Consider the following 56,469-nt stretch of genomic DNA (forward strand, 5'->3'; position numbering starts at 1 on the left):
GGGAAATTCTTTGCCTACGACTGGATGCGCGACTGGATCAACCCCGTGAAAATGGCCCCCAACGGCGATTTCGTAAGCATGGAACGGTTTCTGCCCAGCACCAAATTCTCGCACGTTATCGACATGCAGTTTGCGCCTGATGGCAGCCTCTACACCCTGGAGTATGGTCAGAACTGGTTCGCCCAAAACGATGATGCCCGGCTGTCGCAGATTACGTACAATGCCGGTAATCGCAAGCCGGTGGCTGTAGCTTCGGCCAACACCGTGGCGGGTGCAGCTCCGCTGAAAGTGACGTTTAACACCAACGGCACGATGGACTATGACGGCGACGCGCTGACCTATAGCTGGAACTTCGGCAAGAGTATTCCCGCCAGCACAGCCAGCAACCCCACCGTTACGTTCAGCAAACCAGGCATCTATACCCCCACGCTCACCGTGACCGACGCTGCCGGCAACAAAGTAACGCAGACGATGACCGTGAAAGTAGGCAACGACATGCCGAAGGTGGACCTGGCCGTGAAGGGTAACAAAACGTTTTATTTCCCCAAGCAACCCATTGCTTATCAGGCTTCTGTGGTAGATAAAGAAGATGGTACGCTGGCTAAGGGCATCAATCCAGAGGACGTGACCATGACGATTGATTACGTAGAAGGGTTCGACAAAACGATGCTGGCACAGGGGCACCAGGCCAACCTTGGCTACTCGGCGGGCAAACGCCTGATCGAACTGAGTGACTGCAAATCGTGCCACGCTATCGACAAGAAATCAATCGGGCCGGCTTATATCGACGTGGCAAAGAAGTACAAAGGGGCGTTTATGATTGAGGCCAAACTGGCTAATAAAGTCATCACGGGTGGCGGCGGCGTTTGGGGCGAGCAGGCTATGAGTGCCCACCCCCAACTGAAGAAGGAAGAGGCCGAAAGCATGGTGCGCTACATTCTGTCGCTGGCAAACGAGAAAATGGCTAACAAGCAGCCGTTGCAGGGTGCTTACACGACCGAAGACCACGCCAAAGACGGTTCATACGTACTGACCGCCACCTATACCGACCGGGGCAACGGCGAAATTGGCCCGCTCACGCAGGTGCAGTCGGTGGCTTTGCGCAGCCCCAAGATGAAGGCCGCCAGCTATGACGACAAGAAAGAGATCATGAATTTCAAGATGCCTAATGGCAACGATGCTGCCGTGGCTATGGGCAACGGTAGCTTTACGGCCTATAACAACATCGACCTGACGGGGCTGACGGGGGCTAGTGTGCTGGCCATTGCCAGCGATCCCCGCACTGCCGGTGGCACCATTCAGGTTCGTACTGACTCGCCAACGGGACCGCTGCTGGGCGAAGCTGAAGTGAAACAAGGCTCGATGGGACCGGTACAGATTCCGTTTAAAAAGCCTGAAACAGGAATGCACAAGGTGTATCTGGTCTTTGTGAATCCAAACTCCGGTCAGAAGCCCCTTTTCGCCGTCGACACGGTTACGTTTGAAACGGGCGGTATGTAGCAAGTCGCACAGAGTTACCTAAAACGGGTCGGGGCGGTTTTCCAATGGAAAACCGCCCCGACCCGTTTTGATGCAGGTGATATCGAACCAGCACCAGGCTGGCTCACCAACGCCTAGGCCCGTCGCCTTGTCAGCCACGCCAGTGTGAACATAGCGATGGTGCAGATAGCCAGGCCACCTGCTTCGCGGGCGAGTTCGATGTTTACTGTTTTCATGCCTACCTCGTTCAGCAAAAAACCTTCAAAGGTTGGGGGCCATTGCCAAACAGCAGCCCCGGCATAGATCAGAGCCATCAGCACGAAAAACCACGAGCGCCCCAAACCAGCGTAGGCCATGACACAGGCCATTGCCGCAAACGCGTAGATAGGAATCCAGACCTGCGGGTCGGGGTCATTGTATTGCACCGCCGCAAACAACACAAACAAGCCGGCAAAAAGGAGGGAGAGGGGTTTCATAGGCTTCGTAGTCTGGAAGGTCGTAGTGAGGCGTAGAGATAGTCTGGAAAGTCACAAGCGGTAAAAACGACTTTCCGGACTATCTCTACGCCTCACTATGACTTTCCAGACCCTTTTTATTGACAATATGCCGCAATGGCGTTTGCCGCGTCGGGGTAGTTTAATTTCTGGGCTTGTTTGAGGCTGAGGCAGGCTGCCTCGCGCTGATTGGCAAGTACCTGCGACAGGCCAAGGCCATAGAATGCTTTGCCAAAGTTCGGGTCAACGGCAATGCAGGCCTGAAAATCGGCGATAGCACCGTCGAGGTTTTTTTCGTTGAAGCGAAGATTACCCCGGTTATACAGGGCTAGTGCGTTGCGCGGATTGAGCTTGATCGATTGATCGAAATCGGTTAGGGCGGGCTGGATTTGATCCTGCGCGGCAAAGAGTTGTCCGCGGTTCAAAAACGCTTCAGACGTAGCCAGTTTAGCGGTATCGGGGGCGAGACGGATAGCCTCGGAGTAATCTTTCAATGCCCCCTGAACGTCGCCCTGCGTAGTTTTCAGCAGTGCGCGGTTGTAATAAGGGCTATAAAAATCGGGCGTTATTTTCAAGGCCTGTTCGTAGTCGAGCAGGGCATTGTTGTACTCTTTCAGTTCAAAATAGGCCACGCCCCGCGTGTTGAGCGCCTCGGCGTTATCGGCATCGGCCTCCACAGCCTGGTTGAGCACCTGCACCGCCTCCCTCGATTTACCTTCCCGCAGAAGTTTCCGACCCTGCTCCAGATAGTCACTAGATGATGTGCAGGAAAGGAGAAAATATAAAAGGTAGGCTGTGAAAAAGCGGCGCATGGTGAGGGGACACATAACAGGCTGGATGATAGGGGATAAGAATAAAGTTGAATACCGATGCGAGTCATTCTGCAGTCCAGATGCTACACTTTACATCAACAACGTCTCAAAATTAGCCCCATCCCCTTTACAAATCCGTAATGATGCCTTACTTTTGCATCGGCAAATCGGTGCTACCAGCTCCTGCTGAATCCCCCAGGTCCTGACGGAAGCAAGGGTAGGTGGTCGTAGCGGTGAGACATTCGGTTTGCCATTTTTTTTGCCCTTTAAACAGAGTTCAAGGTTTAACGTCTAATGTCTAAAGTTGCTTCGCTTTGTATAGCAATTCGCGAAGCAGCTTTAGACATTAGACGTTAAACCTTGAACTCTTTTCCTACCCATGCAACTTCTGGACACCCTGTCGGCCACCTTTGTCGACGCGTTTGGCGAAACGCCGGTACTCATTAAGTCGCCGGGCCGGGTTAACCTCATCGGCGAACATACCGACTACAACATGGGCTTTGTGCTGCCCGCTGCCATCGACAAAGCCATTTATATGGCCGTTGGCCCCCGCACCGACCGGCAATTGCACTTTATGGCTGCCGACCTTAACAGCACCTACAAAAGTTCGCTGGATACCCTTACCCACGCTGCCAAAGGCTGGGCCAATTACCTGCTCGGCGTGGTCGATGAGGTAACTAAAATCACCCCGCTCACCACCGGTTTGAACGTCGTATTTGGCGGTACCATCCCAATCGGGGCGGGCCTGTCGTCGTCGGCAGCGTTGGAAAACGCCGTGGTGTTTGCCCTTAATCACCTCTACAACCTCGGTATGGAGCGTGTATCGATGGTGAAATTGTCGCAGCGGGCGGAGAACAATTTTGTGGGTGCCAAGGTAGGTATCATGGATATGTTTGCCTCCATGATGGGCCGCGCCGGACACGTCATTCAACTCGACTGCCGGTCGCTGGACTATACCTATGCTCCACTGAAGATGGACGGCATCCGGATTGTGCTCTGCGATTCGCGGGTGAAACATTCGCTCGTAACCTCAGAGTATAACACCCGGCGGGCTGAGTGCGAGGCGGGCGTGGCTATGCTTCAGGCCGTGTATGGCGACAGGATCCAAAGCCTTCGCGACGTGACCATCGACATGCTCAATCAACACGTGCGCGATCAGGAGCCACTTCTCTACCGCCGCTGTGCCTATGTAGTGCTCGAAAATGGCCGTCTGCTCGACGGCGTGGCCGATTTGCAACGCGGTGACGTGGCCGCATTCGGGCAGCGTATGTACGGTTCGCACGAGGGGCTGAGCAAATGGTATGAAGTAAGTTGCCCCGAACTGGATATACTGGAAGACATTGCCCGCAACCATCCCGGTGTACTGGGTGCCCGCATGATGGGTGGCGGCTTTGGCGGCTGCACCATCAACCTGGTTCGGGAAGACGCACTGGCCGATTTCGAGAAAACCATTCGCGAACAGTACCGCGCCAAAACGGGCAAAGACACGCTGATCTATAGCTGCGTGATTGAAGACGGCACCCACGTACTTTAAGTTGTCTGTTTACTGTTTTGGTCCGGCAATCCGGCTGTCTTCTGTTGCGCCTTTCTTACTTTTACCACTACACAGACAATTCGTCCTATGAAGTTTTTTATTGATACAGCCAACCTCGCCGACATTCGGGAGGCACAGGATATGGGTATTCTCGATGGGGTTACTACCAACCCTTCGCTGATGGCCAAAGAAGGCATTACGGGCAAAGACAACGTGATGCGCCACTACAAACAGATCTGCGACATTGTGGAGGGTGACGTAAGCGCCGAAGTCATTGGCACCACCTTCGACGAGATGGTGCGCGAGGGCGAAGAACTGGCTGAACTGGATGATAACATCGTGGTAAAAATTCCGATGACCCGCGACGGCGTGAAGGCGCTGAAATACTTTTCGGAAAAAGGAATCCGCACCAACTGCACACTTATTTTCTCGGCCGGTCAGGCCCTGCTGGCGGCCAAAGCGGGTGCGTCATACGTGTCGCCATTCGTGGGTCGGCTGGATGATATCTCAACCGACGGTGTGGAACTGATTGAGCAGATCGTGACCATCTACCGCAACTACGGCTATACCACCGAAGTGCTGGCCGCGTCGATCCGGCACCCGATGCACGTTATTCAGTGCGCCGAAATCGGTGCCGACGTCATGACCGGTCCGCTGAGCGTAATGCTGGCCCTGCTCAACCACCCCCTCACCGACATTGGCCTCGCCAAATTCCTCGCCGACCACAAGAAAGCGAGTAGTATGTAATTTACGAATTACGACTTACGATGTACGATTGGTTGCTGACGCCCCTATACGTTCGCGTGAGCAACCAATCGTACATCGTAAGTCGTAAATCACAAATCAGATCATGTTCAACTCCGACCCCGTTCTTTCGCTACAGCAGGCTGATATTTACCAGGATACCAAACTTGTGTTGGGCGATGTGTCATTTGATATTCGCAAAGGTGAGTTCGTTTACCTCATTGGCCGAACAGGGAGTGGTAAGTCATCGTTGCTCAAAACCTTGTATGCCGATCTGTGGCTACAGCAGGGCAAAGGGCTGGTAGCGGGCTTTGCGCTCGAAAACCTTAAGCCTAAAGACGTTCCTTATCTACGCCGTAAAATCGGTATCGTGTTTCAGGACTTTCAGCTTTTCACCGACCGTAACGTAGAAGAGAATCTGAAGTTTGTGCTGAAAGCTACCGGCTGGACTGACAAGGGTAAAATGACCAACCGTATTTCGGAAGTACTCATGCAGGTAGGGTTAGGCACGGCCCACAAACGCATGCCCCACCAACTGTCGGGGGGGGAACAACAGCGGATTGTGATTGCCCGCGCCATGCTGAATGAGCCTCTTATTCTGGTGGCCGACGAACCCACGGGCAACCTCGATCCTGGCGTGTCGGATCAGATTATGGGCGTGTTCAAGCAGATCAACAATGCCGGTACGGCCATTCTGATGGCTACCCACAACTACGACCTGCTCCACAAGTTTCCGGGCCGTACGCTACGCTGTCAGGATGGGCAGGTGGTTGAACTGAACGGCTAGTAAAATCGGGTATGGCCACAGCTTGCCCTCCCGCAGCCAGGCTTTGTTCTGCCAGTGAATGGATGCATGACCATAAGGCGGCATCATACGCGTTGATGGGGGGAGCCGTCCGATTTCGTACCGATTCAACAAAGTCCCGCATCATAAGGGAATCTGCACTGGTTTGGTCTTTGGGTGAATTATGCTCTCCCCCCGTCCAGCCACCGGCTGTGCCCTGCACCCGGAAACCAGCAGCATAGGGTCGGGGCGTTTCGCTGTCGTGGATGAGTTCAACCACGGCACCGCTGGCACACTGAATGATGGTGGTGATTACGTTACCAAGCGTATAATCTGCGCTTAGCGAGCCTGCTGTGCTGCTTTTGGGCGAAAGGGCAACCAGTCCCCGGCTTTTGGTCATCGTGCTGCTGAGGGACACGAACCGGTTTCCCCGGTTGATATTGAGCCACTGCGCCACCGGACCAAGCCCATGCGTAGGGTAGGGGGCGCTGCTCGCGCCTGGCTGCTGGTAGCCGCTTCGGGCGTGGGTTATTTCGCCGAAATCTCCCTGCCGAATCTGGTTTAACACAGCCAGTGTGTCGGGGTGGTAGCAGGTACGTTCCAGGAACATGAGCGGGGTGCCCGTCTGCTCAAATGTATCAACCAGTCGTTGCGATTCACGAACGGTTGTTGGCGTAGAGACCGTCAGGCCAGCGTACTTGCCCGCTTTCATAGCGGCTATTGCCATTGGCACCTGCCAGTTTCCCGACGCGGCAATGACAACACCATCAATATCGTCTCGCCGGAGCAATTGCTGAAAGGCAGATTCACCCTCAGCATATACCACAGGACGGGGTTGACCCAGGGCAGTAAACAGGGACAGGGCCTGACGAACAGCGTCTGGGTTTGTGTCGCAAATGGCCGAAATCTGTACGCCAGGGAAGTTCAAAGCCTGCCTGATGGCCTGTTGTCCTCTGCTTCCCGTACCCAGAATGCCTAGTCGGAGAGAAGCGGTGTTTGTGGGCCTGGCAGATGTAGGTATCCAGGCCGAGAGCGTAGGCACCAGGGTGGTGGCCAGGGTGGCCGTGCGCAGGAATAAGCGCCGAGAAGGGCGTTGGTGCATGAAGAAGTGCTGAATAAAGCGTAGCGAGGATGAATGGTAGCTAATGAACAAAGTAACGGAAAGGAGCGTTAAAAAACAGAGGCAATGGTATAGATTCGTTTTGTTTAATCTTTGATCTGAAAGGTTGAACAAACCAACCACAAGGTTGGTTGTAACATTAACTCAAAGCACTCCTCAGCGCGTCGGAGAATATTCCGAAAAGCACCGCGCCCGGGTCTGCCTGTGTTGTACACATACTTTGTAACGACAGGTTGATCAACTGATTTTGATCGAAACTACATGATGGATACCACCGGGACTGAGGTCCCCCGCGTTGCGGTGTTCCGGAAAGAACATTTCAACGCAGCGCACCGGTTGAACAACCCCAACTGGTCGGACGAAAAAAACGCGCGTGTCTATGGCAAGTGCAACAACCCCAATTACCACGGCCACAACTACGACCTGATTGTGCAGGTGAATGGCCCGGTAGACCCCGAAACGGGTTATGTGGTGGACATGAAGCACCTTGGCGATCTGATCAAGACGCACGTGACGGACCGTTTCGACCACAAAAACCTGAACTTGGATACCGACGAATTCCGCGACCTGAACCCGTCGGCCGAGAATATCGCCATTGTCATTTACAACATACTACGTGAACAACTCGAGCCAACGCTTGACCTTAAAATCAGACTTTATGAAACCGAACGGAATTTCGTTGAATACCCACTCTAACGGCCACGCACATAACGGTCATTCTCATAACCACGACGATTTGCTTACCGACGAACTCATTGACGAACAAGGCGATACGCACGGCAGTGCTAATCTGGAAACACCCCTCCGCGCCGACGCTTTTGATCTGGACGATAGCCTCAAGATTGACCTGATTGAAGAACATTTCCGCGAAATAATGACCATTCTGGGCCTCGACCTCTCCGACGATAGCCTGAAAGGTACGCCCCGCCGGGTGGCCAAAATGTACGTCAACGAGACATTTAAGGGCCTCAATCCCGCCAACAAGCCCAGCACCACGCTCTTCGACAACAAGTATCAGTATAACCAGATGCTGGTGGAGCGCGATATCACGGTGCAGTCGTATTGTGAGCACCACTTTGTGCCCATCATCGGCAAAGCGCACGTGGCCTATATCAGCAGTGGGAAGGTCATTGGCCTTTCGAAACTGAATCGGATTGTGCAGCACTTCGCCAAGCGGCCACAGGTGCAGGAACGCCTGACGATGCAGATTGCCGACGAACTAAAGAAAGCCCTGCAAACTGAAGACGTGGCCGTAATCATCGACGCGGCTCACCTCTGCGTATCGACGCGCGGCGTGAACGACACCGCCTCATCGACCTTGACAGCTGCCTACAGCGGCAAGTTTGAGGACGAAGCCACGAAACAGGAGTTTCTGAAATACGTGGGCATGAATAAGCCAACAATCTAAGGGAGTTCAAGGTTAAATGTCTAAAGTCCAAAGTTGCTTCGCATTCAGCAGGTACTGTGCGCGAAGCAACTTTGGACTTTAGACATTTAACCTTGAACCACTTTATGCAGGGCAAAAATATTTTAATCATCGGAGCCAGTTCGGGTATTGGGCACGCACTGGCGCTGACATTGCAGCAGCAGGGTGCCGTACTTTATACGGCTGGTCGGCGGCAACCCGACGGAATTACGTCGACGCATATGCATTGGGACGTGACCCAGCCCGTTGGCGAGGCACTATCCCAGCTTCCCGACGTGCTTCACGGCCTTGTTTATGCGCCGGGTACAATCAATCTAAAACCTTTTCAGCGGCTGCAACCGGCCGACTATCAAAACGATCTGCAGGTAAACGTGCTGGGAGCCGTGGCGGCTATCCATACGTCACTGGCGGCGTTGAAGAAGTCGAAGGGGGCCAGTATTGTGTTGTTTAGTACCGTGGCGGCTAAGCTGGGCATGGGGCTGCACTCGTCGGTATCGGTAGCGAAATCGGCGGTGGAGGGGCTTACTAAATCGCTGGCGGCAGAATTTGCTCCGTACAATATCCGCGTTAATGCCGTGGCTCCATCGCTCACCGACACTCCCCTGGCCGAATCGCAGGGCCTGCTGGGTACACCCGAAAAGCGTGACGCCGCCAACAAACGCCACCCCCTCAATCGCGTCGGCTCGCCCGAAGACATCGCCATGATGGCCGCCTACCTCCTCGATGACCCCGCTTCCTGGATCACCGGACAGATCATTGGCGTAGACGGCGGTATGGGAAGTTTAAAATGAGTTTACTGTTTAATGGTCAAGGTCTACTGTTGCTTCGCGCACGGTATCTGCTGAGCACGAAGCAACAGTAGACCTTGACCATTAGATAGTAAACCCATTACCCAAATCCACATTCCCGCCTGTTAGAATGATCCCGATGGTTTGTCCGGCGAACTCGTCTTTGTAGCGGAGCACTACGGCTAAGGGCACGGCACAGGAGGGTTCGATGATGATTTTCATGCGCTCCCAAACCAGCCGTTGTGCGGCGCGGATTTCGACGTCGTTGACGAGCCTGATGTCGCTGACGTACTGACGGATATAGCCCAGAGTACGTTCGCTGAGGGGTGCCATGAGGCCGTCGGCAATGGTACTGATGTAGGGGGCTTTTTCAACGTGACCGCTTTTGAAAGACAAAATAGCGTCGGCGGCACCCTCTGGTTCGGCACCAACTACCCGCGTTGCCGGGGCTAAAAAATGAGTGGCCAACGCCGTACCGCTAATAAGCCCGCCGCCGCCGACGGGTGCCATAATCACGTCGAAGGGTTGGCCGGTTGGGTTATCTTCAATCAATTCAATGGCAGCGGTGCTCTGTCCGGCAATCACCCGGTCGTCGTCGAAGGGGTGAATGAGGGCGGCACCGGTTTGAGTGATGATGGCGGCTACCCCGGCTTCGCGGGCAATAATGTTGGGTTCACATTCGATAACGGTAGCCCCATAACCTCGCACGGCATCTTTTTTTACCTGCGGAGCCGTACGCGGCATCACCACGTAGGCGGGCATACCCAACTGCCGTGCCGCAAACGCCACCGCCTGTCCGTGATTGCCCGACGAATGGGTAGCAAGGCCATTTTTGCGCTCATTGTCAGCTAATTGCAAAGCGGCGTTCATGCCACCCCGCGCTTTAAACGCACCTATTTTCTGGAAATTTTCGCACTTAAACACCAGCGTTGCCCCTGCCATCTGATCAAGGGTGTGGCAGGTGAGGCAGGGCGTTCGGTGAATAAACGGGCGAATACGGTCGTGAGCGTTGCGCAGGTCTTGCAAACTAAGCATGTCGGGTTCTGGTTGTGACGTAAGGATTTACGAATTACGAATTACGATTTTTGCTGACGCAAGCAGGCCAAAGCAAGCGTACTCATGCGTTAGCAAAAATCGTAAATCGTATCTCGTAATTCGTAACTCCTTACGTCAGTATATACAACCTTTCTCATGACCACGTCTCCTGCGCCACAGCGACCACCGGCTACCATCGTATTTATTTTTGGCGGTAGCGGCGACCTTAATTTTCGCAAGCTTACACCTGCTCTTTACAACCTCTTTCTCGACGGTTACCTCCCCGAACAGTTCGACGTAGTGGGTATTGGTCGTAGTGATTATAACGACGACACCTTCCGCGAACGGCTGGCAGAAGGTATCGACGAGTTTTCGCGCCGGAAAAATGGCCCTGAAAACGCCTGGGCTACGTTTTCACCGCATGTGGGCTACCTGCGCATGGATGGGGGAGATGCTGCCGCCTACCACCTCATTGCCGACCGCGTGAAAGCCCGTGAGGCTGAATGGGGTGCGCCCGCCAATATCATTTTCTATATGTCGGTGGCCCCGCAACTAGTACCGGGCATCGCCACCAACCTGAGTCAACTGTCCTTTTGTGGTGACAAGAACCGGGTGCGGATTGTGGTGGAAAAACCCTTTGGCCATGACCTGCAAAGTGCCCGCGAGTTGAACGCACTGCTGCTGAGCCACTTTGCCGAAGAACAGATCTACCGCATCGACCATTACCTGGGTAAAGAAACGGTGCAGAACCTGCTGGCCCTGCGGTTTGCCAACACGCTGTTCGAGCCGATCTGGAATCATAACTACGTGGAATACGTGCAACTCACCGCCGCCGAAACCGTAGGGCTGGAGGGGCGCGGCGGCTACTACGAAGGTTCCGGCGCCCTGCGCGACATGATTCAAAACCACCTGCTGCAACTGCTGTGCATGGTGGCGATGGAGCCGCCTACCTCTTTTGAGGCCGACGAGATTCGGAACAAAAAAGTAGACGTGCTCCGGGCCATGCGCCGCGTGGCACCCGATCAGGTAGATACCATTGCCGTGCGGGGGCAGTATGGCACGGGCGAAAAAGCCGGAAAGCCATCACCCGCCTACCGGCAGGAGGAAGGCGTGAATCCGGAGTCGATGACCGAAACCTTTGCCGCCGTTACGTTCTTCTGCGACAACTGGCGGTGGGAGGGAACCCCCTTCTATGTTCGCACGGGTAAGCACCTGGCGGCCAAGTCATCGGTGATTACGGTGCAGTTCAGGCCGGCACCGCACTACGCATTTCCCAATGAGGCGTCGAAAACGTGGCAACATAACTGCCTGATTATTAGTATTCAACCTGATATGAATATCCGGCTGCGGTTTCAGGCCAAACGCCCCGGGCAGACCCTGGCGCTGGATCCCGTGGAGATGGAGTTCAACTACGACACATCGTTTAAAGAGCAGCAGCCGGAAGCCTATGAAACGCTGTTGCTCGACGTAATGGCCGGTGACGCGACCCTGTTCATGCGGGCTGATCAGGTAGACGAGGCCTGGCAGATCGTGATGCCGATTCTGGATCATTGGGCCGCCCAAACCGACCCCGCTGCCATGCCCATCTACGCCCCCGGCTCGTGGGGTCCTGATGAAGCCTCGAAACTGACAGAACGCGACGGATTTAGCTGGATGAATGGATGAAAAAAAGGGAGGAAGGAGGAAAGGAAAAACGGAGGAAGGGAGTTGCCTACGCGTAAATAGTGTAGTGCAAACCCCTTTCTCCATTCTTCCTTCCCTCCTTTCTTCCCGCTTATTTATGAACATCAACATCGCCGATACCCCGGATGAGTGCGCGCGGGAAGCCGCCGACTGGATCACCGCTTATGCCGAACGGGTGCTGCAAACCCGTGACCGGTTCACCATTGCTCTGTCGGGGGGGAGCACGCCCGTTGCGCTACACAAACTGCTGGCCGGGGCCCCCTACCGCGACCGCATCGACTGGAAACGCGTGCACGTGTTCTGGGGCGACGAACGATATGTGCCCTTCGATGACGAGAAAAACAACGCCAGAATGGGCTTTGAAACGCTGCTAAACCACGTCGACGTGCCCAGCGAGCAGATTCATGTCATGGACACCACCTTGCCGCCCGACACGTCGATGGCCGACTATGGTGCTTTGCTCCACCGTTATTTCGATGGCCATGAACATACGTTCGACCTCGTCATTCTCGGCATGGGCGACGACGGGCACACGCTCTCGCTGTTTCCCGGCACGGAGGTGGTGAATGAAGAGCGCGACTGGACAAAGGCGTTTTTCCTGCCGCAGCAGGACATGTTCCGGCTTACGATTACGGCCCCGGTGGTGAACAATGCAGCGGCGGTGATTTTCCAGGTAGAGGGCACCAAAAAAGCCGATTCGCTCAAAGAAGTGCTCCAGGGCGATTACCAGCCCGATAAATATCCCTCGCAACGCATCAAGCCCAAGACAAAAGACTTCGTCTGGTTTCTGGACAAAGCAGCAGCGAGTAAGTTGTGAAAGGGTAGTTTAAGGTTCAACGTCTAAGGTTTAAAGTTGCTTCGCGCTTGCAAAAGCCGGATCCGAAGCAACTTTAAACCTTAGACGTTGAACCTTAAACTACCCTTACCGCTGCGTGCCGAAATCCGTTACCCAGTAGTATTTGTAGGTACTGGTCGTAGTGTAGGCATAGCCCACGCCGACTTCCTTGAAATTCGGACTCATGATGTTGGCGCAGTGACCAGGCGATTTCAGCCAGCCATCGACCACGGCGCGGGCGGTTGGGTAGCCCGCCGCAATGTTCTCACCGGCAGCCCGCCACACGTAACCTTCGCGGGTCATGCGGTCCCAGGGTTGCGAACCGTCGCGACCGGTGTGGCTGAAGTAATTGTAGGTGGCCAGATCGAGGGCAAACTTGTCGGAAGCGGTGGTGAGTTTGGTGTTCAGTGCCAGCGCCGGAACGGGTGCATAGGTGGTGGTGCCGCAGAGGCATGACTTCGACCGGGCCGCGTTCAGGTACGTCAAAATCTCCTGTTGTAACGCCACCGAGGCCGTTCTGGCTCCCGACGGGCCAGCCGTGTTGAGGTTGCCCGTCACCACGCCCGACGATTGAACATTGGCCCCTTCGGCGGCTATACTGGTAGATGAACTGGCTACCTGGGTCTGGTCCTGCGCCGGGTTCAGGCTGTTGTCAGACTGGCAGGCGGCCGTGCCGAGCAGGGCGACGAGTAGCCCGTAGAGATACGTTTTTTTCATTGGATAAAGCGTATTGGTTTGACTTCAAAACGGGAAGCGGGCGCGTCTATTGCCTAAAAAACCGCTCGTTTTCGCCGTAACTTGCCCTGCATAACGTAACCGTTTCGCTATGCGCCTGATTGCTCTACTCTTTTTTGCTGCTCAATTTGCTGTCGCCCAGCCTACTACTATTTTGGCCGAACGCGCCCGCGCCCAGTTTGTGGATGAGGTGCTGGAAGATCGGTTTACCAACCTGCTGCCCCAACTCATGCGTCGGGAGGGCATCGACATGTGGGTTATCATTTCGCGGGAATACAACGAAGACCCGGTGCTGAAAACCATGCTGCCCAGCACCTGGCTATCGGCCCGGCGACGCACGATCATGGTCTTCTTTGACCGGGGTTCAACCGAGGGCGTAGAGCGGCTGGCCATTGCCCGCTACGATGTGGGCAACCTGCTGAAAGGTGCCTGGGACATCGACGTGCGGCCCAATCAGTGGGATGCGCTCATGACCATTATTCAGGACCGCAAACCCAAAAAAATAGGCCTGAACCGCTCGGCCAACTACGCCCACGCCGACGGGCTGACCGCTACGGAACAGGCTGAGTTTCTCCAAAAGCTGCCCCAGGACTATCAAAAACGAATTGTTTCGGCGGAAAAGCTGGCCGTCGGCTGGCTTGAATCGCGGACGGAGAAAGAAATGGCCGTATACCCCATGATCTGCCGACTGTCGCACCAGATCATTCAGGAAGGGCTTTCGGAAGCGGTTATTCAACCTGGTATTACTACGACCGACGATGTGGTATGGTGGTTCCGGCAGCGCATCACCGACCTGGGCCTCGACACCTGGTTTCACCCCACGGTTGATGTGCAACGGGCCGACCGTGGCGACGGTCCGGCCAACGACTTCAACCACTTGCGTACCTTCTCGAAACGACCTGACAAAGAGATCATCCAGCCCGGCGACCTGCTTCACGTTGACTTTGGCATTACGTACCTGCGCCTGAATACCGACCAGCAACAACACGCCTACGTGTTGCGCCCCGGCGAGGCTACCGTGCCTGAAAGCATCAGGAAAGCGTTTTTGCAGGGCAACCGGTTGCAGGATATTCTGACGGAGCAGTTTGTAGCCGGTAAATCGGGGAATCAGCTGCTGTCGGCGGCGTTGGTGCAGGCGGAAAAGGAAGGTATTCGCGGCACGATTTATTCGCACCCGATTGGTGTACACGGCCACGCTGCCGGACCAACTATTGGCCTCTGGGATCAGCAAAAAGGCGTGCCCGGCCCCGGCGATTACCCCCTGAAAGCCAATACGGCTTATTCCATTGAGCTTAATGCCGCTGTGGAAATCCACGAATGGAAGAAGCTGGTGCGGATTATGCTGGAAGAAGACGGCTTTTTCGACGGTCAGGCTTTCCGCTATATCGACGGTCGCCAAACCGAGATTTACACGATTCCCCGTACGTTGGGCTATGTGAAATAGGGTAAGAAACTAATTAGGAGATTACCCCCGTTTTACACAAAAGATATACTAATGAGCACCCTGACGCTAACCCTTACAGACGAACAAGTTGATCGGTACGGTCTGCATGTCGACTCCGTGACGCTTGACCAATTAGTTGATAAGATTAAAACGGAAGTGGCCCGCGAAGCACTGCGTAAATGCCAGTTAATTGCTGGTGAGGAAGGGCTTTCTGACTTAACAATGGACGATATCAACGCCGAGATTCAGGCTGTGCGCGATGCAAAAAATCGTCGTTGACACAAACGTGTTGGTGTCATCTCTGATCTCGAAGAGTTACCCCGCTTTAATTATCGACGAACTTGTTTTTGGTAGAAAGGTAACCTCAATTATAACCGACGAAATCTGGTTGGAATACGTGGCCGTACTTGGCCGGGAGAAGTTTGCTCGCTTTACCAACTTCAAGCGGAATGCCGAGATTGTTCTGCTTCGTCTGGACGAAATATCAGAACGGAGTAATTGCAACAGAGCGCGTGGCTGTGATTGCCGACGCTGACGACAACCGTTTTCTGGAAGCGGCTAAAGCTGGCTCTGCGGATTATATCATCACCGGCAACACCAACGACTTTTTGATCTCCAGTTTTGGCGAAACCAGTATCGTGACGCCGAAAGTATATTGGGAGCAGCACCGCCCTCTATAGCTGGCACGTGAGGGTATGTGAAGTGAACGGGTTCAACGTTTAAAGTCTAAGGTTCAAAATCTAAAGTTGCTTCGCCAGACGATATCTTTCGGCGAAGCGACTCAGAAGGCTAGTCAAGATATGTCATCTTGACCAGCTAACTAATTTCAGCAAGTACCACATGAGTAAACGAACCGAGATTCTGGCAGGGGTATCCACCTTCATGGCCACGATGTACATCATTGTGGTCAATCCGGCCATTCTGAGTCAGGCGGGGCTGCCATTTTCGGGGGTGCTCACGGCCACGGTGTTGCTGTCGTTTTTGTGTAGCCTGATGATGGGTCTCTACGCCCGCAACCCGCTGGTGGTGGCACCGGGCATGGGCCTGAACGCCTTTTTTACGTTCACTGCTGTAAAAGGCATGGGCATCAAGCCCGAAGTAGCGCTGGGGGCGGTATTCTGGGCAGGGGTGCTGTTCCTTATTTTATCACTGCTGAACGTACGGTCGGCGCTGGTCCGGCTGATTCCTAAGCCGTTGCGGTATGCTGTTTCAGCAGGTATCGGGCTGTTCATTACACTCATTGGCTTTGAAAACGCCCACTTTATTATAGCTAATCCAACCACGCTGGTTGGTGTGGCCCGCCTCACCGACCCAGCCGTACTTACGTTTGTGGCCGGACTACTGCTCACGGCGGTGTTGCTGATCAGAAACGTCCCCGGCGCCATCATCATCGGCATTGTGCTGACCACGCTGGCTGCGCTGCCTATTGGCCGGTGGTGGGGTGGAACGGTGCCGCTGGTGCAGTGGCAGGGGTTGGTAGCCATGCCCGACTTTTCGCTGGTTGGTAAGCTCGATTTGGTTGGGTCGTTACGGTGGTCGCTGTGGCCGGTCATCTTTGCGTTTGTCTTCACCGACCTGTTCGACAGCATCAGCACCTTCGTGGGCGTGGCCGAAGCCGCCAACCTAACCGACGAACAGGGCGAGCCCCTCCGCCTGAACCGCTCCCTGCTGACCGACGCCGTGGCCACTACGCTGGCGGGACTGCTCGGTACCAGTCCCGGCACGGCCTACATCGAATCGGCGGTGGGAATTGCGCAGGGCGGGCGCACGGGGCTGACGGCCATTGTGGCGGGGTGTTTGTTCTTGCCATTTCTGTTTTTGTCGCCCCTGCTGTCTGTGATACCGGCCATTGCCACCGCGCCCGCGCTGGTGCTGGTGGGGGCGTTTATGATGAAACCCATCCTGCGAATCGACTGGGAGCAACTCGACGAAGCCCTGCCTGCGTTTCTGGCCCTAGTGCTTATCCCGTTTAGCTACAGCATTACCACCGGTATTGTCTGGGGATTTTTATCCTGGACCCTTGTGCGGGTGTTTACTGGTCGGGCGCGTGAGATTCCTGCCGGGCTATGGCTGGTTGATGGCCTGTGCGTGCTGTCGCTGGTGGGGTAGTGGCTTCGCGCAACGCGAAGCCACACATACTAATCTCCCTCATCCAAACATAGATCAACCTGACGCAATCTAACATGAACACGCAACGTATTTCTTTTATAATCTTTTGTCTTCTAACAAGCACTCAGCCTACTCATGCGCAGCTCTACAGGACTCGCCCCATAACGGCGCTGCTTGGGGCGTTTGAGCCGGAATTGCGGCTGGTTCGACAGTCATTACGACACCCTAAAACGCAGACCATCAACGGTATGGTCTTCACTACGGGCCGTGTGGGGAAACAGCGGGTTGTTGTGGCCGAAACGGGTATCGGCAAAGTCAACGCCGCGGCGGCTACGGCGTTTGTACTGGCCCATTTCCGGCCCCGCCGCGTGTTGTTTACGGGCATTGCAGGTGGCACCAACCCCGATCTCCAACCCGGCGACATGGTGGTTGGGCGGCGCGTGGCCCACCACGACTACGGCTGGATGACCATGACCAACCCACCCCAACCCAGCCGACAAACGCGCAACGCCATCACCAAACAGGACAACCCCGTCTATTTCCTGGCCGATTCGGTCCTGCTGCTTCGGGCACAGGAAGCGGCCAAACTGGTTGTTTTCGCCTCGATTCCGGCCACGAATCGACCGCCAACGCTGGTGGTTGGGACTATCGTAACGGGTGATGTGTTTGTGTCATCGGAGGAAAAAGTGGCGCAACTCCGGCGTGACTATGGGGCCGATGCAACGGAGATGGAAGGGGCAGCCGTAGCGCAGATTTGCTATCAGGAACAGGTGCCGTGCTTAGTCATCCGAAGCCTCAGCGACAAAGCCAACAGCAACGCCCGGATGGACATGAGGCAGTTCCTCGACATTGCCGCCCGCAACTCAGCCAAACTGGTATTGGCTCTGGTGAAACGCCTCCCTTAGCCGGTAGCCTGCCGGCCCATACCTACCGTTTGGGCTGCTCGGATGGAGCCAGCCAGACAACTTTTTGTTCTGGCTTATGAGCCTGACCGATGATCTCGGCATATAGGTTGGGACGGCGAGCGTTGCGATAGCGGTAACCCCCTGCCTGTTGGAGTTTGTCGGGTGTACAGGTGGCCGTAACAACTTCATTGCCCAGCTGCCGGCACTCTGCCACAATATCGCCGAAGGGGTCGAGGATCATGGAGCAACCGTTTTTAAGCTGATCGTCGTCGAGGCCAATGGAGTTAGCGAAAACAACGTAAACGGCGTTGTCATAAGCGCGGGCGGGTAACCATTTCATGAGCCACGCGCGACCTTTCAAGCCGTCAAATTCTAGTCGTAGGGAGGTTGGGTCGGTGTCGCGATTGGCCCACAAAGCTGGGTCGGCAAAGCCTGCGCCGGGACGAGTCGAGGGGGTCATCATCGTGACATGGGGCATGAAAATGACATCCGCGCCAAGTAACGCCGTAGCCCTGACGTTCTCGATGATATTGTTGTCGTAGCAAATCAGGATGCCGCATGTCCAGCCAAACAGCTCGAAGATAACATACTGATCTCCGGGAAGAATGTGTGGGTTGATGAACGGGTGCAGTTTTCGGTATTTGGCTACCAGACCGGTTTTGTCAACGCAGACGTAAGCTTTGAAAAGCCTGTCGTGTTCATCTTTTTCAAACAAACCGGCCAGCACAACGATGTTGTTGTCAGCCGCAATCTGCCGCAATGCCTCAATACTCTCCCCTTCAGGAATCCGTTCGGCAACGGCCAGGAGTTGCTCTTTCGACAGATGGCGGGCGAAGGTGTAGCCGGTGATGGAACACTCATGAAAGGCAACAACCTGCGCTCCCTGCCGGGCCGCAGCCGCAGACAGCTCACGGATGACATGGAGGTTATAAGCTTTATCGCCACTGGCGTTTTCAAATTGAGCGGTGGCAATCTTGAGGGGTTGCATAAACGAAGTAGAATAGAGGGTACAGGCTGATAGACAACGACGTATTGACAACGACATCGATAGGTGCTTTCTGACCCAACCAAATCTGATTCATCTCTTTGGTGCTGATGCCAATAGTAGGTTCCAAAAAAGCCGCTGATTCCACAGGAAAACCCTCTTTCACAATTTCCATCAGGGCTAACTCGCTGCGAACGGATCTTTTTGATAAACTGGCTACCCCCTGCCTTTTCTACCGATGTTGCGGCCCGCTGGTCCTTTTCTCTAGACCAGATTCTTCTTTAAAAACGCTACTGTGCGCTCCCAGGCCAGTTTGGCGGCGGCTTCGTTGTAGCGGGTGGGGGCGGTGTCGTTGTTAAACGCGTGTTGCGCACCCTCATAAATAAACAACTCGTAGGGCTTGTTAGCCTTCTTCAGTTCAGCCTCAAACGCCGGGATACCCGCGTTGATGCGCTCGTCGAGGCCACCGTAATGAAGCATCAGTGGCGCATGGATGTTGGGCACGTCGGCAGCGTCGGGCTGGCGACCGTAGAAGGGTACCGCCGCCTTCAGGTTGGGGGCGTGAATAGCGAGTTGATTGGCCATGGCCCCACCCCAGCAGAAGCCCACGCAGCCCACTTTGCCGTTGCTGTCGGGGCGGGTTTTCAGGTAGTCCACGGCTTTCACGAAGTTATCGCGGGTTTTGGCGGGGTCCAGCTTGCCGAAGAGGTCACGCATCTGGGTTTCGTCGGTAGGAGTGCCCCCGGCGGCAGAGAGGGCATCTGGGGCTACGGCCAGAAAACCAGCCAGGGCCATGCGCCGGGTGATGTCTTCAATGTGCGGATTGAGGCCTCGGTTTTCATGGATGACCACTACGGCGGGGTATTTGCCATTGGCCACAGGCCGGGCCATGTAGCCTTTCATGGTCGTATCGGCACCGGGAAACGTGACCATCTCGGTTTTAATACGGTCGTCGTGACCCGCTACAGTTTCGGCTTTGGCGTAGTTGACTTCCAGCAAGGGCAGTACGGCCATGGCTGCTGCGGTACCGCCGGTTAATTTGGCCAGCCGCTTCAAAAACTCGTCGCGGTTGAGGGGCTTGTGGGTGTACTCGTCGAAGAGATTGATGATGCGCTGGTCCATAGGATTGACTGGTCTGGTGACTTTCTGGATAAAGCTTTAGTCAGGTCAGTTCTAACCCAAACGCATAAGCTCAGTTTAACGAAGCTATGGCAAATTCGACCAACTAAATCACCCCGCTGCAATACCTTTGCGCCCGTATCGAATGAGCGAATTAATGATTGAGCGCATGTCTGGATGCTATGACAGGTATGTTGCAATAAATCCAGGCGTTCGCTCATTCGCTCACCGGGGCACCGGACCGTCACTAATTCGTTTATTAATAACATGGAATTCCGCATAGAAAAAGACACGATGGGGCCAGTGCAGGTGCCCGCCAACGTGTATTGGGGCGCGCAAACGCAGCGTTCGATTGACAACTTCCGCATCGCGCAGGACATCAACAAAATGCCCCGCGAGATCATCCGGGCGTTTGCCGTGCTGAAAAAAGCCGCTGCCCTCACCAACCTCGACGCGGGTGTGCTGCCAAAAGAAAAAAGCGACCTCATTGGCCGCGTTTGCGACGAGATCCTGGCCGGTGAACTCGCCGACCAGTTTCCATTGGTGGTGTGGCAAACCGGGTCAGGCACGCAGAGCAACATGAACATGAATGAGGTGGTGGCCTACCGGGCGCACGTGCTCAACGGCGGTTCGCTCACCGACGAGAAAAAGTTTCTGAACCCTAACGACGACGTCAATAAGTCGCAGTCCAGCAACGATACCTTTCCCACGGCCATGCACATTGCCGCCTACCAGATTCTGATGGAGGTGACGATTCCGGGTATCGAAAAACTGCGTAACACGCTGGATGCCAAGGCTACAGCATTCATGCACGTGGTGAAAATTGGCCGTACCCACTTCATGGACGCTACACCGCTAACGGTAGGGCAGGAGTTTTCGGGCTACGTCTCGCAGCTTGACCATGGCCTCCGCGCCATCCGCAACACGCTGACTCACCTAAGCGAACTGGCCCTGGGCGGTACGGCGGTGGGTACTGGTATCAATACGCCCCCCGGTTATTCAGAAAATGTGGCGAAACACATTGCCAGCCTGACTGGGCTGCCCTTTGTTACTGCCGAAAATAAGTTTGAAGCCCTCGCCGCCCACGACGCCATTGTGGAAGCACACGGCGCGCTGAAAACGGTGGCGGCCAGCCTGATGAAGATCAGCAACGATGTGCGGATGCTGGCGAGCGGCCCCCGCGCGGGCATCGGCGAGTTGTTTATTCCTGACAATGAGCCGGGTAGTAGCATCATGCCGGGCAAAGTGAACCCCACGCAGTGCGAGGCTATGACGATGGTGGCCGCGCAGGTGATGGGCAACGATGTGGCGATCAACATCGGCGGCATGAACGGCCATTTCGAGTTGAACGTGTTCAAGCCGGTGATGATTTTCAACTTCCTGCACTCGGCCCGCCTCATCGGCGACGTCTGTGTGTCGTTCAACGACAAGTGCGCCGTGGGCATCGAACCCATCAAGGCCAACATCGACAAGCACGTGCAGAACTCGCTTATGCTGGTAACGGCGCTGAACACCAAGATCGGCTATTACAAAGCCGCCGAAATTGCTCAGACCGCCCACAAAAACGGCTCAACCCTGAAAGAAACCGCCGTCGCTCTTGGGTACGTTACGCCCGAGGAGTTCGACCAGTGGGTAGTGCCGGTGGAAATGGTAGGGAAGGTGTAAAAGGTAAATTATTTATATGTAATTTGCTGGTCAATCGGGTGGCATTTGCGTCACCCGATTTTTTATTTATTATAAACTCAACTATCAATATGCCTATCCCTGATTATCAAACGTTAATGTTACCTCTTCTGAAACACGTTTCTGATCAAAGAGAATATAAATTGAATGATGTGGTTGATGCACTAAGTGTTGAGTTTAATCTAACAGAAGAAGAAAAAAATGAATTGTTGCCAAGTGGACAGACTTTCTTGTTTGGAAGCCGGGTTGGTTGGGCTAGAACGTACTTGAAAAAGGCAGGATTACTTGAATCCCCAAAACGTGCAACGGTTGTAATTACAGAAAGAGGTTTAACAATTCTCGCTCAAAAACCTCTCAGGGTTGATGCTCGGTTATTGAGGTAATTTCCAGAATTTGTTGAGTTTCAAACGCCTAAAAAGGCCGATAACGGAATTATAGAAGCTGTTTCTTCTGAAGAAATTTCCACCCAGACTCCAGAGGAAACGCTCGAGAGCTCCTATCAGAGCATTCGTAAAACGCTGGCACAAGATTTACTGGCTAAAGTAGTATCTCTTTCGCCCGCTTTTTTTGAACGGCTAGTCGTCGAGTTACTCGTAAAAATGGGTTATGGTGGTTCAATAAAAGACGCCGGGAAAGCAATCGGTAAAAGTGGGGATGAAGGAATTGATGGAACAATAAAAGAAGACAAACTGGGCCTTGATATTATATACATTCAAGCCAAAAAGTGGGCGCCAGGCAATGTTGTAGGTCGTCCTGAATTACATAAATTCGTTGGGGCACTTGCGGGGCAGGGAGCAAAAAAAGGTGTGTTTATAACAACATCTAGTTTTACGAGAGAGGCTTCTGATTACGTACCTAGAAACGAAACCAAAATTGTTTTAATAGATGGTGAGCAACTAGCCCAATTAATGATCGACTATAGTCTGGGAGTTACTGTTCAGCAGGTCTATGAAATTAAACGAATGGATAATGATTATTTCGGAGACTGACATCCGTTCTCAATGCGCCCACTCACACCCGCACATAAATCCGTTTCCGGTCGAGCAGCCAGCCGACGCTCCAGCAGAAGAGCATGAACGTGAGGGCGAAAAGCAACGAACCCACCGCGCCGGGTGCCAGACTCTGGAAGAGGTGTACGCCGATCCAGTCGAGCAGGCTTTCGTGATTGCCCGCGGGGATCATGGCTAAGATGATTACCACTAGTTCAGAGAGGAGGTAGATGAACAGCGGATTCTTGCCGGGGACTACGAAAAACTGTGTCCAGTTGGCCCTGTTCCAGTTCCGGATCTCAATGACGTAGATCAGCGCGGCGAGTATGACCAAATCGAGGCCGGTGGTAAGCAGCACAAATGAACTGGTCCAGAGCTTTTTGTTGATCGGGAACACCATGTCCCAGCAAAGGGCGAGAAAGATCAGGCCAGCCCCAGCCAATAATAGCTTCGCGGTGCTCTCGTAATTCTTACCCACCCGCTGCACAAACTGCCCGGCATAGTAGCCAATGAGCACGTTCACAACGGCGGGGAGGGTACTCAGCAGGCCTTCGGGGTCGAAGGGAATGCCGTTGCCGGTGTAGAGGTGGGCGTCGCCGATGGTCCATTTGTCGAGCAGCAGAACGGCGTTTCCCTGCAGGCTGAACGGATCGGCGGGGTCGCCCCAACCCAACAGAATCAGCCAATATCCAACCAGAAACAGTACCGCCAGCAGGATAACCGTACGTTGCGAAAAGAAATAAACAAGTAACGAAGCCAGACCGTAGCACACGCCAATGCGCTGCAAGACGCCCCAAATGCGGGTTTCGCCTATCGGAAAACCGGCCATGTTGCCCGCTTCGTCGAGTCGGAAAAAGGGGAACCAGTACATCAGGTAGCCCAGCAGGAAAATAATGGCCGTACGCCGGATGATTTTTCCCATCACCGCTGAGGTAGGCAGCGACTGAAATTTGGCGTTGGCGAAGCTCATGGCATTCCCCACGGCAAAGAGAAACGACGGAAACACCAGATCGGTAGGCGTGAAGCCGTGCCATTGGGCATGAAGCAGGGGAGCAAACGGCGTGGCACCGGCACCGGGTGTGTTGACCACGATCATGAAACAAACGGTCAGCCCCCGGAACACGTCCAAAGACAAAAAACGATTAACAGTGGCTGGCATTCGTAGCAGGTTTAGCTGGCTAATATCGGTTGAGGCAAGTTCATATCAAGCCCTGTTGGTCACGCAAATTTTCGCCCTCCGTCGTTCGCCCCCGTTTCACGATCTACAATGGGCTGAGTGAGCTGCGCACCCAAAATCTGCGGATGCTTACCGCCCCCGAATGCTACGCCCAACTGCTGAGCGACTTCCTCAACATCTTTGGCCGGGTGCCCCTAAAATACATTGCATCACATCTGGGCATCTCGCCCGAAACCTTCAGCCGACTAAGGGCACGGCGAACTGTTTAACGGAGCAACGGGCTATCTCCTAAACAGCATCACGAAACCGATCGACAATCGCTTTGCCCGACTGCCAGATAAACGACGCGTCGGTGCCAACGGCAATGAACCGGGTGCCGCTGGCGATTTCGGCGGCAATGGCGTCGGGCTGGCGGGTGAATATACCCACTGGCACATGTCGGTTGGCGCAGCTTGTTTTCACGGTTTGAATCGCAGCCTGAACGTCGGGATGATGCACGTCGCCCAGGTGGTTAAGGCTACCCGACAGGTCGTAAGGGCCAATAAACACGCCGTCGATGCCCGGTACCGCCAGGATTTCGTTCAGGTTATGCACCGCGTCGATGTGTTCGACCTGGATAATAACAGCCACGGTATCGTTAGCATTGGCTACGTAATCGGCGAAGGTCAACCCGTACTCCTGCGCCCGGCCAATGCCCACGCTGCGGTTGCCCGTGGGCGGATAGTTGGCCCACTGTACCGCCTGCCGGGCCTCCTGGGCCGTACTGACCGCCGGGATAATGACCCCATCGGCACCCAGGTCTAGGGCCTGCTGAATGAGTACCGGGTTGTTTTCCGCCACGCGCACCAGTCCATTGCAATCGCCCCGGATGGCCTGCAGGTGTCGCTGCACATCGGCGGGGGCCAGTGTGCTGTGTTCCATGTCAATAAACAGCCAGTCGAACCCCGCCAATGACAACATCTCGCTTACCTCGGGCGCCGACAGCGATATGAGCGTACCCAGCAGCGGGCGAGCTTCGCGGAGTTTTTGGGTGAAGGGCGTTTGGGAAGGCATAGAGTGAAGTAAACAAGGGGCTCCGAATCGTCCCGTCAGGGACGTAACAGCGTAGCGTCGGAAGAAACGGTCAGATGGTTCCACCGACGCTGCGCTATGTTGCCCCTGACGTGGCCGCAGATTTTACGCCAGTTTGATGCTGCGTCCCGTTTCGGCTGCCTGGTAAATAGCCTGTAGCAGTCGTACGTCGCGCTTGCCTTCCTCGCCGGTGATGTGGTTGGGCAGTGCTTTTCCGGCCAGCAGGTCTTTGCAAACACCGTCCATGTGCGCGGCTTGATGGTTTACAGTGGGCATCTCAATAGGTCCTTTGCTGGTTCGGCCTTTCAGCGGACCATAGCCGAAGGCGGGCGAGAGTTCGAACCAGCCTTTTTCGCAGGATGCATACAGCCGCTCCACACCCGCCGTATAGCTGGAGGTGGAGTTGCTGACGGCCCCGCTCGGAAAGCGAAACTGCCAGAAAATGGTCTCTTCCACATCTTTAAATTTCTGCGGTTCGGTCTTGGGCGAAAACTGTGCTGTGACCGATACCGGCTCTTCGCCCGTGACGTAGCGTGCCCCCTGGATGGCGTAGATACCCACGTCCATGAGCGCACCGCCACCCGCCATGCTCTTTTTCATCCGCCACTGCGTAGGGTCGCCGATGCGGAAGGCGTCGCTGGCTTCCACAAACTTCACCGGGCCAAATACTTTTTGCTGGCCTAGTCGCATTACTTCCTGTGTAAACGGTTCGTAATGAAGCCGGTAGCCAACGGCCAGTTGCTTGTTGGCTTTTTTGCAGGCGTCGATCATGGCCTGACAATCTTTTTCGGTAATGGCCATCGGCTTTTCGCAGATCACGTGCTTTCCCGCCTGCGCCGCCCGGATCACGTATTCGGCGTGCATGGAATTGGGCAGCACCACATACACCACGTCGATGTCGGGATTGTCGATGATACGGTCGAAGGTTTTGTAATCGTAGACGTTGGCCTGCGGGATGTTATACTTTTGCATCCACTCGCTGGCTTTGGCCGAGGTGCCCGTCACGATGCCCGCGAGGCGGCAGTACTGCGTTTGTTGCAGGGCCGGGGCGAGTTGATTTTTGCTGTAGCTACCCAGGCCCACCAGCGCGATACCAATTTTTTTATCCTGCCCGGACTGGCTCGATATGGGTTGGCCGAGGGCGTCGTACACCGGAACGGTCAGGGTAGGCATGGTCAGGGCCGAAGCACCGATACCCGCCAGAAAATGGCGGCGCGAAAGAGAGGTCAACTGGGTCATAAATAAGCCGGGTGAGGTAAGGAGTGTACCAGAATTTACTGGAAGGTATAAGCTGTTTCGGTACGGTAATTACTATGCCTGTAGGACGAAGCCGGGGCTGTATCTTACCAGCCACTTAACCACCTTTCCCCATGCTCTATCAACTACCTCCCTACGTCAGTGTTGTGTTTGGGCTGACTACGTTGCTTTCTATCTGGCTTTTCTGGCGGGCGGCGCAGAGGTCAGGAACGGTACTGGCCGTGCTATTGGGCTGGTTGTTGCTCCAGGGAGCAGTGGGTCTATCGGGGTTTTATCTGAAAACAGACAGCCTGCCGCCACGCTTCCCCGCCCTGGTCATTCCACCGCTGTTGCTACTGATTGGTCTGTTGCTCACAAAAGCCGGGCGCGCCTTTATTGATTCGCTCAGCATCAGTTGGTTAACCCTGCTACACGTAGTCCGGATACCCGTAGAAGTGGTGCTATTCTGGCTCTTCGTGGGCAAAACCATTCCTGAATTGATGACCTTCGAGGGGCGAAATTTCGATATCCTGTCGGGCCTGACGGCACCGGTGATCTACTACGTCGGCTTCATACGGAAATCTCTGCCGAAGTCTGTTTTGCTGGTCTGGAACCTGCTCTGCCTGGGCCTGCTTATCAACATTGTATCCACGGCGGCTTTGTCCGTACCATCGCCTCTGCAGCAGTTGGCATTCGATCAGCCTAATATCGCCATTCTCTATTTCCCGTTTGTCTGGTTACCATCTGTTGTGGTGCCCATCGTGTTGCTGGCGCATGTGTCGGCCATCCGAAAGCTGATTAACTAGGCATACAATCAACTGAAAAGCCACCAGGCAACATCGGTCAGTTCGTTTTGTTGAAAACGCTGCCTGCCGTGTGCTCAAGCATTTAAACGACGGTCAACTCCTGCGTTGGCTTCTGCCGGGCACCTACCTTTCCCAGGTGCGTAAACGTGAACCCTTTGGTGTACTTCAGTCCGTAGCCAAGCATCCGGTCCATCGACGAGTGACCGAACAACACGATGCCCGCCAGGAGCCAGTAGTTGCTGGCTAAAAACAGCCCCACCACACCCACAACGATGGCCAGGGCCTTATGATGAATCAGGTTATACGTGACAGCGCCGATGTTGGCGTTGACAACATAACCGACCATACTTAAGTCGGGCAACAGGAGCAGAGCGGGGTAAACCCACCAGGCGAAAGGCAGTTTGGCAAACAGGATAATCGAGCCTACAAACTGGGCGGCTTCTTCAACTTTGATGAGCGTTTTCATACAGATCACTGCTTTGTTTTGATAACGCCACAAACCTATAGACGCGCTCAGGCTCAACTTCTTAACAAAAGATAATAAATCAGGAGGGGTGAATACGGCGGCGAATACGACTCAGCGAAACGGGCGTTACGCCCAGGTAGGAAGCTATATACTGCTGGGGAATGCGTTCCATAATCTTGCGTTTCGCCGGGGTACCGATAAACTTCAGGTACCGTTCTTCGGGGCTTAGTGTCAGCAATTCAGCCAGGCGAATATCTAAACCCATAAACAGGTACTCCGCCAGTTTGCGTCCGAAGAGTTGATAAGCCGGAAACTGCTGATACAGAGCCGTTAATACCTCATACCTAAAGCAAATGAGTTTGCAGTCTTCTAGGGCCTGAATGGACAAGGTACTGGGCTGGTTTGTCAGGCACCCTAAGTAGTCGCCAACCAGGTTGTTCTCGAAAAAAAAGTAGGTTGTCTTTTCGTTGCCATCTCTCTCGTAAAAAAGCCGACACGAGCCGCTCAGCAGAAAATTAATCTCGGTGGCGGTCTGCCCTTGCTGAATCAGAAAGCCCTTTTTCGGCATAGTCTTACTGGTCAGGTGCTTTTCCAGAGCCTGCCATTCAGGATCGGTTAAATCGACAAAGCGCGTTAGAAATTGACGGAATTGGTCCACCATGCCTAGCTTTCCAGTTCGAACATGGCTTCGATTTCCACCGAAATGTTGCCGGGTAAGGACCCCATCCCCACGGCAGACCGCACGCCGATGCCGTTTTCGGTACCCCAGATTTGGGCGAAGAGGTCGCTACAGCCGTTGATGACTTTGGGGTGTTCGCCAAACTCCGGCACGGCGTTGACCATGCCCAGGATTTTTACCACGCGTTTCACCCGGTTCAGGCTACCGAGCGCGGCGGTGAGCGTAGCCAGAATGGCGAGGCCCGTTTGTTTGGCGGCGGCATTGCCAAACGCCATGTCTACCTCGCTGCCCACGCGGCCCGTCATCAGGCTGTCGTCGGGCAGGTAGGGGCCGTGGCCCGACACGTAGATGAAGTTGCCCACGATAAGGCAGGGTTTATAAACGCCCTTGGGCGTAGGGGCGGGGGGCAACTGAAGATTCAGCGCGGCGAAATTGTCGTCGGGAGTAGTCATGTTGCAAGATAGGATACAGACCGAATGAGCGCGATAGCAGGCACGTGTATCTTTGGCAACTTGTCTGCTTGTCTATGTCTATCCTCCACCAACCCGATCCCGCGCCCATTACCCGGCAACTGCGGGCTATGTTTGGGTCACGCCTGCTGCTGGCGGCCGTGCACCACCTGAACGTATTTGACCTGCTGAGTGCCGGGCCGCTCTCGTTGACCGACCTCAGCCAGCAGCTCCGCCTGGCCGAACGGCCGGCGATGGTGCTTTTTCCGGCACTTTGTGCCATGCAACTGCTCCGCTACGACAAACAAAATCGGCTGACCATCAGCGAGTTGGGTCATTATCTGGTTCAGGATCAGACACCAAACCTGACGGGCTACACCGGCCTGGAAAAAGACGACCCAGGTGTGGTTGACATGGTCCAGCGACTGCTACACGACGGACCGCTGGAGTCGCCGCAGGGTATCTCCTTCGTGAAAGAAGGCGATGGCCCTTCGCCAATGGACGATCCTGAATCGGCCCGAATGTTTACCCTGGGTCTGGCCGGACGCGCCCGGTTATTGGCGCCTATTGTTGCTGCCAACCTGCCAAAGCACAATGGCCACCTGCTCGACGTGGCCGGCGGTACAGGCTATTATACGTACGAATGGCTGCTCGTAAACCCCGCTGCCACGGCCACCCTGCTGGACCGCCCCGCCGTGCTGACCGTTGCCGCCGAACTGCTCGACGGGTTTGCCCGTAGTGGCCGGCCGGGGGCTGATACGGTACCGAACCGGGTGACATTGCTGCCCGGTGATATGCTGACTGACGACCTGCCCCAAACGGACCTGCTATTGGCGGGTAGTCTGTTTCACGACTGGCCTACGGCTACCTGTCGGCAACTGGCCCGTCGCTTTGCTGCTGCCCTGCGTCCCAGTGGCGAAATCTGGGTGCATGACAGCTTCCTGAACGATACGCTGGATGGCCCACTGGCTACCACCGACTACTCGGCCCAGCTTTTCTGCGTCACCAAAGGCCGGTGCTACAGCCGCGCCGAACATCACCGCTGGTTTACCGACGCTGGGTTAACGCCCATGCAGGCTGCCATCCCGACCCAACTGGATTATGGGTTGATCCACGCCCGTAAACTGTAAACCTTGCTGAATGACAATGGCTGATGCATGTGTGGCTTCGCGCCGTAGCCACTATCAATCACTGGTATCTGTAGCACGCTTGTTAAACCGGTATGTTAACCAAAACCGTTGGTGCGCTATTCGGGTTAATGCTACTATGAACAACCAAATCGTTTACCCTCATTTTCGCCAACTATACACACTGATGCTGGCGAGCCTGGTTGCGCTGGCTGGTGCCTGCACAACCAGCCGTACAGGCACGGCCAATGGTCAGACGATGCGGTTAAGTGTGGGCGACATCAGGGAAGTGTCCATGACCACCCGCGCCGATACGACCTGGCAACTTACCGCCACTTCCGATAATCAGGAGGTCGTTGATGTGTCGCGCAAAACCACCGGTGCTGGGATGGTCTCAGGAGCAACAGGCTCAGCTGCTTTCCTGATCAAGGGCGTCACAGCGGGCACCGCTAAGGTGGTTTTTACCGAAAAACAGCCCGGAACTGACGGCAGCGGACGGGTGAAAAAAACCTATGTCGTCACCGTCACCAGCAAGTGATCGGTCAACTTACACCAAACATCTAAGACTGAGATAGACCTTATCGGTTTGATCGCCAGATCACCGACTCGTCGATATCGGCCAGCGTGGCCCGGCCCGTTAGAGCCATGGCAAGTTCCAGTTCGTCGCGCAGGATGTCCAGTACTTTTGTGACGCCCGCTGCCCCGCCATAGGCCAGCCCAAAGCAGATGGGCTTGCCCACAAGCACCGCACTGGCCCCCAGCGCGATAGCCTTCAGCACATCGGTACCCCGCCGGATGCCGCCATCCAGCAGTATCGGGATCCGCCCGGCCACCCGTTCGGTAATACGGGGCAGAGCGTCTATCGTGGCGGGCACGGTGTCGAGGTTGCGGCCACTGTGGTTGGAAACAATAATGCCCGCCACCCCCGCCTGAACGGCCAGTTCGGCATCGTCGGGGTTCAGGATGCCTTTAAGCAAAATGGGTACGTTGGCAACCGATTTAAGCCACGCAACGTCATGCCAGGTTAGTGATGTCGACGGGGCCATGGCGTTGGGCATAAGCGGGGTCGTGATCCCGTCGGGCAAGGCGAAACCAACCCGCTGCTGCCGGTTGCGGGCGCCCAGTACGGGGGTATCCACAGTAACGCACAGGGCACGGCACCCCTGTGCTTCAGCGTGTTGGATCAGGTCTCTGGTATAGGCCCGGTCGTTGCTCATATACAATTGAAACCAGAGGGGCCCGCTGGCTACGCGGGCAATATCGTCGAGTGGCGTGGTTGTAAACGAGCTGATTACGTATGTGGCCGAGGCCGCCCCGGCTCCCCGCGCCGTGGCCAGTTCGCCGTCGGGGTGCATGATTTTGTGGAAAGCCGTTGGGGCAATGAGGATGGGATAGGGGAGTTCCTGCCCAAACAGCGAGAGGCGGGTGTCTAACTGACTCACATCGACCAGCACCCTGGGATTGAGCCTGATGGCATCAAACGCCTGCCTGTTCCAGCGCACCGTAAACTCGTCGGCCGCACCGCTCGCCACATATTCATAAGCCATGGTGGTCATACGCGCTGCCGCCAGTGGCTCCAGATCGAACAGGTTGACAAGGGTCGACAGATCGGGCGGGGCCTGCTGGTGGGAGTTCATGGCGCAAAAGAGGCTACGGTTTTGTCGTCTTCGGTACGGCCTCCATCAACAGGGAATAGGCACGGTTCAGCGCTTTGGCACCGGCCTGTGCGCCCTTATAATGCCCCAGCCGGACGATGACCAGGTCGTGCGAGGGGATGATGGTAACAGACTGGCCGCCGGCACCCTGCATCATGTAGGCTTCTTTCGGAATGGGCAGGGCACCATCGCCGTTAATCCAGAACAGTCCACCGTAGATCGGTCGTCCGTCGGCTACCCAGGGTTCGGCGAGGGTGCTCACGAAGGTGGTAAAGCCCTGGGGCAACAGGCGTTCGCCGTTCCAGACGCCATCCTGTAGGTACAGGTTACCCAGCCGTGCCCAGTCCCGACCCGACGCAAACTCGTAGCCCTGGGTCAGAAAATTACCCGATGGGTCTGTCTCCATAATCATCGTGCGCACCCCGATTTTGTCGAACAGCGCCCGTTGCGGAAACGTATGGTACACCTCACCCAGCTTGTCAATGCCCAGCCGATTGAGGTAGTTGATGAGCACGGGGTCTGAGTTGCGGTAGCGGCCAACGGTATTTGGTGGGCGCTGCTGTGGCAGGCTGGCGGCGTAGGTAAACGAGTTGCCCGCGTCAGTGTAGAGGTAGAGGTGGTCGGGGTATCCCTGGGTGGGGTCGAAGTCGGGGTCCTGCGGGGCGCGGCAGTACAACCCGCTGGCCATGTGCATAATGTCCATGATCCGAATGCTGGCCCGTGGGTCGTTTTTGCCCTGCCACTCCGGAATCGGCGCGGGCTGGTCGAGTTTGTAGACGCCCCGCTTCATGAGGATGCCCAGGATGGTGGCCGACAGGCTTTTGCCCATCGACCAGCTTTCGAGCGGGGTGTCTTTGGTGATGTTTTCGCCGTAGCGTTCGGCAATAATCCGGCCTTTGTAGGTGACCACAAAGGCTGCGGTCTGCGCCTCGGCAGGGTCGAATGCGGCACCGACCGCCTGGTTTACTTTAGCCATGTCTACCCCGGCGGGCGGGGGCGTAGTGGGCAGCACGTCGCCCATGGGCCAGGGCGTGGTGGCGGCATCGGGCAGGTGGCGGAATACGGGTATCGGTTTGTAATTCAACGTGTTATGTCCTTCGGGTAGGGTAACGCAGCCCTGGTCGCCCACGTAGATGGCCGTGCGGGTAACGCCGTTGGGTAGGGTAATAGACACCGTCTTCTTGTCGTAGTCGATTACGGGTTTGCCTACCTTGGCCCGCTCGGCATAGGGACTGGTAAAGTACCCGACGTTCTCGGCGGCAAAGTCCGGTTTCAGCCCCGTGATGAATACCGCCGAGCACATGATCTTGGCATAGCCCGACGTGTGGTGCGAGAGCGCATCGCCAGGTGGGGCCTTGTACGGGTTCTTCAGGTCGAATTGAGTAGCGCGGGCAATGAGTCGGCTGCGGGCATCCTGCGCCTGGGCGTTGGGCGTTGTTAGCAGGAGTAGCGAAGCAAACGCTAAGCTGGCTAATGATTTCATGGTGAACGGGTAGCTCATGCGTGCTGCGTAGTTGATTGGTAGGTCAATAATAAACCCGCGACTATCTTTCGGCAAACCCGAAGTCGTGATTACTCTGCATCGATAGCCAGCAGCGTGTGTAGCAGCACATTGGCGCCATTGCCGATGTCAACGCCTTTCGAAAATTCTTTGGGAGAATGACTGATGCCCCCCACGCTGGGAATGAAAATCATGCCCACGGGTGCGATCTGCGCCATTTCCTGCGCATCATGCCCCGCCCCGCTCTGCATGTAGCGGTACGAAAGTCCCATCGCTTTGGCTGCCCTGATGATTTTGTCCTGAATCGGTTTGGCCGTGAGGGCGGGTGTTACTCCTATAGACGACTGCACGAAGGTGATGTTCGTTTCAGACGTTTTGGCAATTTCCCGGGCTTTTGCTTCTACTTCGTGAAACAGCATCCAGATTTTGTCATGCGACAAGTCCCGGATTTCGACGCCCAGCACCACCTTACCCGGAATGACGTTATACGCCCCCGGCTCAGCCGCAATTTTGCCGATGGTACCCACCTGCCGACCTTCATGGCTGGTAATCACCTCATTGAGCGCCACAATCAGTTTAGCCGCTGCCAGCAGGGCATCGCGGCGGGCGTTCATGGGTGTGGTGCCCGCATGGTTGGCGGCACCGTCAATGGTGGCATCCCAGTGTTCAATCCCAACAATGCCCTCGACCACGCCAATCTGCAGATTTTCGGTCATCAGAATGCCGCCCTGCTCAATGTGCAGTTCAATGAAAGCGGCCACGTCGCCCTTCTTGCGCACCACCCTGCTCAGGCTGTCCGGGTTGCCGCCAATGGCCCGGATGCCGTCGGCAATCGTCAGGCCACTTTGGGTAACCGATTTCAAGGCGGCAGGGGTGATTTTGCCAATGAGCGCACCACTACCAACGGTACCGCCTTCTTCGTTGGCAAAAATGATCAGCTCTAACGGGTGTTTGGTAACGAGCTTATTTTCATTGAGGGTCTCTATGAGTTCAAGCCCGCTGATGGAGCCGAGCGGGCCATCATAGTTGCCACCGTTAGGTACAGAATCGATATGCGAACCAAAAGCGATGGGTTTCAGCGCCGGATTCTGGCCGTTTCGTCGGCCAATAATATTGCCCGCAAAGTCGATGGTAACGTTGAGTCCGGCTTTTTTCATCAGCCCGATTATGTAGGCCCGGCCCTCCTGATCGGCTTTGCTGTAGGCCACCCGCCCTATGCCTCCGTTGGGTAGTTCGCCAAATTTCGACAGTTCCAGCAGCCGGGTCTGAATTCGTTGCCGGTTGATGCTCAGGTTGTTCGGTTGTGCCTGGGCAGTCGCTACCAGCAAGGCCAGTAACAGATACGTAATGAGTGTGTTTTTCATAAACTATTGAAATGAGCTAGTGCGACTGTTGCCGTTACTCATCTTTCGCAACGCTCCGGTAATATTGCTGCAATGTAGTTAGTTGAGAATAACCGCCAAGAGGCACCTTTTTGGCCGATACATCTATTTCTTTCCACGGCAACGTCGTGGTTGGTTTAAGACCAAATAGCGTCTGATAGAGGTAATTTACCTGAACAGGTAGTATTCTGTTTGGCAGGCTGCTATCAAATTCGCCGACATACCCAATAATTGACGAAAGTGGCACTTTCCAGTTTATATTCTTAGCCGTCAATCTGACAAACTGATCCAATTTATGGACCAATAGTGGCTGTTGCAGATAAGTGTATAGTTATCAGCCGGTTACCTCATTTGTTCCATTGGTTTGCTGGTTAATTTGCAAAAAAAGCCCCGTCGGCATAACCGACGGGGCTTTTCAAAAACAGGCGGTAGTTTATCAGGCCGTGTACTCGTACTGATTCAGCCCCAGCACCTGGCTGGTATGCTCACGCATTTGCTGCGTCAGTGCGGCATCTTTCGCCAGCGACTGCCCGAAGCTGGGAATCATGACGCGGAATTTGGCCTGCCAGTCAGCTGACTGCATCTGCTCCGGGAAGCATTTGTTGAGCAGGTCGATCATGATGGAAACGGCGGTAGAAGCGCCCGGCGAAGCACCCAGCAGGGCCGCAATGCTACCATCGGCAGCGCTGACCACTTCGGTGCCAAATTCGAGCACACCACCTTCTTCGTCATCTTTCTTGATCACCTGCACCCGCTGCCCGGCAATCTCCAGTTCCCAGTCGTTGAGCTGGGCTTCAGGGAAGTACTCGCGCAGGGCCGCCAGCTTATCTTCCGGCGACTGCATCACTTGCTGAATGAGGTATTTGGTTAGGGCCAGGTTATGCATTCCGGCCATGAGCATAGGCGCCAGGTTGCTCATCTGGATCGACTTGGGCAGATCGGAATACGAGCCGTTTTTGAGGAACTTCGTCGAAAAACCGGCGTAGGGGCCAAACAGCAGTTCGCGCCTGCCGTCGATCATGCGGGTGTCGAGGTGGGGTACCGACATGGGTGGTGCCCCCACCGAGGCTTTGCCGTATACCTTGGCCTGATGCCGTTCGATGATGTCGCGGTTGGTGCAGCGCAGCCACTGCCCGCTCACGGGGAATCCGCCATAGCCCCGGCTTTCGGGAATGGCCGATTTCTCCAGCAGCCGCAACGACCCACCCCCTGCGCCGATGAACACAAACTTGGCGTGCACGTCATAGACGCTGTTGGTGGTCACGTTTTCGACTTGAATTTTCCACCCGCCCAGCGTTTTCGACCGCCAGATTTCGTGCACGTCGTGGGCAAAGTGCATCGTCACGCCGGGCATCTCCTCCAGCCGCCGGAACATGGCACGGGTGAGTGCGCCGAAGTTGACGTCGGTGCCCAGGTCCATGCGGGTGGCCGCCACGGGCTGCGAAGGGTCGCGGCCATCCATTACCAGGGGAGTCCACTCGGCAATTTTGGCCGGGTCTTCCGTATACTGCATGCCCCGAAACAGGTGCGACTGTTGCAGCGCCTCGTAGCGTTTGCGGAGGTAGGTTACGTTGTCGTCGCCCCAGACAAAGCTCATGTGCGGAATGGGCCGGATGAAGTTGGGGGCGTCTTTCAGGAAGCCCTGCTCCACCAAATGCGCCCAAAACTGTTTCGACTGCTCGAACGATTCCGCGATTTTCACGGCTTTCGAGGTCTCGATTACCCCGTCCGATTCACGTTCGGGTGTGTAGTTGAGTTCGCAGAAGGCCGAGTGGCCGGTGCCGGCATTGTTCCAGGCATCGGAGCTTTCGGCAGCGGCCTGATCGAGCCGCTCAAATATCTGAATAGTAATATCAGGATTAAGCTCTTTGAGCATTACCCCCAGGGTAGCACTCATGATGCCCGCACCAATTAAAATGACGTCGGATGATTGAACCGGCGCGTCTTTGCGTTTTGCCATGCTAGTAATTTGGAAGGTCACAACCCCTCCTCCGTAAAGACCAAAAACAGAGGGTTGTTGTTCCCGGAATAGCCGTAAATCCCTCCATATAGACGGGCCTGGAATCATGCCAATATTGATTTGGATGATTTGGAGAGGCATTCGTGCGTGAGAGTGGCTGCGCTGGCTATTACAAGTCCAACTGGCTCAGTCGTAACTGGCTTATTCAGCCTGGAAAACAGGAGACTGGCACCCCGCCATGCTCGAAACCGCCATGAACATCGCCCGGAAATGGCGGAATAGATTTTGACTGAAGTGCTGAACGCTGAGTGCTTCGCTTAACTTACGCCTTTCGCCCGCGGAACGGCTGTTTCAACTCCTTGATTTCGAAATCAAACGAGAGGTCATTCATACACCGAAAATGACCACGGGGACATTTAGCGTAGCCTATTTTTGAGCAGGGGCGACAGCTTAAGTTGTTGTTCTCCAGGGCGATATAAGGCGTTTGGTAGGGGTACATGCCAAACAGAGGCGTCGTGTTGCCCCAGATCGAATACACCGGTTTGTGTAGCGCCGCCGCAATGTGCATCAGGCCCGTATCGTGGCTGAATACCACCCGTGCGCCCTGTATCAGTGATGCCGACTGGTTAAGGTTATACCGTCCGCAGGCATTGTAGATCATGGCCGAACCCACGGCGGCTTCAATGGCCGCACCTGCTGCCTGATCTTCCTTGCCACCCAGTAAGACAATGGGGTAATTGATCTTGGCGCACAACTCGATCATCCGCGCAACGGGCAGTTTTTTGGTGGCGTGCTGCCCGCCAATGGCGTAGGCCACGTAGCCCGACTGGTGGGTCTGTGGCAGCCAGTCAGGTTCAATCTGGTCTTTGTAGGGAATGACATAATCCAGCCCGTGTTCGTCGTTTTTTACGCCAAATGAGGCCACCGTAGCCAGGTAGCGGTCTACGATGTGAACGTTAGGCAAGGCGTTGATTTTCAGTTGCACCAGCAGCCATTTTTGCCAGTTCAGCTTATCGAACGCGTAGGCTTTCACCCCCAGTTGCAGCTTGATCAGCCGGGTACGGAGGTTGTTATGCAGGTCAATGATATAGTCGAACTGCTCAGCGCGAAGCTGCTGGACCAACTCACGCAGCGAGCCATCGAGGTAATGGCACCGGTCGATGTGCGGGTTGTTTTCGATCAGGGTGGCAAAGGCGCGTTTGGTGGCAAAATGCACGTCAGCACCAGGCACCTGCTGTTTCAGGCAACGCACTACCGGCGTGGTGAGCACAATGTCGCCGATAGACGAAAACCGCAGGATGAGAAACTTTGCCATGGGGCAAAACTACGCGAAGTAGCTGGATGCTGGACGTTGGCTACTGGATATTGGACGTCGAATGTTAGCCAAGGAATGTCCAGCATCCGATATCCAGCATCCAACGTCCAGTATCCTAAAAAGTCCACCAGCGGGGTTTAATGCGGGTTCGGTAGTCGCTTTCTACGCAGGCGGCGCAGGGTGGGGGCGGGGTGGCGGGGTCGGGTATGGGCAACACTTTGCTGTTGGGTGCTCCCTGCCCCCGCGTCCGATCTACGACATAGGGTAATTTTTGGGCCCCCGCCGCGCTGAAGAAGCCAAATACCTGTTCGTTGGGATCAGTCAGTGACCGCATATTACCCCGCACCGAGGCCGGGGCGGCGTCGAAAATGCCGCCGTTGTTGCTGGTCAGGTTGCCAATTGTTTTATAATAGATGTAGGCCGCTCTGGAGATGGCAAGCTGCTCTATTTCAACATAATAGCGTTCATACGTTTCAAACGGTGCCCGCAGAATAAACTGGCGGCTGATGGCATTGCCGTTGATGGCCTCGTCGGAGGTGGCATTGAGGCAGGCGGGACCAGTGCAGGTGCGCACATCCCAGCACTGCTGGCAACAATAGTAGCCGTACTCAAGGGTGTTGCCCCGCACCTGTACCGACCGGGTGTTGCAGAAAATGACGGGGTCGAAATTGGTCCACTTCCAGCGGTAGTAGTCGCCGGGGGAGGCGGGGTCTTTGGTGTCGAGGTAAATATTGAAGCCTTTGTCGAAGGTCAGCGTACCGGGAATGGGCTTTTGGGTGTATTCGTCATAGACTTTAAGCACAGGTGGCGCCGGCTTGATCGTCTCAACCCCCGACTCGTATTTCCGGCCGTCGGCCAGCGTGATGTTGAGCTTATATTTCTGCCCCGTTACACCCGAAAAAGAGGCTGGCGTACGGTAAAGTCCGGGGCTCACCTCCAGAAAATCCTGCCGTTTGCCGGTGCTGTCGGTCACGTAAACGGTGGCTTTGTCGGCCCTGAAATTCACCGAGGCGTTGGTATAGTCGGCGGTATACGTGAGGCTTACCTGATGTGGGCCCAGTTGGTTAGTGATGTAGCCGTCGACAATGAGAATCTTGGTCGCCAGCGATTTTGTTTCGGGCTGATAGGGCGTTACGCAGGCAAGCAGGGCAACGTAAAGAAACAGCGGTACCAGAAACCGACGCAGAATAAGTCGGCTGGTTGGCAGGTATCGAAAGAAAACGGTATATGAATGAAGCATGAGTGTCGGAAGAAAATAAAGCGGGTGGTGCTGAACACTAAAACCGCACGTTGTAGGTCAGCGACGGGAAAGCCGTGCCGAAAATGGATAGCTTGAACGCGTCTTCGAACTGACGCGGATCGTAGCGGTAGAAGACCGAGTAGGCATTCTTGTGAGCGTAGACGTTGTAAATCGCGAAGTTCCAGCTCTGTTGCACCTTCCGTTTTTTGGCAGGGTCCTGCTCAAACAGCATTGAGAAATCGAGGCGGTGGTAGTCGGGAATGCGCTCCTGATTACGGTTTACGTAGATCGGCACAATCACGTTGTTGATGCGGGCGCGGCCATAAGGCTGGGTAATGGGCCGCCCGGTGCTGTAGGTGAAATTGAACGACAGGCTAAACCGCAGGCTGGGGCGGTAGGTGGCCGTGGCGTTGAGCGTATGCGGCTTGTCGAAGTTGGCGGGGTAGGCCCGTCCGTTGTTCACCTGCTCATCGGGGAAGCGGCTGTTCATGGTCAGAAACGTGCGGGCAAACGTGTAGCTCACCCAGCCCGTCCAGGCGCCTTTGTTCTTGCGCACCAGCATTTCCAGTCCATAGGCCTGCCCTGAACCCTGCAACAGGTCTGTTTCAGGGGCGGGGTTGCGTTGCAGATTGGCCCCGTCGCGGTAGTCAATGGCGTTGGTCAGCGTTTTGTAGTACACCTCCGCCGAGGCCTCATACTCGTTTTGCTTGCCGTTCATGAAGTACCCCACCGACAGCTGATCGGCAATTTGGGGCTTGATGTTGGGGTTGCTTAGCAGCCAGCGCGACGTAGGCAGGGCCGCTGTTGTGTTTGATACTAAGTGGATATACTGCCGCAGCCGGTTATACCCAATCTTGATCGACCGTCCTTCGCTCAGGTTCATGCGCAGGGCCAGCCGGGGTTCCAGGCCACCGTAGGTATGGTAGATCGTTCCGGCGGTGTAGGGCGTGAGCGAAATGGCCGTGCCAGGCAGCCGGGGTAGTTCGCTGCTGTAGGTGCGTAGGGTGGTGGGGCCGTCATTGAGAAACAGCGAGTAGCGCAGCCCGGCCAGCAGGGCCGTAGACTCCGACACTTTCCACTCGTCCTGCACGTAGGCGGCCAGTTCATAGGCCCGTTCGGTAGGCAGCGTATAGGGTAGTGCGTTGGAATAACGACCGGGCGTAAGGGTATTGGGTTGCACGAAGTAATCGATGGCGCTCAGCCCTACCTGCGCCGCGTGCCGGTCGTTGACGGTGATGGTCAGGTCGCTTTTGACCTGTTTGTGATGTACCTCGGCTACCAGGCTGAACTGATTGGCTGAGTCGGGTGCCGAAATTTCGCTGCGGTACTGACTCCAGATGGCCGACGTGTTCAGGTTCATCCGGGGGTTGACAAAGTAATTCCAGCGCAAGGTACCCGCCACGCTCTGGTAATCGAACTGGGTAGACGAGGCGTTCAATTCCACGCCCGACAGTGAGTCGGCAGGGAGGCGGAACACGTCGCGGCCAAAATAACCGGTGCCGGTAAGCGTATGTTTTTCAGACGGTTGCCACTTCAGCTTGGTGGTCAGGTCGTAGAAATTAGCGCGGGTGCCGTTGAGGCTGGCCGGCCCCAGCTTAAACAAAAAATCATTGACCGACACCCGCGTGGCCGCCAGCATGGTCAGTTTTTTCTTAACAATCGGCCCTTCCACCCCCGCCCGGCTCGACACAATACCGATGCCCCCGTAGGCTGACCACTTTTCGGTCTCCGGCTCCTTTACTTTGATGTCCAGCACCGACGAGGCCCGCCCGCCGAAGGCCGGCGCAATACCGCCCCGGTGCAGGGTCACGTCGCGCACCACGTCGGGGTTGAAGACCGAGAAAAAACCCAGCAGGTGGCTGGTGTTGAACAGCGGCGCATCGTCGAGCAGCACCAGGTTCTGGTCAATGGAGCCGCCCCGTACGTTGAAACCCGTGGCCCCTTCGCCCACCGTCGATACGCCGGGCAGCAGCAGCAGGCTCCGCACCACGTCTACCTCGCCCATGAACGCCGGCATGCGCCGTATATTCTTGATGTTCAGCTGCGTAACGCCCAGTTCTACTTTGCGTACGTTCTTGTCGGGGGCTTCGGTCTGCACCACCACCTCGTCCAGATACTGCGTGTCTTCCACCAGATCAATGTTGATCAACGTGAGCTTATTCACGTTGACGGTCATGGTCTGAGAAATGAAGCCCACGTGCGAAATGCGGACGGGATAGCTGCCTTCTTCGATGGGAATGACAAAGAAGCCGTCTTTGCCCGTGGTGGTGCCAACACGTGTACTTTGGATGAAAATCGTAGCCCCCGCTATGGGAGTCCGGCTACCGGCCTGTCGGATATATCCGGTGAGTGATTGTACTACTTTTTTAGACTGACCCCGTAAATGGCCAGCCGCCAGACAGAGCAAAACGCATACGTAAAGGTATCGAATCATGAAAGGTGGTTCAGGCAGGTGTATCAAACAGCAAGGTAAATTTCTTTTTCCGTTTTGCCGACACAAAACTGTGCAGGATATTGACATCCACCTATTTGCCACCCTGGCGCGCTTGATACAGATGCGTGCCGTATTATCAATTTAATTGATGAACTAACGGGCTATTGCGCTTTTTCGCCCAGCTTTTCGTCGAAGAGTCGGCTGACTGATTCTGTTACCTACTACTTAACTTTACTCAACCATGCTGCGTATTTCCGTTTTCCTCGCCTACCTGCTGGTAGGCTTGTTTTTCACTAGCTGCGATCACGTTGACCGGCCGCTGCCTGCCCTCCAGGTAAGCACACTGACATCCGGCCTGGTGTTGCCCATCGGTGTAGAAACTGACCCCAGCGGACGGCTATGGGTGACCGAATCAGGCACCGGCAAAAACGACGCCCGGCTGATGATGATCACCCCCGCCGACGGTAAGGCTTATCCCATCGTTACCGGCTTTGCCTCGAAAACGATTGTGGGTGGCGAAATACAGGGGCTGGACCACCTGCTCTACGCCGACGGCATACTCTATGTGCTGGGCACGGGCTTTCTCTATAAGGTCGATATCCGAAACGTGCAGCCCGGCCAGGCTCCGGTAGATGCCTCTACGATACCCAGGGAAGACATTGCGTCGTTTGTGCTGGCCTACAATTTTACCAACAACGCCCACGACTCACACCCCTACAACATGACCATCGGCCCCGATGGGCTGTTGTACATCTCCGACGCCGGTGCCAACGCTATCCTGCGCCGGTTGAAAAACGGGATGTTAAACGTAGTGGCCGAAATCCCCGGCATTGCCAACCCCACACCCATAGGACCACCCCAAATTCAGAGCGTGCCCACCAGTATCTTGTACGACGGCCAGAAATACCTGGTCAGCACGTTGCTCGGCTTTCCCTTTCCGGCCGGCAGAGCCATCGTGTATCAGGTAGACCAGGGTGGCGGGGTATCGGTTTTTCAGCAGGGCTTTAACAGCCTCGTTGGCGTAAAACTCGACGCCAACAACAAGCCACTGGTGCTGGAATATGGCCTGTTCGGGCAGCAGGGCTGGGTACCCAATACGGGCCGTATCCTACGGGCAACGGGCACCACCAGCACCGTGCTGCTGGACAAACTAGACCGCCCCACCGACCTGAAGCGAGTCAATGCCAACACCTACTACCTCACCAGCCTCGGCGAAGGGTCAGTGAAGAAGGTTACGTTTTGAGTTTAATGTTCAATGTCTTTTGAGTTTAATGTTCAATGTCTAAGGTCTAAAGTTGCTTCGCGCACTACAATTAAAGCGCGAAGCAACTTTAGACCTTAGACATTGAACATTAAACTCAAAAGACATTGAACATTAAACTCCCTTTTACAACGCCCCCCGCACCAGCCACTTGGCAAGTCGGTATACACCGTAGGCGAAGAAGGGCGCGGCGACTACGTCGGCGGTGTAGTGAATGCGGAGAAGCAGCACACCCACGCCTACCACGGCCGTGCCGAAGAACACCAGCCACCGGTCGCGGGGGCGGGTGAGGCAGAACGCCATCAGACAAATACTGGCCGTATGGCCCGAAAAGAACAGGTCTTTGGTGATGAAAGTGGCCCCGTAGAAATAGTTGCTCAGCGGATCGCGGAGTTCGATCAGGCCATTGGGCGGGTCGAGGGGCGTAAGGCCGATGCTGATGATGCGGGTAATAAACAGTAGAGCGTATCCCCAGATAAAGCGCAGGTAGATGGCCGGGCTTCGCTGCACGCGGTAAATAAGCAGCAGCGCCGCGCTCCAGAGGCTGATGAAAACGGCCAGCGATGCATCATAAACGGGTAATGAATACAGCACAACGTCGTTGAGTTGTAGCCCATCGCGGGCTTCAATGCGAGCCAGGTAGGCAGGCCAGACAGACAGCAGTGCAAGAACCAGCAACAGGCCACCAATGGCCATCCGGCGAAAACGGGGCCGTTTCCAGGCCGCCCGCCAGCTAACCGACTCGGTGTCGGCAATCAACGTATCATCTACCATTTTTATACCAAAAAGGTCGCAAAGATACGGGGCCAAAAGGCGGAAAAGCCAACCCCATGCTAGGATAAGCAGGAGATTGGCTTTTCTGTTTCGTAACCTACAAAGGGCTTATGCCCCAACGAACTACCGGCGTTTTTTGGTCCTCAGTTGCTTCTGAAGCGCCGTAATCTGCTTCTGTTGCGCGATCAGGTGCAGGGTCAGTTCTTCGTTTTTCTGCACCAGCGTGGTTAGTAATGTCGTCAGCTCTACACCGGTCGAGGCCATGTCAGCAGCGGTAGGAATACCCGGCAAATGGCCGTGCTGCCGGATGTACTGTTCTACCTCCGCCAGTGGTTGCAGGCTGTATTTTTTCTCGAAAACATAGTCGGCCCATGCCTTAGCTGACGCCGCACGGACCACCAACTGACTGCTGGTGAGTTTATTAGCCAACACCACGTCGCCTTTATCCGACACCGTCAGAAACTTCTCGGCAACCTGTGTCTGCGGTGCTGAACTGGCCGTGAGGTGGGTAAAGCGCAGACCGCTTTGGTTCTCGTTACGGGCGGTAAGCTCCAGGAGGCTATTGGGTGCCGAGTTACCGATGCCTACGTTGGCGCCGTTACCCAGAATCAGCGCATTGCTGCTCATCACGCGGGCGTTGGCTCCGATAGCGGTGGCATTGCTCAACCCTTTGCCGCTGCCAGCGTTGAAACCCAGGTAGGTGTTGTTGTTGCCGTCGCCCTCAACGGCTCCGGCACCCACGCCAATGGCGCTGTTGCCCCGGCCATTGCGCAGGCTTTGCCCGGCGTTGAAGCCCATAAACACGTTGTCGCTGCCGTCGATATTATTCTTGCCCGATTCAAAACCGACGAACGTATTGTTGGAACCCGTGGTGTTGGGAAAACCGGCTTTCAGGCCCAGAAACGTATTGCGGGCCCCCGACGTGTTGCCCTGCCCCGACCCACTACCCAGGAAGGTATTGGCCGACGAACCGTTGGCCAGCGTGGTGCTTTGCCCCACAAATAGCTCGTTTGTGCCATTGTCTGAGCTAATAGCCACGGGGGTATTGTCGGGCACCACAATCTGACTTTGTGCCAACGCCAGCGAGGCGGGCAGAATGCTGAGGGTAAGGAGCGTAGCAGTGAATTTCATGGAGAGAAAAGTAGGATGGATGACTGAACGCAAGCTACATTAAAATAATAATAGTTGCCAAACAGGGATACATGCTTTACGGAGCGTGTAGTCTGCACTGAATCAGACCGTAGCATCAGGATTTCGCTAAATACGGCCACACCTGAAACAAAATTACATGTACCTACATTTAATTAGGTGAGTTCATTTGAATCAATCAACTCAGAAAAGATATGGCAAAGGTCGCGATCATTTATTACAGTGCTACGGGCACCACCTACCAATTGGCGAAGGCCATTGAAGAAGGAGCTAAACAAGCCGGAGCGGAGGTAAAGCTATTGAAAGTGAAAGAGTTAGCGCCTGAGGAGGCAATTGCGTCAAACGAAGGCTGGAGCAAGCATCGCCTCGAGACACAGCATGTATCTGAAGCTACACTGGCCGACCTGGAATGGGCCGACGCTATTATTTTCGGTACGCCTACACGCTACGGACTGCCGTCGGCGCAGCTGAAGCAATTTATCGACACCACCGGTCCACTCTGGGGGCAGGGTAAGCTCAACAACAAGATTGGGTCATCGTTTGTGACGGTGGCTACCAATCACGGCGGACATGAATCAACGTTGCTGGCCCTGAATAATATTTTCTATAGCTGGGGTTGCCTGATTGTGCCGCCCGCCTACGCTGACCCCATTCAGTTCCAGGCTGGTAATCCCTACGGTGCCTCATTCACAAGCCAGAACGGCACTGTCTCACCCGACGATACCGCCCTCGCCGCCGCCCGTTTCCAGGGAAAACGCATCGCCGAGATAACCGCGAAGTTCGTGCAGTAAGCTTAACGCGAACGATGGAATCAATGATTAGATTGGGTGCTTTTCGCTCTGGTATAGCTACCGACGCTACGCTATGCTGTCTCGATGGGACAAGTAGCTATACCAGAGCGAGAAGCGCCTACGGGGGTCAGTCAACACTATTTACTGCTGGCTGACCCCTGTTCACTGTTAAAAGAACCACCCGTCTACCATGTCGGCGGGGGACTGGCTTTCGAGGCGGCGCTCCAGGTCGTCGGGGATTTTATTGAAAAAGTCGATACCAGTGGCTTTTTCAATCTGGTCGACGGGGACCACAAAGGATTGCAGCCGCTCGTTCGAAGGCTCATTTTTGAGCAGGAAACCAATCATCCGAATGTCGGGCGAAGCGCCTTTGCGGCAATAAAGAATCACTTTATAAAAATACTCCGGCACGGCTACTTCGTTGACACGGCCAATGGTGGGCAAACCATCGCGCAAAACGGGACCGGTCACTACATACAGACCGCCGTCGCGCAGGGCCCAGGCGCGAACCTGTTCTTCCAGTTGTTTCCAGATGCCCCGGTTGAACTGTGGAGCCTGCGGCGAAATGTTGCTCATGTAGAACGACTGACTCATGAGCCGTTGCGAAAACTTGAAGTCGCCCGCCGGGGCCTGGTGCCCCCGGTCATAACCAGAACGGGTATAGTCGGAGGGGAGGGCGGTGCCACCTTCTACGGCGGGGTCGGGCATAAAACTGCTGCCTTCGCGTTCGGCATCGCCGGTGATTTCGTAGGCCAGCAGGGGGTAGGCCACCCAAACCGGATTCTTCAGGTTTTCGTCGTACCGCAGCGTATAGCCCTCGTGCCGAACCAGCTGGTCATTGCTCAGGCCGGCGGGCAGGATGAAGTCGACCTGCTTTTCAAAATCAAACAGCCTCCCCGACGTACGTTTTTGCCCCGATGAACCATCACCAACGGGGTTTTCAGCCGTAGCCGAACCATCTGCCGAAGCCTCATTGTCAGCTGGTTTAGTGGAGCTACCCGTACGATCTTCGGATGCCTCGTCGGTGCGGGGTTCGGGTGCCTGGTAGGGGTTTGCCGTATCGTGGTCAGCACGACTGCGGCGGATGCCCAGCAACTCACGGACGTCATTCCAAAACGCCACTACCGGCTCGGTACGGCCTTTGTAATGCAAAAACAGGCCGACCAGAAAAAAGCCGAACAGCAGAATAAGTACGTTACCCCGCAACCGAAAGCCGTTGCGAACGATGATTTTTTCAGAGCGAATAGTTGACCGACGAGACATGGGGCAAAGCTACGATAAAAGGGCGGGGAGGGAAGAATGTGGGCTGCACAGGGCGATGCCCCATGCACATGATAACGCCCCTTCAGGGCTGATAGCACAAACAGGTTATATAGCCCACCGTTGTCGCCTGGCTCATGCCGAGTGACCCATATCTAAGGGCCTCCGGCCCGTAGCCTGGACTTGAAACCATTTTGCCAACATGACTCAACGTCGCACCACGGGCCGGAGGCCCTTAGATATGGGTCACTCGGCATGAGCCAAGCGACAACGGGGGGCTATATAACCTGTTTGTGCTATCAGCCCTGAAAGGGCGTTATCATGTGCATAGGGCATCGCCCTGTGCATCCCACAATCTCCCCTCTACGCTCCCACCGAACCCACCAGCCCCAGCCGATGTTGGCTAAGTATGACTTCGCTTCGCATTGCCGTGGTGGGTGGGGGGGCTGCCGGCTTTTTCGGGGCCATTGCTGCCGCTGAAGCCGACCCCACGGCCACCGTAACCATCTATGAAAAAGGCCGCCAGGTGCTGCAAAAAGTGCGCATTTCGGGGGGCGGTCGCTGCAACGTGACCCATGCCTGTTTCGACCATAAAAAGCTCGCCGCCCACTACCCGCGGGGCAACGCCTGGATTCGTCCGCTGCTCACCCGCTTCGATGCCATTGATACCGTCGACTGGTTCGAGGAACGGGGCGTGCCGTTGAAAACTGAAGCCGACGGCCGTATGTTTCCCACGACCGATTCGTCCGAAACGATCATCGACTGCCTGCTCGACACCGCCCGACGGCTGGGCATTCAGGTACGCACCAGCAGCGGCATCGAACGGCTGGAACCGCAGGCCGACGGCACGTACCTGATGCATTTGTTTGGCGGTGAGCAGGTTACGGCCGACCGCGTACTGGTGGCTACGGGGGGGTATCCGCAGGCACCGTCGTATGGCTGGATGCCCGAACAGGCCGAACCGTTGATGCTGCCGGTGCCGTCGCTGTTCACCTTCAACACGCCGGGAAACCCCCTGCTGTCGCTGGCGGGCGTGTCGGTATCTAATGCGATGGTGCAGGTAGTGGGTACGAAACTAACCCAAAAGGGGCCGTTGCTCATTACACACTGGGGCTTCAGCGGTCCCGCCGTATTGCGCCTGTCGGCCTGGGCGGCGCGTGAACTCGCCGACCGCGACTACCGGTTCAACCTGCGCATCAACTGGGTACCGGAGCGAAACGAAGACCAGATGAAATTCGAGTTCAACGAGTTGCGGCAATACAACCCGCGCAGGCAGGTCACGACCCAAAACCCGTTTGGCCTGCCCGCCCGCCTCTGGGAGGCCCTCTGCGCCGACGCCGGGGTGGCCGACGGCGTACGTTGGGCCGATTTCCCTGGTAAGACCCAAAACCGCCTGATCGAACGCCTCGGCAACAGTCAGTTTGCGGTGCAGGGCAAGAGCACGTTCAAAGATGAGTTCGTCACCTGCGGTGGTATTTCGCTTGGAGCCATTGACCCCGAAACGCTCGAAAGCCTGGCCCATCCTGGCCTGTTCTTCGCGGGCGAAGTGCTCGACGTTGACGGCATTACGGGTGGTTTCAACTTCCAGAACGCCTGGACAACGGGGTTTGTGGCCGGTCAGAGCCTGGTGAAGCACGAAACGATAGCTTGAGCATTCCGTTAAGCCCCCACGCCACTACTGCCCCAACCGCAACGGCCCGGAATAGACGATTCCGGGCCGTTGCGGTTGGGGCAGTAGACCACCTGTTTAGAATAGATAAGCCGGCCTAGAAGCCTTTACTGTCTACAATGATGGCCGGAATTTTCTGTTCCGTAACGAGCTGATTGAAGGCTGGTACCTGCTTGCCCGTAACGTCTTTTAGTTTTGCCAGCGCCGCGTCAATTTGGCGGGCAAGGTCGGCATAGACAACATAGGCGGCTTTGGTGGGTTTGCCGTCGGCGTTGGCCATCATACTGGCCAGGCCTGCCAGCTTATCGTTGAGGCGGATAGGGTGAGCCAGCACGTCCTGCGGGGCCTTTGCTTTGGGCTGCATGAGTGTGGCCTCCAGCGAATCGAGCTGGGCCAGCATTGGCTTGGTTACCAGGCTAAACTTCTTCGACTGCGTACTGTCTTTCACCGCACCCATATACCCATTTACCGCCGCCCGAATAGCCCGCAACTGGTTGATACCCCGGTGGGCTTCGGATAGCTTGTCGTTACACTGTTTCACGAAGGCAAACTGCTCGGCATAGTCGGCATCCGACACCGTCAGGCGGGGGTCTTTGCGAATGTCGACGGGTTGTTCACCCACCAGCGAGTCGCCCAGCAGCAGCCGGACTTTATACCGGCCGGGTACGGCTTTCACCCCCACACCATCGCCACTCCACATCACGTTGGTGCCTTCCACGGCCACGGCGTCGGGGTAGCGCATATCCCACACAAACTGGTTCAGGCCGGGCTGCGCGGGAATGGTGCCGGGGCGGGTAAGCTTCAGGTCTTCGTGGAAATCCTTCGAAATCGTGAGTGGTTTCCCCTTCTTGTCTTTCCGGTCCGAATAGCTGATGATGGTGTCGCCGTTGGTGGTCAGAAACTGCAACCGCAGTTCTTTAGCGGGCGTAGTAGGCAAAAAATACCGCACCAACACCCCGTTTTCGGCGTTTTCGCCCGCGTCAGGTATGGTGCCGGGGCGGGTGGCATTACCCCCTTCCATGCGGTAGGCGTGGCGGGTGGCAAACAACATCGGCTTGCGCGTGGATACAGTCCCGGCGGCGGTCAGGCGGGCCAGTTCGCGCAGGGGCGTGATGTCGTCCATGATCCAGAACGACCGGCCATGCGTGGCGATGACCAGGTCTTTTTCGCGCTTGTGAATCTGCAAATCCCGCACCGACGTGATGGGCAGATTCAGGTTCATTTTCTGCCAGTTGATCCCGTCGTTAAACGATACGTAGATGCCCCGTTCGGTGCCCGCGTAGAGCAGTCCGGGCTGATCGGGGTCGTCGCGCACCACGCGGCAATACTCGTCGGCGGGGATGCCCGCGCTGATGCTCGTCCAGGTTTTCCCGTAGTCGGTGGTCTTGAAGAGGTACGGCTTACGGTCACCGTTCATGTACCGGTTTGCCGCCAGGTAGGCCTTGCCAGGTGTGTGTTCCGACGGGTGAATAAGGCTCATCAGGGCAAACTCGCCCAATTGACCCGCGGGCAGGCTGACGTTTTGCCAGTTTTTGCCCCCGTCGCGGCTTACGTGCAACAGGCCATCATCTGACCCGGCCCAGAAAACGCCTTTTTCGGTAGGGGCCTCGGCGAAGGTGAAAATGGTAGCGTAGATTTCGGCACCGGTCATGTCTTTGGTGATCGGTCCGCCCGTTTCGGCAATGGTGCGTGGCTCGTGGCGCGTCAGATCCGGGCTGAGGTCTTCCCACGAATGCCCCGCGTCCGTCGACCGGTGGACGTGGTTCGAGGTGGCGTAGAGCACGCCGGGGTCGTGTGGCGAAAACAGGATGGGGTACGTCCACTGAAACCGGTATTTTTTCACCGAGGCAGGCGCACCAATGGCGCCTTCGGGGTATACCGAGATAGCATAATTGCGGTTGGTACGGGCGTCGTGTTTTGACATAAAGCCGTCATATTCACCGCCGTAGGTTATCTTTGGGTTCTTCGGGTCGGAAGCAATGTAGCCTGCCTCGCCGCCCGCTACGGGGTACCAGGCGTCTTTCCCAATGCTGTATTCATCGGTGCGGCTGGCAATACGAACAGACGAATTGTCCTGCTGTGCCCCGTAGAGATTATACGGAAAATCGTTGTCGAGCGAGACGTGGTAAAATTGCGCCGTCGGCATGTCAACATCCGAAAACGAACGCCCCCCGTCGACGGTGATTTCTGCGCCCCCATCGTCGGCAATCGCGAAGTTCAGCGGGTTCTTGGCGTTGAACCAAACGTCGTGCGTATCGCCGTGGTGAACGGGAATCCGAGCGAATGTCTTGCCGCCGTCTTTTGAGCGCATGGCGTTGACGTTCAGTACAATAAGGTCATTCTCGTTTTGTGGCGACACGCCGAGCATCATGTAGTACCAGGGCCGCTGCCAGAGGTTTTTGTCGTCGTTGAGCAGCGTCCAGTGTTCGCCCGCATCGTCGGACCGGTAGAGGCCACCCTTCGCATTTTCGATCAGCGCGTAGAGTCGGCTGGCGTTGCTGGGGGCCACGGCAATACCAATTTTACCCAGCAAGCCGCGCGGCATGCCCGGCTTTTCGTTCAGGTTTTGCCAGGTGTCGCCGCCGTCGGTGCTTTTGTAAAGGCCACAACCCGCCCCGCCGCTGCTCATGGAATGGCCGTTGCGGTAGGCCTGCCAGAGCGTGGCATAGACGATGCTTGGGTTGGTGGGGTCGAGCCGCACGGTGGCTGCGCCGGTGCTGTCGTTTTTAAACAGAATCTTTTTCCACGATGCTCCGCCATCGGTAGACCGGAATACGCCCCGGTCGGGGTTAGGGGCAAATGGATTGCCCAGGGCCGCGGCGTAGAGCAGGTTGGGGTTCTGCGGGTGCACCTCGATATTGCCAATGGCGTCGGCATTGGTTAAGCCCATGTGCCGCCACGACTTGCCGCCGTTGGTGCTTTTGTAGACCCCGTCGCCGTAGCTGATGTTGCTCCTGATTTCGGGTTCACCCATGCCCACATACACGATATTCGGATCGGACGGTGCCACCGTTATCGCGCCTACGGATGCCGACTGAAACACGCTGTCGGATACGCAGGTCCAGTTTTGCCCCCCGTCGGTGGTTTTCCAGACGCCACCGCCCACAGCCCCAAAGTAGTACGTCAGCGGCTGATCGGCATGGCCGGCTACAGCAAGTGAGCGCCCCGCCCGGAACGGCCCGATGTTCCGCCACTTGAGGCCGCTAAACAGTTTGGCATCAACCGCCGGGGTAGCAGCAGTAGGGGTGGAAGTAGCCATGGCCCGCCCGCGCCGCGACTGGGCCTGAGCAGTAGGTTGGTCTGGCCCGACAAGGAAAGCCGTCAGAGCCAGCGATGTGATGAAGAAGTGGCGCATAGAGAGAGTGATCGGTTTAGAAGCCTCATTACTCCCGAAAAATACGGCTTTTAACGATGCGTCATAGGTAGGAACAAGACTTGCCTCCTGCTTATCTCGCGTCAGTAACCCGGTCACATCATCAACTAGTTCGAGATTTACAGCACGCTGGAATAGGCGACCCCGACCTTACAGCTACCGACGCTACGCTATGCTGTCCCGATGGGACAAGCCGCTTAACCAGAGCGAAAGGCACTTCTATGGCAAAGCCTCACGCTACTCTATCACATGCTCCGCGACGAACGCCTCACTAAACGTTTTGATCTCGTCGCGGACGTGGCGGTAGATAGCCATGACCTCGTCGAGGGTGCCGGTGGCTTTTGAGGGATCGGTAAAGTTGTAGTGGGTACGTTTAGTGCGTCCAATCCAGACGGGGCAACGCTCGGCGGCTGAGTCGCAGACGGTGATGACAAAGTCGATGGGCAGGTGGGCGTAGTCGTCTACGTGGTTGGAGGTATGGTGGCCTATGCCAATGCCGTCCTCGGCCATTACCTGCACCGCCTTGGGGTTCAGGCCGTGGGTTTCCACACCCGCGCTGAGCACCCTGGCCCGTTCGCCGGCGAAGTGCTGGAGGTAGCCGTGCGCCATTTGCGAACGCGTAGAATTGCCCGTGCAGAGCACCAGAATGGTTGTCATAATCGGTAATAAGTTGGGTTGATATGAAGCCTTGATTAATCACAACAGCCCGAACCCGGACAGCAAACCTGGGCTACTGCCTCACCCGGCTTTTCGGCGTAGAGCGTAATGCTGAAAATGCCCTGCCCGTCTCGCTGATAGGCCGTAATCTCGGCTTCGGTCAGGTAGTTGAGCAGCAGATCATGGGGCAGGCTAATCACCTTTTGCTTCTGAATCTGAAGGTTTGTAAAGCCAGCGTCAGCCACCAGTTGCAGGTAATCGGTCTGCTGAATGGCCCCCGATACGCAACCAGCGTAGAGCTCGGCATCGCGTTGCAAGCCGTCGGGAAGGGCACCCTTCAGCACAATGTCGGAGATGCTGAAATGGCCACCGGGTTTCAGGATGCGGTATGTTTCAGCAAAAGCGCGGGCTTTGTTGGGCACCAGGTTCATCACGCAATTGCTCACCACCACGTCGGCCAGGGCCGTCGGTAAGGGCATGTCTTCAATATCACCGTAGACAAACTCCACGTTGGTAAATCCCCGGTCTTTGGCATTGCGGCGGGCACGGTCGATCATGGGTGCGGTCATGTCGAGGCCAATGACGCGGCCGGTTTCGCCGGTCTCGGCGCGGGCTACAAAACAGTCGTTACCCGCCCCCGATCCCAGATCAACCACCACGTCGCCGGGTTTGATCTGCGCAAACTGCGTGGGCAGGCCGCAACCCAGGCCCAGGTCGGCTTCGGCAGCATAACCGGCCATAGTGGTGTAGTCATCGTTCATCAGCATGCTATACGAAACGTCGGTGCTGGCCGGTCCGCAGCAACTGGTTGGGCCGCAGCCGCAATCGACTGATACGCCCTGTGTGTTGTCGGCAAGGGCAATGTCGGCGTACTTTTGCCGAACGATCTCTTTCAGCGCGTCGCCAGTTTGTTGGTCTGTAGTCGTCATGAGTCCAATTGGTTTATTGTAATATTGCGATTGATTTAGGCAAAAAAGAGTCCGTTAACAGCCTTAACAGCAGCTGGTTTCTTTGGTAGACACGTCGAAAAACTGACCAAAAACAGACCGTGCTTCTTCCCAAACGGGTTCGTTGATGCAGTAGCAAACACGCGGCGGGTCAATGTCGCCTTTGATGATGCCAATGCGCTTGAGTTCTTTTAAATGCTGCGACACCGTAGCCTGGGCCAGGGGCAACACATCAACCAGGTCGCCGCAGACGCAGGCTTTGCGTTCGGCCAGCAACTGCAAAATGGCTACCCGCGCCGGATGCGCAAAGGCCTTGGCCAGTTCGGCCATGCGGCTTTGCTCGGCTGTAAACAGTTCTGTTTTAGTAACGCCCATGCCCCAAAGGTAGGGGAATAGCTGATGATCGTAATAATACGATGACTATTTTTTATACTGAATGCACTACCTGATCTATAAGCCCTATACCATGCTCTCGCAGTTTTCGCCGGAAGGTGGCAAAGCCACCCTGGCCGATCTGCCCTACACCTTCCGGCGGGACATCTATCCTGTGGGCAGGCTCGACGCCGACTCTGAAGGGCTGCTGTTGCTGACGGGCGACAAGACGATCAATCACCGGCTGCTACACCCGCGCTTTGCCCACGCCCGCACGTACTACGTCCAGGTAGATGGCGCTATCACCGACGAGGCACTTCAACAACTCGCTGAGGGTGTGTCTATTACGATTGACGGTAAGCCCCATTATACCCTGCCCGCCGTAGTCCGCCGCCTGGACGCCGAACCTGATTTGCCCCCGCGTAACCCGCCTATTCGGTTTCGCGCCAACATCCCAACATCGTGGATTGCGCTCACGCTGACGGAAGGTAAGAACCGGCAGGTGCGTAAAATGACTGCCGCCGTGGGCTTTCCAACACTCCGGCTGGTGCGCTGGGCCATTGGTCACCTCACCGCCGAAGGCATGCGCCCCGGCGACGTGCGGGTGCTCAGTAAGGAAGATGTGGAAAAATTATTGAATGAGCGTAGTTAACTGCGCTACTAAACTATGTTGACAATTTGCCTGTATGGTCCTGAGAGCGTGGGCAAGACTACCTTGGCCCGTGAGTTGGCAGACCATTATCAAACGGTATACGTGCCCGAAGTAGCCCGCGACCTCATCACGTCTAACCACCTGACGAGCGACGACTATGCCCGCATTGCCGTGGCGCAGGCAGAAGCCATGCGGGCAGCCGCGCCGCTGGCCAACCGGGTGCTTATCTGCGACACCGACCTGCTTACAACCCAGCTGTATGCCACGGTCTATGGCGTAGTGCACCCGCCCATTTTAGACCAACTGGCTGCGCAGGAGCACTTCAACGCCTACTTTCTGCTCAATACCGATGTGCCCTGGGTTGCCGACGGGCTGCGTGATCTGGGTCACCGCCGCGCCGAACTGTTTGCCTTGTTTGAGCAGGCGCTGCGTGAGCGGGGGAGGGCTTATACGCTCGTTTCGGGTGCCGATTATGCGCAACGACGGGCACTGGTTATGAATGAAATAGACAAATTGCTGGCTCAATCTTTGAGTGAAAGTAACTCGACTAGCTAGTGAAATCATAATCAGTGAATTGGCCCGGAAACCTCTTCATCCGTTTCGCGTTTTAAGTAATAGTCCCTGATTATTCATGGGTACTACGGTAGAATAAGCTAGGCTGTTTGGCAAGAATTGTGTTGATTTGATTGAAACACTCTCATTAATGACTCAGGATACTGGCGGGAAAGCCGCTACACCACTCACTCCCCTCCCTAAATCTCCTACTGGCATAAATGGCCTGGACGAAATCACCGGCGGGGGGCTACCCAAAGGTCGCCCTACGCTTGTTTGCGGGTCTGCCGGTTGTGGTAAAACATTACTTTCTATTGAATTTGTGGTGCGGGGCGCGCTTGAATTTGGCGAGCCTGGTGTGTTTATGGCCTTCGAAGAAAAAGGCGATGAACTCACCACGAACGTAGCGTCACTGGGGTTCGACCTGGCCGATTTGCAAGCCCGAAAACTGCTGAAAATTGACCATGTGCATATTGACCGGAGCGAGATTGAAGAAACCGGTGAATATGACCTCGAAGGCCTGTTTATCCGCCTTGGCTACGCTATAGACAGCATCGGTGCCAAACGCGTGGTGCTCGACACGATTGAAAATCTGTTTTCGGGCCTTTCCAACATGGCCGTGTTGCGCGCCGAACTTCGCCGCCTGTTTACCTGGTTGAAAGACAAGGGCGTTACCACCATCATCACCGGTGAAAAAGGTGACGGTACGCTCACAAGGCAGGGACTGGAAGAGTATGTGTCCGACTGCGTGATCCTGCTCGACCACCGGGTTGCCAACCAGATTTCGACCCGGATGATGCGGATCATCAAGTACCGCGGCTCTACCCACGGTACGAATGAATACCCCTTCCTGATCGACAAAGATGGTATTTCGGTGCTGCCCGTTACCTCGCTCACGCTCGACCACCCCGTGTCGTCGGAGCGCATCACGTCGGGTATTTCGTCGCTCGATAAAATGCTTGACAACAAAGGCTTCTTCAGGGGAAGCAGCATATTGGTGTCGGGCACGGCGGGTACCGGCAAATCGAGCATTGCGGCCACGTTTGCCAATGCCACCTGCCTGCGCAATGAACGTTGCCTGTATTTTGCCTTTGAGGAGTCGCCGCAACAGATCGTGCGCAACATGCAATCGATTGGGCTGGACTTACAACGGCACGTGGATAAGGGACTACTCCAGTTTCATGCCGCCCGCCCTACGTTGAACGGCCTGGAAATGCATTTAGTGGCTATTTATAAACTAGTAAAGGAGACCAAACCGGCGCTAGTGATTCTCGATCCCATCACCAACCTGATCACGGTGGGGTCGGTGAGTGAGGTAAAATCCATGCTGATCCGACTGATCGACTTCCTGCAAGGGCAGCAGGTAACGGTTATGTTTACTGCCCTGACGTTAACAACGGTCATCAACGAACAAACAGATGAAGGTGTCTCGTCGCTGGTTGACGCCTGGCTGCTGGTGCGCGACATTGAAAACAACGGCGAACGCAACCGCGGTCTCTACGTGATGAAATCGCGGGGGATGAAGCATTCTAATCAGGTTCGCGAATTTGTCATTACAGACCACGGGCTGGAGCTCATCGACGTTTACCTGGGTGCCGAAGGCGTACTGACCGGTTCGGCACGTGTAGCGCAACAGCTACAAGAGGCCACCGGTGTAGCCCTGCGCGATCATGCCGTCAGTCGCAAAGACCGCGAGATTGAGCGCAAGCGCACCGTACTGGAATCGAAAATAGCATCGTTAAAAGAAGAGTTCGAGTCGGTGCAGGACGAGCTAAACAAGAGCTACGTTGAAGAAGACCTTCGCAAAGAAA

At 55.6% G+C, this 56,469-nt stretch carries 56 protein-coding genes (2 of these 56 cut by a window edge); 28 read left to right on the forward strand and 28 right to left on the reverse strand.

The features are described 5' to 3' along the window. Window positions 1–1,500: the 3' portion of a ThuA domain-containing protein gene (locus J2I47_RS17950; RefSeq protein ID WP_207365972.1), read on the forward strand. The gene continues 1,917 nt to the left of window position 1, outside the view; 1,500 of the gene's 3,417 nt are visible here — the last part of the coding sequence; its start codon lies off the left edge, out of view; it ends in the stop codon at window positions 1,498–1,500. 113 nt (window positions 1,501–1,613) lie between these two features. Here the strand turns inward: J2I47_RS17950 and J2I47_RS17955 are convergent, their stop codons facing one another. Continuing rightward, window positions 1,614–1,955: a transmembrane 220 family protein gene (locus J2I47_RS17955; protein ID WP_207365973.1), complete on the reverse strand. Its 342-nt coding sequence runs from the start codon at window positions 1,953–1,955 to the stop codon at window positions 1,614–1,616. Window positions 1,956–2,071: 116 nt separating this feature from the next. Then, window positions 2,072–2,800, reverse strand: a complete 729-nt coding sequence (locus J2I47_RS17960) for a tetratricopeptide repeat protein (protein WP_207365974.1) — start codon at window positions 2,798–2,800, stop codon at window positions 2,072–2,074. 364 nt (window positions 2,801–3,164) lie between these two features. On the opposite strand from J2I47_RS17960, the gene galK reads away from it, so the two are divergent. From galK to J2I47_RS17975, 3 genes are all read left to right on the forward strand, one after another. Further along, on the forward strand, window positions 3,165–4,319 hold the full coding sequence (galK, locus tag J2I47_RS17965; protein ID WP_207365975.1) for a galactokinase: 1,155 nt from the start codon (window positions 3,165–3,167) through the stop codon (window positions 4,317–4,319). A gap of 87 nt (window positions 4,320–4,406) precedes the next feature. Beyond that, the gene (gene fsa / locus J2I47_RS17970; protein ID WP_207365976.1) at window positions 4,407–5,066 is read left to right on the forward strand and encodes a fructose-6-phosphate aldolase; all 660 of its coding nucleotides are present in this window, start codon (window positions 4,407–4,409) and stop codon (window positions 5,064–5,066) included. Window positions 5,067–5,169: 103 nt separating this feature from the next. Then, window positions 5,170–5,850, forward strand: a complete 681-nt coding sequence (locus tag J2I47_RS17975) for a cell division ATP-binding protein FtsE (RefSeq protein WP_207365977.1) — start codon at window positions 5,170–5,172, stop codon at window positions 5,848–5,850. On the opposite strand, the gene J2I47_RS17980 is transcribed toward J2I47_RS17975, so the two are convergent. Then, a complete protein-coding gene (locus tag J2I47_RS17980) occupies window positions 5,765–6,949 on the reverse strand; it encodes a Gfo/Idh/MocA family protein (RefSeq protein WP_207365978.1) in 1,185 nt (394 codons plus the stop codon). The two genes, J2I47_RS17975 and J2I47_RS17980, sit on opposite strands and share 86 nt — an antisense overlap. Window positions 6,950–7,228: 279 nt before the next feature. Here J2I47_RS17980 and J2I47_RS17985 point away from each other — a divergent pair, with 279 nt between their 5' ends. The 3 genes from J2I47_RS17985 to J2I47_RS17995 all read left to right on the forward strand — a co-directional run bounded on the left by J2I47_RS17985 (window position 7,229) and on the right by J2I47_RS17995 (window position 9,184). Continuing rightward, on the forward strand, window positions 7,229–7,663 hold the full coding sequence (locus tag J2I47_RS17985) for a 6-pyruvoyl trahydropterin synthase family protein (protein ID WP_207365979.1): 435 nt from the start codon (window positions 7,229–7,231) through the stop codon (window positions 7,661–7,663). Further along, a complete protein-coding gene (gene folE / locus J2I47_RS17990; protein WP_207365980.1) occupies window positions 7,626–8,375 on the forward strand; it encodes a GTP cyclohydrolase I FolE in 750 nt (249 codons plus the stop codon). Before J2I47_RS17985 ends, folE begins: the two co-directional genes overlap by 38 nt. A gap of 104 nt (window positions 8,376–8,479) precedes the next feature. Next, entirely contained in the window at window positions 8,480–9,184 is a 705-nt protein-coding gene (locus J2I47_RS17995) for an SDR family NAD(P)-dependent oxidoreductase (protein ID WP_207365981.1), read from the forward strand. Between the two features lie 81 nt (window positions 9,185–9,265). Here the strand turns inward: J2I47_RS17995 and J2I47_RS18000 are convergent, their stop codons facing one another. Next, window positions 9,266–10,216 carry a threonine ammonia-lyase gene (locus J2I47_RS18000; protein ID WP_207365982.1) on the reverse strand — a complete coding sequence of 317 codons (951 nt, stop codon included), beginning with the start codon at window positions 10,214–10,216 and terminating at the stop codon, window positions 9,266–9,268. A 156-nt stretch (window positions 10,217–10,372) separates the two neighbouring features. Here J2I47_RS18000 and zwf point away from each other — a divergent pair, with 156 nt between their 5' ends. Both zwf and pgl read left to right on the forward strand, forming a co-directional pair. Then, window positions 10,373–11,881 carry a glucose-6-phosphate dehydrogenase gene (gene zwf, locus J2I47_RS18005; RefSeq protein WP_207365983.1) on the forward strand — a complete coding sequence of 503 codons (1,509 nt, stop codon included), beginning with the start codon at window positions 10,373–10,375 and terminating at the stop codon, window positions 11,879–11,881. A gap of 115 nt (window positions 11,882–11,996) precedes the next feature. Further along, the gene (gene pgl / locus J2I47_RS18010; protein ID WP_207365984.1) at window positions 11,997–12,716 is read left to right on the forward strand and encodes a 6-phosphogluconolactonase; all 720 of its coding nucleotides are present in this window, start codon (window positions 11,997–11,999) and stop codon (window positions 12,714–12,716) included. A gap of 105 nt (window positions 12,717–12,821) precedes the next feature. Here the strand turns inward: pgl and J2I47_RS18015 are convergent, their stop codons facing one another. Further along, a complete protein-coding gene (locus tag J2I47_RS18015) occupies window positions 12,822–13,451 on the reverse strand; it encodes a CAP domain-containing protein (RefSeq protein ID WP_207365985.1) in 630 nt (209 codons plus the stop codon). A 109-nt stretch (window positions 13,452–13,560) separates the two neighbouring features. Here J2I47_RS18015 and J2I47_RS18020 point away from each other — a divergent pair, with 109 nt between their 5' ends. From J2I47_RS18020 to J2I47_RS18045, 6 genes are all read left to right on the forward strand, one after another. Then, the gene (locus J2I47_RS18020) at window positions 13,561–14,913 is read left to right on the forward strand and encodes a M24 family metallopeptidase (protein WP_207365986.1); all 1,353 of its coding nucleotides are present in this window, start codon (window positions 13,561–13,563) and stop codon (window positions 14,911–14,913) included. A 51-nt stretch (window positions 14,914–14,964) separates the two neighbouring features. Beyond that, the gene (locus J2I47_RS18025) at window positions 14,965–15,192 is read left to right on the forward strand and encodes a hypothetical protein (RefSeq protein WP_207365987.1); all 228 of its coding nucleotides are present in this window, start codon (window positions 14,965–14,967) and stop codon (window positions 15,190–15,192) included. Then, window positions 15,173–15,448: a putative toxin-antitoxin system toxin component, PIN family gene (locus J2I47_RS27030; RefSeq protein ID WP_207365988.1), complete on the forward strand. Its 276-nt coding sequence runs from the start codon at window positions 15,173–15,175 to the stop codon at window positions 15,446–15,448. The genes J2I47_RS18025 and J2I47_RS27030 overlap by 20 nt, the downstream gene beginning before the upstream one ends. Beyond that, entirely contained in the window at window positions 15,363–15,593 is a 231-nt protein-coding gene (locus J2I47_RS18035) for a PIN domain-containing protein (RefSeq protein ID WP_207366061.1), read from the forward strand. The genes J2I47_RS27030 and J2I47_RS18035 overlap by 86 nt, the downstream gene beginning before the upstream one ends. A gap of 160 nt (window positions 15,594–15,753) precedes the next feature. Continuing rightward, window positions 15,754–17,022: an NCS2 family permease gene (locus tag J2I47_RS18040; RefSeq protein WP_207365989.1), complete on the forward strand. Its 1,269-nt coding sequence runs from the start codon at window positions 15,754–15,756 to the stop codon at window positions 17,020–17,022. Window positions 17,023–17,096: 74 nt separating this feature from the next. Next, a complete protein-coding gene (locus J2I47_RS18045) occupies window positions 17,097–17,927 on the forward strand; it encodes a 5'-methylthioadenosine/adenosylhomocysteine nucleosidase (RefSeq protein WP_207365990.1) in 831 nt (276 codons plus the stop codon). 22 nt (window positions 17,928–17,949) lie between these two features. On the opposite strand, the gene J2I47_RS18050 is transcribed toward J2I47_RS18045, so the two are convergent. Then, window positions 17,950–18,915 carry a nitrilase family protein gene (locus J2I47_RS18050; protein ID WP_207365991.1) on the reverse strand — a complete coding sequence of 322 codons (966 nt, stop codon included), beginning with the start codon at window positions 18,913–18,915 and terminating at the stop codon, window positions 17,950–17,952. A gap of 261 nt (window positions 18,916–19,176) precedes the next feature. Next, window positions 19,177–20,034 carry a dienelactone hydrolase family protein gene (locus tag J2I47_RS18055; RefSeq protein WP_207365992.1) on the reverse strand — a complete coding sequence of 286 codons (858 nt, stop codon included), beginning with the start codon at window positions 20,032–20,034 and terminating at the stop codon, window positions 19,177–19,179. A 264-nt stretch (window positions 20,035–20,298) separates the two neighbouring features. On the opposite strand from J2I47_RS18055, the gene fumC reads away from it, so the two are divergent. The 3 genes from fumC (at window position 20,299) to J2I47_RS18070 (ending at window position 22,703) form a co-directional block, all read left to right on the forward strand. Continuing rightward, a complete protein-coding gene (gene fumC / locus J2I47_RS18060) occupies window positions 20,299–21,696 on the forward strand; it encodes a class II fumarate hydratase (protein WP_207365993.1) in 1,398 nt (465 codons plus the stop codon). An 89-nt stretch (window positions 21,697–21,785) separates the two neighbouring features. Then, window positions 21,786–22,097: a winged helix-turn-helix domain-containing protein gene (locus J2I47_RS18065; protein ID WP_207365994.1), complete on the forward strand. Its 312-nt coding sequence runs from the start codon at window positions 21,786–21,788 to the stop codon at window positions 22,095–22,097. A gap of 150 nt (window positions 22,098–22,247) precedes the next feature. Further along, on the forward strand, window positions 22,248–22,703 hold the full coding sequence (locus J2I47_RS18070; protein ID WP_262899028.1) for a restriction endonuclease: 456 nt from the start codon (window positions 22,248–22,250) through the stop codon (window positions 22,701–22,703). A 22-nt stretch (window positions 22,704–22,725) separates the two neighbouring features. Here J2I47_RS18070 and J2I47_RS18075 read toward each other — a convergent pair whose 3' ends face one another. Continuing rightward, window positions 22,726–23,862 (reverse strand): acyltransferase family protein, encoded by a 1,137-nt coding sequence (locus J2I47_RS18075; RefSeq protein ID WP_207365995.1) that lies wholly within the window; start codon window positions 23,860–23,862, stop codon window positions 22,726–22,728. A gap of 29 nt (window positions 23,863–23,891) precedes the next feature. On the opposite strand from J2I47_RS18075, the gene J2I47_RS18080 reads away from it, so the two are divergent. Beyond that, a complete protein-coding gene (locus J2I47_RS18080) occupies window positions 23,892–24,149 on the forward strand; it encodes a cyclic nucleotide-binding domain-containing protein (protein WP_229374730.1) in 258 nt (85 codons plus the stop codon). Window positions 24,150–24,168: 19 nt separating this feature from the next. On the opposite strand, the gene J2I47_RS18085 is transcribed toward J2I47_RS18080, so the two are convergent. Together J2I47_RS18085 and J2I47_RS18090 are read right to left on the reverse strand one after the other, a co-directional pair. After that, complete coding sequence (locus J2I47_RS18085) at window positions 24,169–24,933, reverse strand: HpcH/HpaI aldolase family protein (RefSeq protein ID WP_207365996.1); 765 nt, start codon at window positions 24,931–24,933, stop codon at window positions 24,169–24,171. A gap of 123 nt (window positions 24,934–25,056) precedes the next feature. Further along, the gene (locus tag J2I47_RS18090; protein ID WP_207365997.1) at window positions 25,057–26,190 is read right to left on the reverse strand and encodes a Gfo/Idh/MocA family protein; all 1,134 of its coding nucleotides are present in this window, start codon (window positions 26,188–26,190) and stop codon (window positions 25,057–25,059) included. A gap of 131 nt (window positions 26,191–26,321) precedes the next feature. Between J2I47_RS18090 and J2I47_RS18095 the strand changes: the two genes are divergently transcribed. Continuing rightward, window positions 26,322–26,993, forward strand: coding sequence for a DUF8737 domain-containing protein (locus tag J2I47_RS18095; protein ID WP_207365998.1), 672 nt, complete (start codon window positions 26,322–26,324; stop codon window positions 26,991–26,993). Between the two features lie 82 nt (window positions 26,994–27,075). On the opposite strand, the gene J2I47_RS18100 is transcribed toward J2I47_RS18095, so the two are convergent. The 3 genes from J2I47_RS18100 to J2I47_RS18110 all read right to left on the reverse strand — a co-directional run bounded on the left by J2I47_RS18100 (window position 27,076) and on the right by J2I47_RS18110 (window position 28,590). Continuing rightward, the gene (locus J2I47_RS18100; protein WP_207365999.1) at window positions 27,076–27,459 is read right to left on the reverse strand and encodes a DUF4260 domain-containing protein; all 384 of its coding nucleotides are present in this window, start codon (window positions 27,457–27,459) and stop codon (window positions 27,076–27,078) included. A gap of 79 nt (window positions 27,460–27,538) precedes the next feature. Beyond that, entirely contained in the window at window positions 27,539–28,120 is a 582-nt protein-coding gene (locus J2I47_RS18105; protein WP_207366000.1) for a Crp/Fnr family transcriptional regulator, read from the reverse strand. Window positions 28,121–28,122: 2 nt separating this feature from the next. Beyond that, window positions 28,123–28,590, reverse strand: a complete 468-nt coding sequence (locus J2I47_RS18110) for a RidA family protein (protein WP_207366001.1) — start codon at window positions 28,588–28,590, stop codon at window positions 28,123–28,125. A gap of 74 nt (window positions 28,591–28,664) precedes the next feature. On the opposite strand from J2I47_RS18110, the gene J2I47_RS18115 reads away from it, so the two are divergent. Both J2I47_RS18115 and J2I47_RS18120 read left to right on the forward strand, forming a co-directional pair. Continuing rightward, window positions 28,665–29,717, forward strand: a complete 1,053-nt coding sequence (locus tag J2I47_RS18115; RefSeq protein WP_207366002.1) for a methyltransferase — start codon at window positions 28,665–28,667, stop codon at window positions 29,715–29,717. Window positions 29,718–29,853: 136 nt separating this feature from the next. Beyond that, window positions 29,854–30,252, forward strand: a complete 399-nt coding sequence (locus tag J2I47_RS18120; RefSeq protein ID WP_207366003.1) for a protease inhibitor I42 family protein — start codon at window positions 29,854–29,856, stop codon at window positions 30,250–30,252. Window positions 30,253–30,292: 40 nt separating this feature from the next. On the opposite strand, the gene J2I47_RS18125 is transcribed toward J2I47_RS18120, so the two are convergent. The 8 genes from J2I47_RS18125 to J2I47_RS18160 form a co-directional block, all read right to left on the reverse strand. Next, window positions 30,293–31,351: an alpha-hydroxy acid oxidase gene (locus J2I47_RS18125; RefSeq protein ID WP_207366004.1), complete on the reverse strand. Its 1,059-nt coding sequence runs from the start codon at window positions 31,349–31,351 to the stop codon at window positions 30,293–30,295. A 13-nt stretch (window positions 31,352–31,364) separates the two neighbouring features. After that, window positions 31,365–32,870, reverse strand: a complete 1,506-nt coding sequence (locus J2I47_RS18130; RefSeq protein WP_229374732.1) for a serine hydrolase domain-containing protein — start codon at window positions 32,868–32,870, stop codon at window positions 31,365–31,367. A gap of 71 nt (window positions 32,871–32,941) precedes the next feature. Further along, the gene (locus J2I47_RS18135) at window positions 32,942–34,234 is read right to left on the reverse strand and encodes a Zn-dependent hydrolase (RefSeq protein ID WP_207366005.1); all 1,293 of its coding nucleotides are present in this window, start codon (window positions 34,232–34,234) and stop codon (window positions 32,942–32,944) included. A gap of 34 nt (window positions 34,235–34,268) precedes the next feature. Further along, window positions 34,269–34,544, reverse strand: a complete 276-nt coding sequence (locus J2I47_RS18140; protein WP_207366006.1) for a hypothetical protein — start codon at window positions 34,542–34,544, stop codon at window positions 34,269–34,271. Between the two features lie 144 nt (window positions 34,545–34,688). Beyond that, a complete protein-coding gene (locus tag J2I47_RS18145; protein WP_229374734.1) occupies window positions 34,689–36,212 on the reverse strand; it encodes a malate:quinone oxidoreductase in 1,524 nt (507 codons plus the stop codon). Window positions 36,213–36,534: 322 nt separating this feature from the next. Beyond that, window positions 36,535–37,527 (reverse strand): glycosyltransferase family 9 protein, encoded by a 993-nt coding sequence (locus J2I47_RS18150; RefSeq protein WP_207366007.1) that lies wholly within the window; start codon window positions 37,525–37,527, stop codon window positions 36,535–36,537. 115 nt (window positions 37,528–37,642) lie between these two features. Continuing rightward, a complete protein-coding gene (locus J2I47_RS18155) occupies window positions 37,643–38,767 on the reverse strand; it encodes a DUF4249 domain-containing protein (protein ID WP_207366008.1) in 1,125 nt (374 codons plus the stop codon). A 37-nt stretch (window positions 38,768–38,804) separates the two neighbouring features. Then, complete coding sequence (locus J2I47_RS18160; RefSeq protein ID WP_207366009.1) at window positions 38,805–41,201, reverse strand: TonB-dependent receptor; 2,397 nt, start codon at window positions 41,199–41,201, stop codon at window positions 38,805–38,807. A 241-nt stretch (window positions 41,202–41,442) separates the two neighbouring features. On the opposite strand from J2I47_RS18160, the gene J2I47_RS18165 reads away from it, so the two are divergent. Further along, window positions 41,443–42,444 carry a ScyD/ScyE family protein gene (locus tag J2I47_RS18165; protein WP_207366010.1) on the forward strand — a complete coding sequence of 334 codons (1,002 nt, stop codon included), beginning with the start codon at window positions 41,443–41,445 and terminating at the stop codon, window positions 42,442–42,444. A 144-nt stretch (window positions 42,445–42,588) separates the two neighbouring features. Here the strand turns inward: J2I47_RS18165 and J2I47_RS18170 are convergent, their stop codons facing one another. Both J2I47_RS18170 and J2I47_RS18175 read right to left on the reverse strand, forming a co-directional pair. Then, the gene (locus J2I47_RS18170) at window positions 42,589–43,236 is read right to left on the reverse strand and encodes a phosphatase PAP2-related protein (protein WP_207366011.1); all 648 of its coding nucleotides are present in this window, start codon (window positions 43,234–43,236) and stop codon (window positions 42,589–42,591) included. A 123-nt stretch (window positions 43,237–43,359) separates the two neighbouring features. Continuing rightward, a complete protein-coding gene (locus J2I47_RS18175) occupies window positions 43,360–44,367 on the reverse strand; it encodes a hypothetical protein (protein ID WP_207366012.1) in 1,008 nt (335 codons plus the stop codon). 212 nt (window positions 44,368–44,579) lie between these two features. On the opposite strand from J2I47_RS18175, the gene wrbA reads away from it, so the two are divergent. Further along, window positions 44,580–45,176, forward strand: a complete 597-nt coding sequence (gene wrbA / locus J2I47_RS18180; protein WP_207366013.1) for an NAD(P)H:quinone oxidoreductase — start codon at window positions 44,580–44,582, stop codon at window positions 45,174–45,176. A gap of 168 nt (window positions 45,177–45,344) precedes the next feature. Here the strand turns inward: wrbA and J2I47_RS18185 are convergent, their stop codons facing one another. Next, a complete protein-coding gene (locus J2I47_RS18185; protein WP_207366014.1) occupies window positions 45,345–46,439 on the reverse strand; it encodes a DNA/RNA non-specific endonuclease in 1,095 nt (364 codons plus the stop codon). A 406-nt stretch (window positions 46,440–46,845) separates the two neighbouring features. Between J2I47_RS18185 and J2I47_RS18190 the strand changes: the two genes are divergently transcribed. Then, window positions 46,846–48,087: a BaiN/RdsA family NAD(P)/FAD-dependent oxidoreductase gene (locus tag J2I47_RS18190; RefSeq protein ID WP_207366015.1), complete on the forward strand. Its 1,242-nt coding sequence runs from the start codon at window positions 46,846–46,848 to the stop codon at window positions 48,085–48,087. A 115-nt stretch (window positions 48,088–48,202) separates the two neighbouring features. Here J2I47_RS18190 and J2I47_RS18195 read toward each other — a convergent pair whose 3' ends face one another. From J2I47_RS18195 to J2I47_RS18210, 4 genes are all read right to left on the reverse strand, one after another. After that, window positions 48,203–51,460: a WD40/YVTN/BNR-like repeat-containing protein gene (locus J2I47_RS18195; RefSeq protein ID WP_207366016.1), complete on the reverse strand. Its 3,258-nt coding sequence runs from the start codon at window positions 51,458–51,460 to the stop codon at window positions 48,203–48,205. Between the two features lie 255 nt (window positions 51,461–51,715). Further along, window positions 51,716–52,135 (reverse strand): arsenate reductase ArsC, encoded by a 420-nt coding sequence (locus J2I47_RS18200; protein ID WP_207366017.1) that lies wholly within the window; start codon window positions 52,133–52,135, stop codon window positions 51,716–51,718. 35 nt (window positions 52,136–52,170) lie between these two features. Then, window positions 52,171–53,064, reverse strand: a complete 894-nt coding sequence (locus J2I47_RS18205; RefSeq protein WP_207366018.1) for an arsenite methyltransferase — start codon at window positions 53,062–53,064, stop codon at window positions 52,171–52,173. Window positions 53,065–53,127: 63 nt separating this feature from the next. Beyond that, window positions 53,128–53,457: an ArsR/SmtB family transcription factor gene (locus tag J2I47_RS18210; RefSeq protein ID WP_207366019.1), complete on the reverse strand. Its 330-nt coding sequence runs from the start codon at window positions 53,455–53,457 to the stop codon at window positions 53,128–53,130. A gap of 61 nt (window positions 53,458–53,518) precedes the next feature. Here J2I47_RS18210 and J2I47_RS18215 point away from each other — a divergent pair, with 61 nt between their 5' ends. From J2I47_RS18215 to kaiC, 3 genes are all read left to right on the forward strand, one after another. Further along, complete coding sequence (locus J2I47_RS18215) at window positions 53,519–54,106, forward strand: pseudouridine synthase (protein WP_207366020.1); 588 nt, start codon at window positions 53,519–53,521, stop codon at window positions 54,104–54,106. Between the two features lie 15 nt (window positions 54,107–54,121). Beyond that, on the forward strand, window positions 54,122–54,661 hold the full coding sequence (locus tag J2I47_RS18220; RefSeq protein ID WP_207366021.1) for an AAA family ATPase: 540 nt from the start codon (window positions 54,122–54,124) through the stop codon (window positions 54,659–54,661). A 148-nt stretch (window positions 54,662–54,809) separates the two neighbouring features. Further along, window positions 54,810–56,469, forward strand: the 5' portion of a protein-coding gene (gene kaiC / locus J2I47_RS18225; protein WP_207366022.1) for a circadian clock protein KaiC. It continues 50 nt past the right edge of the window; 1,660 of the gene's 1,710 nt are visible here — the first part of the coding sequence; its start codon is at window positions 54,810–54,812; its stop codon lies off the right edge, out of view.

The organism is Fibrella rubiginis, from assembly GCF_017353185.1.
Taxonomy (GTDB): domain Bacteria; phylum Bacteroidota; class Bacteroidia; order Cytophagales; family Spirosomataceae; genus Fibrella; species Fibrella rubiginis.

Coding starts and splice junctions, on each gene's coding strand:
- J2I47_RS18020 (WP_207365986.1), top strand. CDS start 13,561: ATGCGCCTGATTGCTCTACTCTTTTTTGCTGCTCAATTTGCTGTCGCC.
- J2I47_RS18200 (WP_207366017.1), bottom strand. CDS start 52,135: ATGACAACCATTCTGGTGCTCTGCACGGGCAATTCTACGCGTTCGCAA.
- J2I47_RS18100 (WP_207365999.1), bottom strand. CDS start 27,459: ATGAAAACGCTCATCAAAGTTGAAGAAGCCGCCCAGTTTGTAGGCTCG.
- J2I47_RS18110 (WP_207366001.1), bottom strand. CDS start 28,590: ATGACTACTCCCGACGACAATTTCGCCGCGCTGAATCTTCAGTTGCCC.
- J2I47_RS18000 (WP_207365982.1), bottom strand. CDS start 10,216: ATGCTTAGTTTGCAAGACCTGCGCAACGCTCACGACCGTATTCGCCCG.
- J2I47_RS18050 (WP_207365991.1), bottom strand. CDS start 18,915: ATGCAACCCCTCAAGATTGCCACCGCTCAATTTGAAAACGCCAGTGGC.
- J2I47_RS18135 (WP_207366005.1), bottom strand. CDS start 34,234: ATGAAAAACACACTCATTACGTATCTGTTACTGGCCTTGCTGGTAGCG.
- J2I47_RS18105 (WP_207366000.1), bottom strand. CDS start 28,120: ATGGTGGACCAATTCCGTCAATTTCTAACGCGCTTTGTCGATTTAACC.
- J2I47_RS18170 (WP_207366011.1), bottom strand. CDS start 43,236: ATGGTAGATGATACGTTGATTGCCGACACCGAGTCGGTTAGCTGGCGG.
- J2I47_RS18130 (WP_229374732.1), bottom strand. CDS start 32,870: ATGAGCTACCCGTTCACCATGAAATCATTAGCCAGCTTAGCGTTTGCT.
- folE (WP_207365980.1), top strand. CDS start 7,626: ATGAAACCGAACGGAATTTCGTTGAATACCCACTCTAACGGCCACGCA.
- J2I47_RS17975 (WP_207365977.1), top strand. CDS start 5,170: ATGTTCAACTCCGACCCCGTTCTTTCGCTACAGCAGGCTGATATTTAC.
- zwf (WP_207365983.1), top strand. CDS start 10,373: ATGACCACGTCTCCTGCGCCACAGCGACCACCGGCTACCATCGTATTT.
- J2I47_RS18160 (WP_207366009.1), bottom strand. CDS start 41,201: ATGATTCGATACCTTTACGTATGCGTTTTGCTCTGTCTGGCGGCTGGC.
- J2I47_RS18185 (WP_207366014.1), bottom strand. CDS start 46,439: ATGTCTCGTCGGTCAACTATTCGCTCTGAAAAAATCATCGTTCGCAAC.
- J2I47_RS18025 (WP_207365987.1), top strand. CDS start 14,965: ATGAGCACCCTGACGCTAACCCTTACAGACGAACAAGTTGATCGGTAC.
- J2I47_RS18085 (WP_207365996.1), bottom strand. CDS start 24,933: ATGCCTTCCCAAACGCCCTTCACCCAAAAACTCCGCGAAGCTCGCCCG.
- J2I47_RS17955 (WP_207365973.1), bottom strand. CDS start 1,955: ATGAAACCCCTCTCCCTCCTTTTTGCCGGCTTGTTTGTGTTGTTTGCG.
- J2I47_RS18195 (WP_207366016.1), bottom strand. CDS start 51,460: ATGCGCCACTTCTTCATCACATCGCTGGCTCTGACGGCTTTCCTTGTC.
- J2I47_RS18055 (WP_207365992.1), bottom strand. CDS start 20,034: ATGGACCAGCGCATCATCAATCTCTTCGACGAGTACACCCACAAGCCC.
- wrbA (WP_207366013.1), top strand. CDS start 44,580: ATGGCAAAGGTCGCGATCATTTATTACAGTGCTACGGGCACCACCTAC.
- J2I47_RS18075 (WP_207365995.1), bottom strand. CDS start 23,862: ATGCCAGCCACTGTTAATCGTTTTTTGTCTTTGGACGTGTTCCGGGGG.
- J2I47_RS18115 (WP_207366002.1), top strand. CDS start 28,665: ATGTCTATCCTCCACCAACCCGATCCCGCGCCCATTACCCGGCAACTG.
- J2I47_RS18040 (WP_207365989.1), top strand. CDS start 15,754: ATGAGTAAACGAACCGAGATTCTGGCAGGGGTATCCACCTTCATGGCC.
- J2I47_RS17960 (WP_207365974.1), bottom strand. CDS start 2,800: ATGTGTCCCCTCACCATGCGCCGCTTTTTCACAGCCTACCTTTTATAT.
- J2I47_RS18120 (WP_207366003.1), top strand. CDS start 29,854: ATGAACAACCAAATCGTTTACCCTCATTTTCGCCAACTATACACACTG.
- fumC (WP_207365993.1), top strand. CDS start 20,299: ATGGAATTCCGCATAGAAAAAGACACGATGGGGCCAGTGCAGGTGCCC.
- pgl (WP_207365984.1), top strand. CDS start 11,997: ATGAACATCAACATCGCCGATACCCCGGATGAGTGCGCGCGGGAAGCC.
- J2I47_RS18095 (WP_207365998.1), top strand. CDS start 26,322: ATGCTCTATCAACTACCTCCCTACGTCAGTGTTGTGTTTGGGCTGACT.
- J2I47_RS18145 (WP_229374734.1), bottom strand. CDS start 36,212: ATGGCAAAACGCAAAGACGCGCCGGTTCAATCATCCGACGTCATTTTA.
- J2I47_RS18125 (WP_207366004.1), bottom strand. CDS start 31,351: ATGAACTCCCACCAGCAGGCCCCGCCCGATCTGTCGACCCTTGTCAAC.
- J2I47_RS18220 (WP_207366021.1), top strand. CDS start 54,122: ATGTTGACAATTTGCCTGTATGGTCCTGAGAGCGTGGGCAAGACTACC.
- J2I47_RS18215 (WP_207366020.1), top strand. CDS start 53,519: ATGCACTACCTGATCTATAAGCCCTATACCATGCTCTCGCAGTTTTCG.
- J2I47_RS18045 (WP_207365990.1), top strand. CDS start 17,097: ATGAACACGCAACGTATTTCTTTTATAATCTTTTGTCTTCTAACAAGC.
- J2I47_RS18090 (WP_207365997.1), bottom strand. CDS start 26,190: ATGACCCAGTTGACCTCTCTTTCGCGCCGCCATTTTCTGGCGGGTATC.
- J2I47_RS17995 (WP_207365981.1), top strand. CDS start 8,480: ATGCAGGGCAAAAATATTTTAATCATCGGAGCCAGTTCGGGTATTGGG.
- fsa (WP_207365976.1), top strand. CDS start 4,407: ATGAAGTTTTTTATTGATACAGCCAACCTCGCCGACATTCGGGAGGCA.
- J2I47_RS18035 (WP_207366061.1), top strand. CDS start 15,363: ATGCCGAGATTGTTCTGCTTCGTCTGGACGAAATATCAGAACGGAGTA.
- J2I47_RS18015 (WP_207365985.1), bottom strand. CDS start 13,451: ATGAAAAAAACGTATCTCTACGGGCTACTCGTCGCCCTGCTCGGCACG.
- J2I47_RS17980 (WP_207365978.1), bottom strand. CDS start 6,949: ATGCACCAACGCCCTTCTCGGCGCTTATTCCTGCGCACGGCCACCCTG.
- J2I47_RS18205 (WP_207366018.1), bottom strand. CDS start 53,064: ATGACGACTACAGACCAACAAACTGGCGACGCGCTGAAAGAGATCGTT.
- J2I47_RS18165 (WP_207366010.1), top strand. CDS start 41,443: ATGCTGCGTATTTCCGTTTTCCTCGCCTACCTGCTGGTAGGCTTGTTT.
- J2I47_RS18190 (WP_207366015.1), top strand. CDS start 46,846: ATGACTTCGCTTCGCATTGCCGTGGTGGGTGGGGGGGCTGCCGGCTTT.
- J2I47_RS18155 (WP_207366008.1), bottom strand. CDS start 38,767: ATGCTTCATTCATATACCGTTTTCTTTCGATACCTGCCAACCAGCCGA.
- J2I47_RS18065 (WP_207365994.1), top strand. CDS start 21,786: ATGCCTATCCCTGATTATCAAACGTTAATGTTACCTCTTCTGAAACAC.
- J2I47_RS27030 (WP_207365988.1), top strand. CDS start 15,173: ATGCAAAAAATCGTCGTTGACACAAACGTGTTGGTGTCATCTCTGATC.
- galK (WP_207365975.1), top strand. CDS start 3,165: ATGCAACTTCTGGACACCCTGTCGGCCACCTTTGTCGACGCGTTTGGC.
- J2I47_RS17985 (WP_207365979.1), top strand. CDS start 7,229: ATGATGGATACCACCGGGACTGAGGTCCCCCGCGTTGCGGTGTTCCGG.
- J2I47_RS18150 (WP_207366007.1), bottom strand. CDS start 37,527: ATGGCAAAGTTTCTCATCCTGCGGTTTTCGTCTATCGGCGACATTGTG.
- J2I47_RS18175 (WP_207366012.1), bottom strand. CDS start 44,367: ATGAAATTCACTGCTACGCTCCTTACCCTCAGCATTCTGCCCGCCTCG.
- J2I47_RS18210 (WP_207366019.1), bottom strand. CDS start 53,457: ATGGGCGTTACTAAAACAGAACTGTTTACAGCCGAGCAAAGCCGCATG.